The 55,245-nt window shown below is 62.7% G+C and carries 58 protein-coding genes and 2 pseudogenes (2 of these 60 running past the window's edge); 31 read left to right on the top strand and 29 right to left on the bottom strand.

What is annotated here, in order from left to right; genetic code table 11:
• Positions 1–61, top strand: the end of a protein-coding gene (locus OS035_RS25830; RefSeq protein ID WP_097628809.1) for a methyltransferase family protein. 584 nt of this gene lie to the left of the window's left edge; 61 of the gene's 645 nt are visible here — the last part of the coding sequence; its start codon lies off the left edge, out of view; its stop codon occupies positions 59–61.
• A gap of 60 nt (positions 62–121) precedes the next feature.
• Here OS035_RS25830 and OS035_RS25825 read toward each other — a convergent pair whose 3' ends face one another.
• The 3 genes from OS035_RS25825 to OS035_RS25815 all read right to left on the bottom strand — a co-directional run bounded on the left by OS035_RS25825 (position 122) and on the right by OS035_RS25815 (position 1,961).
• Positions 122–487 (bottom strand): hypothetical protein, encoded by a 366-nt coding sequence (locus tag OS035_RS25825; protein WP_097628810.1) that lies wholly within the window; start codon positions 485–487, stop codon positions 122–124.
• Between the two features lie 327 nt (positions 488–814).
• A complete protein-coding gene (locus OS035_RS25820; RefSeq protein ID WP_097628811.1) occupies positions 815–1,345 on the bottom strand; it encodes a BON domain-containing protein in 531 nt (176 codons plus the stop codon).
• Positions 1,346–1,466: 121 nt separating this feature from the next.
• Positions 1,467–1,961, bottom strand: coding sequence for a peptide deformylase (locus tag OS035_RS25815; protein WP_097628812.1), 495 nt, complete (start codon positions 1,959–1,961; stop codon positions 1,467–1,469).
• A gap of 242 nt (positions 1,962–2,203) precedes the next feature.
• On the opposite strand from OS035_RS25815, the gene mgtE reads away from it, so the two are divergent.
• Both mgtE and OS035_RS25805 read left to right on the top strand, forming a co-directional pair.
• Positions 2,204–3,619 (top strand): magnesium transporter, encoded by a 1,416-nt coding sequence (mgtE, locus tag OS035_RS25810; protein WP_097628813.1) that lies wholly within the window; start codon positions 2,204–2,206, stop codon positions 3,617–3,619.
• Positions 3,620–3,684: 65 nt separating this feature from the next.
• Positions 3,685–4,077, top strand: a complete 393-nt coding sequence (locus OS035_RS25805; RefSeq protein WP_037073057.1) for a MerR family transcriptional regulator — start codon at positions 3,685–3,687, stop codon at positions 4,075–4,077.
• Positions 4,078–4,089: 12 nt separating this feature from the next.
• On the opposite strand, the gene OS035_RS25800 is transcribed toward OS035_RS25805, so the two are convergent.
• Both OS035_RS25800 and OS035_RS25795 read right to left on the bottom strand, forming a co-directional pair.
• Entirely contained in the window at positions 4,090–5,079 is a 990-nt protein-coding gene (locus OS035_RS25800) for a heparan-alpha-glucosaminide N-acetyltransferase (RefSeq protein WP_183777664.1), read from the bottom strand.
• Positions 5,079–5,843 (bottom strand): DUF599 domain-containing protein, encoded by a 765-nt coding sequence (locus OS035_RS25795; protein ID WP_097628815.1) that lies wholly within the window; start codon positions 5,841–5,843, stop codon positions 5,079–5,081. Before OS035_RS25795 ends, OS035_RS25800 begins: the two co-directional genes overlap by 1 nt.
• Before the next feature lie 194 nt (positions 5,844–6,037).
• On the opposite strand from OS035_RS25795, the gene OS035_RS25790 reads away from it, so the two are divergent.
• Together OS035_RS25790 and OS035_RS25785 are read left to right on the top strand one after the other, a co-directional pair.
• Positions 6,038–7,441, top strand: coding sequence for an L-serine ammonia-lyase (locus OS035_RS25790; RefSeq protein WP_331814219.1), 1,404 nt, complete (start codon positions 6,038–6,040; stop codon positions 7,439–7,441).
• Positions 7,442–7,502: 61 nt separating this feature from the next.
• Entirely contained in the window at positions 7,503–7,940 is a 438-nt protein-coding gene (locus tag OS035_RS25785) for a DUF1489 family protein (protein WP_097628817.1), read from the top strand.
• Positions 7,941–7,988: 48 nt separating this feature from the next.
• Here the strand turns inward: OS035_RS25785 and OS035_RS25780 are convergent, their stop codons facing one another.
• The 7 genes from OS035_RS25780 to OS035_RS25750 form a co-directional block, all read right to left on the bottom strand.
• Positions 7,989–8,264: a hypothetical protein gene (locus OS035_RS25780; protein WP_003586322.1), complete on the bottom strand. Its 276-nt coding sequence runs from the start codon at positions 8,262–8,264 to the stop codon at positions 7,989–7,991.
• 113 nt (positions 8,265–8,377) lie between these two features.
• Positions 8,378–9,952: an SPOR domain-containing protein gene (locus tag OS035_RS25775; protein WP_331814218.1), complete on the bottom strand. Its 1,575-nt coding sequence runs from the start codon at positions 9,950–9,952 to the stop codon at positions 8,378–8,380.
• A gap of 135 nt (positions 9,953–10,087) precedes the next feature.
• Complete coding sequence (locus tag OS035_RS25770) at positions 10,088–10,873, bottom strand: hypothetical protein (RefSeq protein WP_097628819.1); 786 nt, start codon at positions 10,871–10,873, stop codon at positions 10,088–10,090.
• A 201-nt stretch (positions 10,874–11,074) separates the two neighbouring features.
• Positions 11,075–11,680, bottom strand: a complete 606-nt coding sequence (locus tag OS035_RS25765; protein ID WP_183777666.1) for a transglutaminase-like cysteine peptidase — start codon at positions 11,678–11,680, stop codon at positions 11,075–11,077.
• A gap of 365 nt (positions 11,681–12,045) precedes the next feature.
• On the bottom strand, positions 12,046–13,020 hold the full coding sequence (gene pip / locus OS035_RS25760; protein WP_097628821.1) for a prolyl aminopeptidase: 975 nt from the start codon (positions 13,018–13,020) through the stop codon (positions 12,046–12,048).
• Positions 13,021–13,230: 210 nt separating this feature from the next.
• The gene (locus OS035_RS25755; RefSeq protein WP_097628822.1) at positions 13,231–13,842 is read right to left on the bottom strand and encodes a PilZ domain-containing protein; all 612 of its coding nucleotides are present in this window, start codon (positions 13,840–13,842) and stop codon (positions 13,231–13,233) included.
• 123 nt (positions 13,843–13,965) lie between these two features.
• Positions 13,966–14,583 carry a PAS domain-containing protein gene (locus OS035_RS25750; RefSeq protein ID WP_097628823.1) on the bottom strand — a complete coding sequence of 206 codons (618 nt, stop codon included), beginning with the start codon at positions 14,581–14,583 and terminating at the stop codon, positions 13,966–13,968.
• A gap of 292 nt (positions 14,584–14,875) precedes the next feature.
• On the opposite strand from OS035_RS25750, the gene OS035_RS25745 reads away from it, so the two are divergent.
• Together OS035_RS25745 and OS035_RS25740 are read left to right on the top strand one after the other, a co-directional pair.
• Positions 14,876–15,667, top strand: a complete 792-nt coding sequence (locus tag OS035_RS25745) for a rhomboid family intramembrane serine protease (RefSeq protein ID WP_331814217.1) — start codon at positions 14,876–14,878, stop codon at positions 15,665–15,667.
• 91 nt (positions 15,668–15,758) lie between these two features.
• Positions 15,759–16,187: a CBS domain-containing protein gene (locus OS035_RS25740; RefSeq protein WP_007629157.1), complete on the top strand. Its 429-nt coding sequence runs from the start codon at positions 15,759–15,761 to the stop codon at positions 16,185–16,187.
• 66 nt (positions 16,188–16,253) lie between these two features.
• On the opposite strand, the gene OS035_RS25735 is transcribed toward OS035_RS25740, so the two are convergent.
• The 3 genes from OS035_RS25735 to folE form a co-directional block, all read right to left on the bottom strand.
• Positions 16,254–17,216 (bottom strand): patatin-like phospholipase family protein, encoded by a 963-nt coding sequence (locus tag OS035_RS25735; protein WP_012557750.1) that lies wholly within the window; start codon positions 17,214–17,216, stop codon positions 16,254–16,256.
• 131 nt (positions 17,217–17,347) lie between these two features.
• Complete coding sequence (gene hisI / locus OS035_RS25730) at positions 17,348–17,800, bottom strand: phosphoribosyl-AMP cyclohydrolase (protein WP_003586336.1); 453 nt, start codon at positions 17,798–17,800, stop codon at positions 17,348–17,350.
• A 25-nt stretch (positions 17,801–17,825) separates the two neighbouring features.
• Positions 17,826–18,440, bottom strand: a complete 615-nt coding sequence (gene folE, locus OS035_RS25725) for a GTP cyclohydrolase I FolE (RefSeq protein ID WP_003572990.1) — start codon at positions 18,438–18,440, stop codon at positions 17,826–17,828.
• A gap of 310 nt (positions 18,441–18,750) precedes the next feature.
• On the opposite strand from folE, the gene OS035_RS25720 reads away from it, so the two are divergent.
• The 5 genes and pseudogenes from OS035_RS25720 to OS035_RS25700 all read left to right on the top strand — a co-directional run.
• Positions 18,751–19,197 carry an iron-sulfur cluster assembly scaffold protein gene (locus tag OS035_RS25720; RefSeq protein WP_097628825.1) on the top strand — a complete coding sequence of 149 codons (447 nt, stop codon included), beginning with the start codon at positions 18,751–18,753 and terminating at the stop codon, positions 19,195–19,197.
• Between the two features lie 4 nt (positions 19,198–19,201).
• A complete protein-coding gene (gene yidD / locus OS035_RS25715) occupies positions 19,202–19,606 on the top strand; it encodes a membrane protein insertion efficiency factor YidD (protein ID WP_183853459.1) in 405 nt (134 codons plus the stop codon).
• 2 nt (positions 19,607–19,608) lie between these two features.
• Positions 19,609–20,136 carry a DUF1697 domain-containing protein gene (locus OS035_RS25710; protein WP_097628939.1) on the top strand — a complete coding sequence of 176 codons (528 nt, stop codon included), beginning with the start codon at positions 19,609–19,611 and terminating at the stop codon, positions 20,134–20,136.
• 121 nt (positions 20,137–20,257) lie between these two features.
• Positions 20,258–22,264 (top strand): threonine--tRNA ligase, encoded by a 2,007-nt coding sequence (thrS, locus tag OS035_RS25705; protein ID WP_331814216.1) that lies wholly within the window; start codon positions 20,258–20,260, stop codon positions 22,262–22,264.
• Positions 22,265–22,304: 40 nt separating this feature from the next.
• Positions 22,305–22,436: pseudogene (locus OS035_RS25700) on the top strand (glycerol acyltransferase); the annotation flags it as partial.
• Between the two features lies 1 nt (position 22,437).
• On the opposite strand, the gene OS035_RS25695 reads toward OS035_RS25700, so the two are convergent.
• The gene (locus tag OS035_RS25695; RefSeq protein ID WP_331814215.1) at positions 22,438–23,535 is read right to left on the bottom strand and encodes a hypothetical protein; all 1,098 of its coding nucleotides are present in this window, start codon (positions 23,533–23,535) and stop codon (positions 22,438–22,440) included.
• Between the two features lie 114 nt (positions 23,536–23,649).
• On the opposite strand from OS035_RS25695, the gene OS035_RS25690 reads away from it, so the two are divergent.
• From OS035_RS25690 to OS035_RS25680, 3 genes are all read left to right on the top strand, one after another.
• Positions 23,650–24,234 (top strand): nitroreductase family protein, encoded by a 585-nt coding sequence (locus OS035_RS25690; protein ID WP_331814214.1) that lies wholly within the window; start codon positions 23,650–23,652, stop codon positions 24,232–24,234.
• Complete coding sequence (locus OS035_RS25685; protein WP_097628830.1) at positions 24,234–24,845, top strand: flavin reductase family protein; 612 nt, start codon at positions 24,234–24,236, stop codon at positions 24,843–24,845. The genes OS035_RS25690 and OS035_RS25685 overlap by 1 nt, the downstream gene beginning before the upstream one ends.
• A 106-nt stretch (positions 24,846–24,951) precedes the next feature.
• A complete protein-coding gene (locus OS035_RS25680; protein WP_097628831.1) occupies positions 24,952–26,097 on the top strand; it encodes a DUF2336 domain-containing protein in 1,146 nt (381 codons plus the stop codon).
• On the opposite strand, the gene OS035_RS25675 is transcribed toward OS035_RS25680, so the two are convergent.
• Positions 26,094–26,504 carry a hypothetical protein gene (locus OS035_RS25675; protein WP_097628832.1) on the bottom strand — a complete coding sequence of 137 codons (411 nt, stop codon included), beginning with the start codon at positions 26,502–26,504 and terminating at the stop codon, positions 26,094–26,096. The genes OS035_RS25680 and OS035_RS25675 overlap by 4 nt on opposite strands.
• A gap of 129 nt (positions 26,505–26,633) precedes the next feature.
• On the opposite strand from OS035_RS25675, the gene OS035_RS25670 reads away from it, so the two are divergent.
• Complete coding sequence (locus OS035_RS25670) at positions 26,634–27,092, top strand: GNAT family N-acetyltransferase (RefSeq protein ID WP_097628833.1); 459 nt, start codon at positions 26,634–26,636, stop codon at positions 27,090–27,092.
• An 18-nt stretch (positions 27,093–27,110) separates the two neighbouring features.
• On the opposite strand, the gene OS035_RS25665 is transcribed toward OS035_RS25670, so the two are convergent.
• The 3 genes and pseudogenes from OS035_RS25665 to parE all read right to left on the bottom strand — a co-directional run bounded on the left by OS035_RS25665 (position 27,111) and on the right by parE (position 30,888).
• Positions 27,111–28,328 (bottom strand): AI-2E family transporter, encoded by a 1,218-nt coding sequence (locus OS035_RS25665; protein ID WP_097628834.1) that lies wholly within the window; start codon positions 28,326–28,328, stop codon positions 27,111–27,113.
• A 115-nt stretch (positions 28,329–28,443) separates the two neighbouring features.
• Positions 28,444–28,605: pseudogene (locus OS035_RS25660) on the bottom strand (esterase-like activity of phytase family protein); the annotation flags it as partial.
• Between the two features lie 168 nt (positions 28,606–28,773).
• The gene (gene parE / locus OS035_RS25655) at positions 28,774–30,888 is read right to left on the bottom strand and encodes a DNA topoisomerase IV subunit B (RefSeq protein WP_097628836.1); all 2,115 of its coding nucleotides are present in this window, start codon (positions 30,886–30,888) and stop codon (positions 28,774–28,776) included.
• A gap of 220 nt (positions 30,889–31,108) precedes the next feature.
• On the opposite strand from parE, the gene OS035_RS25650 reads away from it, so the two are divergent.
• The 5 genes from OS035_RS25650 to OS035_RS25630 all read left to right on the top strand — a co-directional run bounded on the left by OS035_RS25650 (position 31,109) and on the right by OS035_RS25630 (position 35,905).
• The gene (locus OS035_RS25650) at positions 31,109–32,008 is read left to right on the top strand and encodes an alpha/beta hydrolase (RefSeq protein ID WP_331814213.1); all 900 of its coding nucleotides are present in this window, start codon (positions 31,109–31,111) and stop codon (positions 32,006–32,008) included.
• A gap of 125 nt (positions 32,009–32,133) precedes the next feature.
• Positions 32,134–32,904, top strand: a complete 771-nt coding sequence (gene tpiA / locus OS035_RS25645; RefSeq protein ID WP_097628838.1) for a triose-phosphate isomerase — start codon at positions 32,134–32,136, stop codon at positions 32,902–32,904.
• A gap of 140 nt (positions 32,905–33,044) precedes the next feature.
• On the top strand, positions 33,045–33,587 hold the full coding sequence (gene secG, locus OS035_RS25640; protein WP_097628839.1) for a preprotein translocase subunit SecG: 543 nt from the start codon (positions 33,045–33,047) through the stop codon (positions 33,585–33,587).
• Between the two features lie 144 nt (positions 33,588–33,731).
• Positions 33,732–35,360: a CTP synthase gene (locus OS035_RS25635; protein WP_012557733.1), complete on the top strand. Its 1,629-nt coding sequence runs from the start codon at positions 33,732–33,734 to the stop codon at positions 35,358–35,360.
• A gap of 74 nt (positions 35,361–35,434) precedes the next feature.
• The gene (locus OS035_RS25630; protein ID WP_331814224.1) at positions 35,435–35,905 is read left to right on the top strand and encodes an SRPBCC family protein; all 471 of its coding nucleotides are present in this window, start codon (positions 35,435–35,437) and stop codon (positions 35,903–35,905) included.
• Positions 35,906–35,945: 40 nt separating this feature from the next.
• On the opposite strand, the gene OS035_RS25625 is transcribed toward OS035_RS25630, so the two are convergent.
• Positions 35,946–37,034 carry a citrate synthase/methylcitrate synthase gene (locus OS035_RS25625; RefSeq protein WP_097628840.1) on the bottom strand — a complete coding sequence of 363 codons (1,089 nt, stop codon included), beginning with the start codon at positions 37,032–37,034 and terminating at the stop codon, positions 35,946–35,948.
• Positions 37,035–37,117: 83 nt separating this feature from the next.
• Here OS035_RS25625 and OS035_RS25620 point away from each other — a divergent pair, with 83 nt between their 5' ends.
• The 5 genes from OS035_RS25620 (at position 37,118) to OS035_RS25600 (ending at position 43,638) form a co-directional block, all read left to right on the top strand.
• Positions 37,118–38,263 (top strand): citrate synthase, encoded by a 1,146-nt coding sequence (locus OS035_RS25620; RefSeq protein ID WP_331814212.1) that lies wholly within the window; start codon positions 37,118–37,120, stop codon positions 38,261–38,263.
• A 105-nt stretch (positions 38,264–38,368) separates the two neighbouring features.
• On the top strand, positions 38,369–38,887 hold the full coding sequence (locus OS035_RS25615; RefSeq protein WP_310805506.1) for a FecR domain-containing protein: 519 nt from the start codon (positions 38,369–38,371) through the stop codon (positions 38,885–38,887).
• Between the two features lie 3 nt (positions 38,888–38,890).
• The gene (locus tag OS035_RS25610; RefSeq protein WP_097628843.1) at positions 38,891–40,747 is read left to right on the top strand and encodes a CHASE2 domain-containing protein; all 1,857 of its coding nucleotides are present in this window, start codon (positions 38,891–38,893) and stop codon (positions 40,745–40,747) included.
• A gap of 98 nt (positions 40,748–40,845) precedes the next feature.
• Complete coding sequence (locus OS035_RS25605) at positions 40,846–42,831, top strand: DEAD/DEAH box helicase (RefSeq protein WP_131710999.1); 1,986 nt, start codon at positions 40,846–40,848, stop codon at positions 42,829–42,831.
• A gap of 147 nt (positions 42,832–42,978) precedes the next feature.
• A complete protein-coding gene (locus tag OS035_RS25600) occupies positions 42,979–43,638 on the top strand; it encodes a class I SAM-dependent methyltransferase (protein WP_331814223.1) in 660 nt (219 codons plus the stop codon).
• A gap of 18 nt (positions 43,639–43,656) precedes the next feature.
• Here OS035_RS25600 and OS035_RS25595 read toward each other — a convergent pair whose 3' ends face one another.
• Genes OS035_RS25595 through OS035_RS25575 form a run of 5 tightly spaced genes read right to left on the bottom strand, consistent with a single transcriptional unit; the run spans position 43,657 to position 49,115 of the window.
• A complete protein-coding gene (locus OS035_RS25595; protein WP_331814211.1) occupies positions 43,657–44,880 on the bottom strand; it encodes a molybdopterin molybdotransferase MoeA in 1,224 nt (407 codons plus the stop codon).
• Positions 44,877–45,374, bottom strand: coding sequence for a cyclic pyranopterin monophosphate synthase MoaC (moaC, locus tag OS035_RS25590; protein WP_097628847.1), 498 nt, complete (start codon positions 45,372–45,374; stop codon positions 44,877–44,879). Before moaC ends, OS035_RS25595 begins: the two co-directional genes overlap by 4 nt.
• Before the next feature lies 1 nt (position 45,375).
• A complete protein-coding gene (trpC, locus tag OS035_RS25585; protein WP_097628848.1) occupies positions 45,376–46,188 on the bottom strand; it encodes an indole-3-glycerol phosphate synthase TrpC in 813 nt (270 codons plus the stop codon).
• A 9-nt stretch (positions 46,189–46,197) separates the two neighbouring features.
• Positions 46,198–47,214, bottom strand: coding sequence for an anthranilate phosphoribosyltransferase (trpD, locus tag OS035_RS25580; RefSeq protein WP_097628849.1), 1,017 nt, complete (start codon positions 47,212–47,214; stop codon positions 46,198–46,200).
• 8 nt (positions 47,215–47,222) lie between these two features.
• A complete protein-coding gene (locus tag OS035_RS25575; protein ID WP_131710998.1) occupies positions 47,223–49,115 on the bottom strand; it encodes a peptidylprolyl isomerase in 1,893 nt (630 codons plus the stop codon).
• Between the two features lie 219 nt (positions 49,116–49,334).
• Between OS035_RS25575 and OS035_RS25570 the strand changes: the two genes are divergently transcribed.
• Positions 49,335–49,616: a hypothetical protein gene (locus OS035_RS25570; protein WP_003573046.1), complete on the top strand. Its 282-nt coding sequence runs from the start codon at positions 49,335–49,337 to the stop codon at positions 49,614–49,616.
• Between the two features lie 65 nt (positions 49,617–49,681).
• On the opposite strand, the gene OS035_RS25565 is transcribed toward OS035_RS25570, so the two are convergent.
• Positions 49,682–49,936: a GlsB/YeaQ/YmgE family stress response membrane protein gene (locus OS035_RS25565; RefSeq protein WP_131710997.1), complete on the bottom strand. Its 255-nt coding sequence runs from the start codon at positions 49,934–49,936 to the stop codon at positions 49,682–49,684.
• Positions 49,937–50,608: 672 nt separating this feature from the next.
• Here OS035_RS25565 and OS035_RS25560 point away from each other — a divergent pair.
• The 3 genes from OS035_RS25560 to OS035_RS25550 all read left to right on the top strand — a co-directional run bounded on the left by OS035_RS25560 (position 50,609) and on the right by OS035_RS25550 (position 53,044).
• A complete protein-coding gene (locus OS035_RS25560) occupies positions 50,609–50,764 on the top strand; it encodes an entericidin (protein ID WP_097628852.1) in 156 nt (51 codons plus the stop codon).
• Positions 50,765–51,228: 464 nt separating this feature from the next.
• Complete coding sequence (locus tag OS035_RS25555) at positions 51,229–52,101, top strand: transglutaminase family protein (RefSeq protein ID WP_097628853.1); 873 nt, start codon at positions 51,229–51,231, stop codon at positions 52,099–52,101.
• Positions 52,102–52,201: 100 nt separating this feature from the next.
• Positions 52,202–53,044: a transglutaminase-like domain-containing protein gene (locus OS035_RS25550; RefSeq protein ID WP_097628854.1), complete on the top strand. Its 843-nt coding sequence runs from the start codon at positions 52,202–52,204 to the stop codon at positions 53,042–53,044.
• Here OS035_RS25550 and OS035_RS25545 read toward each other — a convergent pair.
• Both OS035_RS25545 and OS035_RS25540 read right to left on the bottom strand, forming a co-directional pair.
• On the bottom strand, positions 53,031–53,255 hold the full coding sequence (locus OS035_RS25545) for an alkylphosphonate utilization protein (protein WP_097628855.1): 225 nt from the start codon (positions 53,253–53,255) through the stop codon (positions 53,031–53,033). The genes OS035_RS25550 and OS035_RS25545 overlap by 14 nt on opposite strands.
• Positions 53,256–53,373: 118 nt before the next feature.
• Complete coding sequence (locus OS035_RS25540; protein WP_097628941.1) at positions 53,374–54,267, bottom strand: LysR family transcriptional regulator; 894 nt, start codon at positions 54,265–54,267, stop codon at positions 53,374–53,376.
• Positions 54,268–54,402: 135 nt separating this feature from the next.
• On the opposite strand from OS035_RS25540, the gene OS035_RS25535 reads away from it, so the two are divergent.
• Positions 54,403–55,245, top strand: partial view of an MFS transporter gene (locus OS035_RS25535; RefSeq protein WP_409565138.1) — the 5' portion only. It continues 585 nt past the right edge of the window; the window shows 843 of its 1,428 coding nt (coding positions 1–843); it begins with the start codon at positions 54,403–54,405; its stop codon lies beyond the right edge, outside the window.

Here is a 55,245-nt window from a genome sequence, read left to right as displayed (position 1 = left end):
TCCTGCTTACACGGCCTTCATGGCCACGACCCGCTACCGGCTTGTTCCATTCGTGTTCTAATACGATAGGGAAGCAGATTGAAAAGAGAAGGGCCGGTTAACCGGCCCTTTCTTTATTGGATCAATGCGTGGCGCGGCACGCTTCGGTGCGGGAGGCGCCGCTGTCGGCACCCTTGGTGTGGGAGCCCTTCGGGCCAATCATGCTATGGCATGGGGGCAGGGCGTTGATGCTCGCCGTAGCGGTCTTGTCGACGGCAGGGGCGGCCATGGCGCTCGGGGCGAAGCCGTCGCTGTCATTGGTGTAGTCGCTGGAATAGGCCGGGGCCTTATGGTTGGTGTAGTGAACAGGGGCCGGCTTGGACATCTGGCTCGGGGCGAAGCCGTCGCTATCGTTGGTGTAGTCGTCGGAATAAGTCGGCTGGGCGAAGGCGGCGCCTGCAAGGCTGACGGCGAACACGGACGCGGCAAGGGCAAATTTGATGCGCATGGGTCTATCTCCTCAATCTGCTGTTGAATTTCACAACATAAAACCAACCCTCGGCGCATCCGAGTTCGCGCCCCAATTTAGGCAATTTTGTGATGGAACGGCGCCGCAGCCGCGACCTTTTGTCCGAATAAAATCACAGTCTTGTCACTGAAATTGACGTTCGCGTTATGGAAGCCCGCCTAAGCAAAATGACAGGAAATGGCTAGTTCGAAATCATGTTGCGATGCAATCTGGAATTGTTAACTTTTTGTAATGTTGGAAGGGCGACACACCGAGGCGGCGGGACGCGTTGCCGCCCCCGCCGACTATCCATGTCTTGCGAGTGAATCAGTCTTCGTTCGGGATATGGGCATCGACACCGGTCAGCTGCAATTTGTTGCGGACATGGTGGACGCCGTCGACCGAAAGCGCGCCGAGTTCGACCTTGCGGGCGATGCCGATCGTCTCTACCGAACCTTCCAGTGTGACGACGTGCCCGTCGGCATGAACCTCAATGCTGTTGATGTCGACCTCGGGAATGTTTTCGAGATTGTCGTTCACCCGCGCTTCGAGTTCGTCGCTTTCATCGCGGTCGATGGTATCGGCTCGCAGCGAATCCTTCAGACGATTCTCGTTGCCCTCTGCATCCGTGCCGTCGATCCGGAAGCCTTGGTTGGGATCGCTGTCGAAATTTGCCGCCGTCTCGCCATAGGGGCGGTTGGCCGGATCGGCGCCGGTACCGTCGGCATAGGGCCAGCCGTCGTCGAGATTGCGTTCCTCGAGGTCGCGATAATCTTCCTCGCGGGAAAGCCCTGCCTTTTGGTCAAAAAGCTTTGCGCCTTCGCGGGAAATGGGGGGCTTGTCACCTGTCCTTGCCATTGCAGTCGCTCCTAGTTTCTTTTTTGGGGGAAACGCTGGGTTTCTTTGCTGGAAACGCCGGCAGCGGCGAATGGTTCGGCGCGGGAGCCGATTTGTCGGGCCTGATCGTCAGGCTTTATCCTCAATTTGGCGCCTTCTCCCATTTCTTCACGAGGCGGTTGCGCTTCAGCCGCGAGAGGCGCTGCAGCCAGAAAATGCCGTCAAGCTGGTCGACTTCGTGCTGGATGCAGATGGCGAGGAAATTGTCGGCGACGTCCTCATGCATGCCGCCCTCGGCGTCCCGATAGCGGAAGCGGATCGACCGCGGGCGCGTGACCTCGTCGGTCGCTCCCGGCATCGAGACGCTGCCTTCAGCATGGGTCATCGTCTCCTTCGAGAACCAGGTGATCTCCGGGTTGACGTAGAGGCGCACGCCGTCGGTCTTGTCGAGTTCCAGCACCGTCACGCGGGTGAAGACGCCGATATGGGCGGCGGTGATGCCGACGCCGGGCGCGGCGCGCATCGTCGCGAGCAGGTCGTCGGCAAGTGCGGCAAGCGATGAATCGAAGACGGTCACCGGCGTGCAGACGGTCTTCAGACCAGGATGCGGGTAACGCAGGATCGGGCGAATGGGCATGGGGCGGCGTTCCTCGGCTCGGATGCGGGGCGAAACTATCGCCGGCCGCGGGCATTGTCATCAAGCGGCAGGTTTGCTGCTTTACGGCAGGGATGCTTTCAGCTAGCAGGAGCTATGGATTCCGGCCGCGTAAACCTCGCGCGGGGATTCGCTTATCTGCTTGTTGACAATATGTTTTCCGCCGACATTCGCGAATGCGGCGCTGTAGTCGTTGAAATTCGAACCAGATGCGAGGGCGGCAGATGACGACGACCGATGGCGAAGACCGCATCCGCAGGCGTCCCGAGGACGAGGAAGCCGATATCTACGACGAGGACGGTAATGTCCGCAGCGATTTCCTGGCGCTGGTCGGCGCGGCGATCGCCGACCGCGACACGCTGTTCCTGCGCCAGAATGTTGCCCGCCTGCACGAATCCGAAATAGGCGATCTGCTGGAAGCGATCCAGCCGGATCAGCGCCTGGCGCTGGTGCGCCTGCTCGGCGACGATTTCGACATGACGGCACTGACCGAGGTCGACGAGGCGATCCGCCGCGAGATCGTCGACCAGATGCCGAACGAGCAGATCGCCGCCGCGATCGGCGATCTCGATTCGGACGACGCCGTCTACATTCTCGAAGATCTCGACAAGGAAGATCGGGAAGAGATCCTGGCGCAGCTGCCGTTTACCGAGCGGGTCCGGCTGCGCAGGGCGCTCGATTATCCCGAAAGCTCGGCCGGCCGCCGCATGCAGACGGAATTCGTCGCCGTGCCGCCGTTCTGGACCGTGGGACAGACGATCGACTACATGCGTGACGAGGAGGATCTTCCCTATTCCTTCTCGCAGATCTTCGTCATCGATCCGACCTTCAAGCTGCTCGGCGCCGTCGATCTCGACCAGATCCTGCGCACCAAGCGGCAGACGAAGATCGAGCAGATCATGCGCGAGACCAACCATCCGGTCCCGGCCGAGATGGACCAGGAGGAGGCCGCCCAGCTCTTCGAGCAGTACGACCTTCTCTCGGCCGCCGTCGTCGACGAGAACGGCCGGCTGGTCGGCGTGCTGACCATCGACGATGTCGTCGACGTCATCCATGAGGAGGCGGACGAGGATATCAAGCGCCTCGGCGGCGTCGGCGACGAAGAGCTGTCCGACAATGTGTTGTCGACGGCGCGATCGCGTTTCCTCTGGCTGCTGATCAATCTCGGCACGGCAATGCTGTCGGCGAGCGTCATCGGCCTGTTCGACGCCTCGATCGAGAAGATGATCGCGCTGGCGGTGCTGATGCCGATCGTCGCCTCGATGGGCGGCAATGCCGGCACGCAGACGATGACGGTGACGGTGCGCGCGCTCGCCACCCGCGATCTCGACATCTACAATGCCGGCCGCATCATCCGCAGGGAGGCGGGTGTCGGCATCCTCAACGGCATCGTCTTCGCGACGATCATGGGCTTGATCGCCGGCACCTGGTTCCACGACTATCAGCTCGGCGGGGTGATCGCCGCGGCGATGATCATCAACCTGATGGCGGCGGCCCTTGCGGGCATCCTGTTGCCGCTGCTGCTCGACAAGGTGGGCGCCGACCCGGCGATCGCCTCGTCGGTCTTCGTGACGACGGTGACCGACTGTACCGGCTTTTTCGCCTTCCTCGGCATTGCCACATGGTGGTTCGGCATTTGAAAGGTTGTCAAAAATTGACTATTACGTAAAAGTCAATATTATTGCCGGTTCATGACGGGGAACACATGCTGGTGAACAAATATTATAGCATAACGGAGCTGACGCGCGAATTCGGTGTCTCGACGCGCACGCTCCGCTTCTATGAGGACGAGGGGCTGATCCATCCGGAACGGCGCGGGCGTACCCGTCTCTTCCGGCAGGCCGACCGACGGCTTATTGGGGAGATCCTGCGCGGCCGGCGCATCGGTTTCACTATTGCGGAGATTCGCGAGATCATTCAGGTTTACAAGGAGCCGCCGGGCGAACTCGGTCAGTTGAAGCTCCTGATGAAGCGCGTCGACGAGAAGCGCGACGACCTGCGTCAGAAGCGCAAGGATATCGACGACACGCTGGTGGAACTCGACAATATCGAAGAGGCCTGCCTTGGCCGTCTCGCCGAAATCGGCGTCACCACCTGAGCCGAGCTGACGTTATTCCACTTCGGCGCTGCATTCGCCGGCGATCGTCTGGACCCGCTCATCGTTTTGTACGTCGATCTCGTTTGCCTGCAGCTGAGTCAACAGGCTTTGGGCCTGCAATTTGTCGAGCGTGCACTGGCAGAAGCTCTGGCAGAGCGCTTCGCCCTGTTGCATGACGCAACTGGAGTTGCATTGCTTTAGGTAAGTTTCGGCCGGATCCGGCTGCGGCGGCGGGACGAGAAGCGAAAGCCCGTAGGCGATGGCGATCAGCACCGGCTGATGGATGAGGTAGAAGGCAAGGCTGTGGCGGCCAAGCCGCGCCAGCCACCAGGAGCCGGTGCCAAGGGCGGCAAGCCGATGCGGCAGCCTGGTTCTGATGGCGATCGAGGCGATGCTCAACCCAGCGAAGAACGGCGTTGCCCAGGGAAACAATGGCACGTAGTCGTTCGACCGATCCGGCATGACGGCAAGGCCGATCCAAGCGAGATATTTCGGATCGAAAAAGGACGAGCGCAGCAGGCCGGGCGTGCCGAAATTGTCGATGAGCCAGGCGGCCAGGAGCGCTGTTGTAACGATCAGCGTGACGGCGAGCGGAAGCCTGATGAAAACGATACCGATCAGCGTCAGCACCGCGATACAATGCAGGATGCCGAAATAGATCCACGTGTCCGGCATGGCGATTCGCGTGGCGATCGAGATGCCGGCAGCGGCCGCGGCAATCATGCCGAAACGCTTCCAGAAGGAAGGCCAGCGGACCTCCGGCTTGCTGGAGAGCACGAGGCTGATGCCGACGATGAAGAGAAACGTCGTGGCGATCGCCCGGGCATAGATCTTCAGCCAGCCTGTCTCGGCCGTGCCCGGCGCGAGATAACTCATGAACTCCATGTCCCAGCTGAAATGGTAGCTCGCCATGGCGATCAGCGCGGCGCCGCGCGCCGTGTCCAACAGGCCGATGCGAGGCGGTCTTGCCGCCGCATCGGCTTCGATTGCCGGCAATGTCATCACAGTCCCTCGGGCAAATCACGTCCGTCGCTCGACGGCATGTCGCGGCGAATGGCGGAAAGGTTGAGATTCGATGGCGGGCCGGCATCCATGATCGCCAGCCGCGCCTGCGAGAAGAATTGCCGCCGCGCCAGCACGAAGATGACGATCGCCGTCGTCGCCATGAAGACATAGGGGTTGATGAACCAGCCGAGATAGCCGATCGACAGAAAGATCGCTCGGAGGCCCTCGTTGAAATTGCTGCCGGCGATGACATTCATGCGGATGACGCGTTCGGCGGCCCGCTCGGCAGCGATGATGTCGCTCTCGGCGTCGCGCAGCATCGGGATCGAGCCGAACAGGATGGTGCAATAGTTGAACAGCCGGTAGGACCAGCCGAACTTGAAGAAGGCATAACCGAAAAGCGCTGCCAGCCCGCCGACCTTCATCTCGAAGACCGCATGGCCGCCGTGCAAGACGAAGGGCAGGTCGGCGAAGACGGCGTCGACCTTCTCGGTCGCCCCGAGCAGCGCGAAGCAACTGCCCAAGGCGAAGATCGAGGTCGACGCGAAGAAGGCGGTGCCGTTCTGCAGGCCCGCCATGATCTGCGTGTCGATCATCTTCAGGTCGCGGCGCAGCGAATTATAGATCCACTCGCGGCGCCGTTCGATCATCGCATGAGTGAGGCTGGTGCGTCCGAAGAAGGTGCGGCCATGCAGCAGCCAGGAATAGCCCATCCAGACACAGGCAAAGAAGGCCAGAGCGATATAGTCCGCCGTCGTCATCAGTGATTCAGTCTCCGCATGAAGTGCGGCCACCTTACATATGCATCGAAATGCTGCAATGACTGGTAAGGCGGGCGTCATCGTTTTAGTGTGCAGCTCCAATGTCGCACCGGCTGCATGCGATGTCGGTGGCCCGCGCGGATTGAAAACCGGCGTCGCTTAAGCTTGCATCCTCGTAATCAGAAGGCACATTCATGTTTCTCTCGGTATTCGATGTCTTCAAGATCGGTGTCGGGCCGTCGAGCTCGCACACGATGGGTCCGATGTCGGCCGCCAACCGGTTTCTCGCGCTGATCCTGTCGAACGAATGGCCGCGCCCGTCCTCGGGCGCGCAGGTCGTGGCGATCACGGTCAGCCTGCACGGGTCGCTCGCCCATACCGGCATCGGCCACGGCACGGGCAGGGCCGTCATTCTCGGGTTGATGGGCGAGGCGCCCGACAGCGTTAATCCCGACAAGATGGACGGTATCGTCGATACGGTGGAGCGCACCGGCCGCATCACGCCGGAGGGGCATCCCGGCTATCAGTTCCAGCCAAAGACCGACCTGATCTTGGACAAGAAACAGCCGCTGCCCGGCCATGCGAACGGCATGATCTTTTCCGCTTTTGACCGGGACGGCCGGCTGCTCGTCAAGCGCATCTATTATTCGGTCGGCGGCGGTTTCGTCGTTACCGACACCGAGCTGGAACAGATGCGGGCGAAGAAGAATGCAGCAGGTGGCACACGCGTGCCCTATCCCTTCGCCACCGCCAGGCAGATGCTCGAGATGGCCGAGCGCTCCGGGCTGTCGATCGCCCAGATGAAGCGGGCGAACGAGGAGAGCCAGCGCAGCCCGGAGGAGCTTGATCAGGGTCTCGACCGCATCTGGGAGGCTATGCGCTCCTGTATCGAGCGCGGGCTCAAGGTCGAGGGCATCATGCCGGGCGGCCTCAACGTCAAGCGCCGCGCCCGCCGGATCCACGACAAGCTGGAGGAGGAGTGGCGGAGCAACCGCGTCAACCCGCTGCTCGCCAACGACTGGCTGAGCGTCTATGCGATGGCCGTCAATGAGGAGAATGCCGCCGGCGGGCGCGTCGTCACGGCGCCGACCAACGGAGCGGCCGGGGTCATTCCGGCGACGATCCGCTATTACGAGCATTTCCACGAGGACTGGGATCAGAACGGCATCCGCGATTATCTGCTGACGGCCGCGGCCATCGGCGGCATCATCAAGCACAATGCCTCGATCTCCGGCGCCGAGGTTGGCTGTCAGGGCGAGGTCGGCTCGGCTGCGGCGATGGCGGCCGCCGGCCTTGCCGCCGTCATGGGCGGCACGCCGGAGCAGATCGAGAACGCCGCCGAAATCGCGCTCGAACATCATCTCGGCATGACCTGCGATCCGGTCGCGGGCCTGGTGCAGGTTCCCTGTATCGAGCGCAACGCGCTCGGCGCCGTCAAGGCGGTCACTGCGGCATCGCTGGCGGTCAAGGGCGACGGCCAGCATTTCGTGCCGCTCGACGCCTGTATCGAGACGATGCGCCAGACCGGCAATGACATGAGCGAGAAATACAAGGAAACGTCGACGGGCGGCCTGGCCGTCAATGTCGTCGAATGCTGAGTTTGTGGACTCGTGATGGTTCTCGCTTGACGCCTGCCGCCAAAAGGATTTCAACGGCGGCATGGCATTGCATCTCATCAAACTCTGTGTCGGCGCCGACTCGATAGACGATCTGCGCGAATGGGTGGCGGAGCGGTCGCTGCGCGCCATCGCCGCCGGGCTCGAGCCGCATTCGGTGCACACGACGCGCATGGTACCGAAACGCATGGAGGAGCTGCTCGATGGCGGCTCGCTTTACTGGGTGATCAAGGGGCAGGTGCAGGCGCGGCAGAAGCTGCTCGGCATCGAGACCTTTACCGACGGCGAGGGCATCTCGCGCTGCCGGCTGATGCTCGGCCCGGAGGTCATCGAGACGGCTGCGCAGCCGAAGCGTCCCTTCCAGGGCTGGCGTTATTACACTGAAGACGATGTGCCGCGCGATCTGACGAGCCTCGGTACCGGTATCGTCGAAATGCCCGCGGACCTTCGCCGCGAGCTGACAGAACTTGGCCTGCTCTAATGCCTGCCGCCCGAAAACGCCTGTCGGGTCCAGGCGGCGGCACCAGCTTCAGCGCAGGCGCAGTTGCACCGGCGCGCTGCCATCAGGCGAGGTCACATGCAGATGGATGCGGGCTTCGGGCTGGGAATAGCGCCAGGCGCGGGCGCCGTGGCAAAGCAGCAGATTGATGAGGTCGCGGGTCTTCGGAGACTTCGCCTTCGGCCGCTGCAGGCCGATTTCGGCCAGCCGCATCGCCGCCTCGTGCAACGGATGCAGCGATGAACGCCCCTTGGCCGCCATGCGGCGGTCTGAAGGCATTCCCGGAACATTCTCATTGATCGCCATTGTCTTCCCCGTACGCCATACTGATCGAGTTCAAGAACGATGGCCGGAAACGCAAACACCGATTCCGGCCGTTACCGATGCCGCCGGCCATCTCGCAGGCAGCATCGAATAGCTCATTGGGCAGCCGCCCAGCACTTGATACCGGCCTTCTTCAAGGCCTTGCAGGCATTGACCGCATCGCGCTGGTCGTCGAAACCGCCGAAGCGGGCGCGGTAAAGCTGGTCACCGCCGGCGGCATAGGCGACAGCGAAAGGCTTTGCCGAGGCCAGTGCCTTGCCGCCCTTGCTCTTGGCGCTCTCCAGGAGATCCATGGCCATCTGCCGGCTCGGCGAGACGCCGACCTGCACGACCCAGCCGGTCGGACCATTATCGGTTGAAGCGGCACTGGCCGAGGCAGGGGTGGTCGAAGCGGTGGTGACGTTGTCGACCGCCGTATCGGCCTGTTCCGGCCGGGCGGCGGCGGGTGCCGGCTTCGGCGCGGCGAGCGATGCCTGCTGCTTGAAGGTCATGGTCTTGACCTTGGTCGGCGCCGGCATCGGCTGGGCTACCAGCGGATTGTCGGACTTCGGCTGAGCGGTTTCGGTATAGGCCACTTCGGTCTCCGCGACCTGATAGCGGGCATCCGGCAGCGGGCCTTTATGCGGCAGACTGAGATCGGCGGCGGCTGCCGAAATCGGCGGCTGTGCTGCGGTAATCGTCTTCGCCACTTGCGGCTGGACCCTCTGCGGCATGACCGGAGCGGGCGTCACGATCATCGCCGGGGCAGGGGCCGCCTCAGCGATCAGTGCCGACGATCCGCCGCGGCTCGATGCCTTCGGCAGATAGGTCGCGATCAGATTGCGCATCTGGGCATCGCGGGCAGGCGTCGAGGCGCCGCCGAGCACGACGCCGACGATCGACTTGCCGTCCACCTGCACGGAGCTCACGAGATTGAAGCCGGCAGCGCGGGTATATCCGGTCTTGATGCCGTCAACGCCGCGCACCGAACCGACGAGGCGATTGTGGCTGCGGATCGTGCGGGTACCGAACTTGAAGGCGCGGGTGGAGAAATAGCCGTAATATTGCGGAAAATGCTGGCGAAGGGCGATGCCGAGACGGGCCTGATCGCGCGCCGTCGTCATCTGCGCCGTATTCGGCAGGCCGTTGGCGTTGCGATAGGTTGTGCGGGTCATGCCGAGCGCATGCGCCTTAGCGGTCATCAGCTGGGCGAAACGATCCTCGCTGCCGCCGCCGAGCATTTCGCCGAGCGCGGTTGCGGCATCATTAGCCGACAGGGTGACGAGGCCGAGAATGCCCTGCTCGACGGTGATCGTGCCGCCGGCGCGAACGCCGAGCTTGGTCGGCGCCTGAGCTGCCGCGTGGGCGGAAAAGGGAACCGGCGTATCAAGACGGATGCGGCCTTGCTCCAGTGCCTCGAAGGTCATGTAGATGGTCATCATCTTGGTCAGGGAAGCGGGATATTGCAGCCGGTCGGCATTCTCACTGTAGAGAACGTTGCCGGTCTTGGCGTCGACGACGATGCCCGCATATTTCGAATTCGCCGCTTCCGCTTCGGCACTGACCGAATCGACCAGGACGACCGTGAGGGCCACCGAAAGGATCGCCATGAGCTTTGCAAAAAAGCTACCGGATCGGGACGATGATACGGAGGAGACTGACCTTGACACTATTCCACTCTTCGCTTGCATTTCAGATATTTGGCATTCGGATTTCGGCGTCGGGACGGCACGCCTCCCGTAGTACAGCCCGTCTTTAGAATTTACCGATTGGGCGTTACCAATCCGTTTATGATGAATCGTTTATTTCGCTGTCCGGGGAGCATTTTAGGGACTTGTCGCGGAACGGTTCATAAGGCGCGCTTCCACAAAGGTGCGGATAGCGGCATCAATATGTTCCCAGTCATTCAAATGGCTGCTTGAGAAGCGGTAGAGAACGCTGAGATCCCTGCCGACTTTGATATCGCGCTGACAATCACCGCTCGCCGCCTTATCCGGGGATGAAGGCAGTATGCAGCGCACGACGTAATCCAGCCCGTTCTTGGCGGGCGCCGTCAGCAGCACCTCGTCGCCGTAACCCGCGTCGGCGCGAAGACGGTGCAGCGTCAGGCCGTCGCGGAAGGGCTCGGCCAATCCTTCGAGCAGGTGCGAGTAGATCGGCTCCAGCCGCCCGGACATGTCTCGCGACATGGTGCTCTGGGTCAGTTGCAGAAAGATCAGGCCGGAGGATTGGCCGATATCGTCGAATCGAATGCGGTTTTCCTTGCCGTAGCCCTGCATCTCAGGCCAGGCGAGGTAGAGATCGACACGCTCGACCGCACCGTCATGCCTTTGACTCGGGAAGCGGATCACATTCTCGGGGAATTTCACGGTGTCGCGGCCGATGGCCAGCGTGATATCGGCCGTGCTGTCGGTGTTGCCGGCAAGCGAGATATGCCGGCCGAACCAACGGCCGCCGACGCTGATGGCGACGGTCAGAACCGCAAGAATGGCGATCACCGCCATCGTGCGGAGGAGAAAACCCATGGAAAAAAGCGGCTGCTCGTCGGGTGCGCTGTGCGCGGCGTGGCTCATGGCGGTGCTTCGTGTTTCGGTCCGCCGCAGGAGGAACATGAGCCGCCGGTGCCGATGATGAATCTGATCGGCATGATCAGACCGGCACGGTTAATAATTCGCTAAGATATCAGGGATGTGGGTCGCACTGGAATGAAAGCCTGTCCCGAAAAAGAGCGAGCCGTTCCCGGGACAGCGGGAACGGCTCTTGGGCGCCGGTCGGGGACGGGATGCGGGGACTGACCGGGCCGCAGGCTGTTCTTACTTGACGCTACCAACCGCAACAGCGCGGCCGTCCTGGAGCTTCGACCAGCGGGCCGGATTGTCGGCGGACTGGCGCTTCAGATAGGTATATTCGGTATCCGACCACAGCAGCACCTTGTTGCGCATGTTGTCGAGGATGAAATCGCCGTGATCGGTGCGGACCGTCAGCACGGCATGGCCTTCGCCGTTGGGCTGCAGCACGACGGTGATCAGCGTGTCGGATGGCGAGAAGCCGTCTTCGATCAGCATCTTGCGCTTCAGCAGGGCATAATCCTCACAGTCGCCGACCGTTGTCGGGTAAGCCCAGCGTTCTTCGACGCCGTAAATCTGTTCATCCGTCTCCGGCTGGATCGTCGAATTGACGGTGTAATTGACCTTGAGGATTTCCTTCCAGCGATCCTCGGTGAGGATGGCCGGCCCGGCATCGCCGCCGGCAAAGGAACATTCCGTCGGATTCGCCTTGCAGAATTCATAGTGCCCGATCGGCGGGCTGGCGTTGCCCGCCAGGGCCATGCTGGCGGGCATCGCTTGTCCCGAACCCGCCATCGCCAGCATGAGGGCACCGGCCAGAAGGCCGCCTTTCCAGATGTTTGCAGTTGTCATTGCCGTCTCCCCGTAAGTTGAGGCGACAATGACACGGACGTTTTTATCTCACGGAAAATTGCGTAATAGAATTAGAGGCTTAGTTGATTCAAATGCCGATAAAATCTGGCTAAAAACAATCTCGAATGCGCGTAAAATTCGACGCGCATTTGTCTCGAAATCGATTAAAATTGTAATTCCCGCAACAAGGCTTTCGCGTGGGAAAAGCTTGAATTACCGTCTCGCCGTTAAGGATTTTCATTGAGCCGGATAACGGCCGGCGGCGGTTGGGCGTTGCGCAGTAGGTTGGCAATGCAGCCGGGATCGGGCGATTCGGCCCGCCCGAAAGCGAATGATCGATCGGATTTCAGTTTTCGGCGGCAAAATTATTTTTGCTGGAAATCGCGAAATCGATCGGTAGCGGCGACGATCGCGGCGCTCATATCGGGATTTGCGATGGAATGGGCAGCATGCGGAAGGAGTTGCAGCTCGCTTTGCGGCCAGGCGCGGGCCAGTTCCCAGGCGGTCACCAGCGGCGCCTCGATATCGAGCCGTCCCTGTAGCAAGATCGCTGGAATGCCTGTCAGCCGCCCGGCGTTGTTCAAAAGCTGGCCGTCCTCCAGCCAGGCGCCGTTGACGAAATAGTGAGTGATGATGCGGGCGCGCGTCAGCAGATAGGCCGGATCGGCCCAGCGGCGTGGCAGTCCTTGAGGATCGGCGAGCAGGATGGAGGCCGCCTCCCAGTCATGCCAGTCGCGGGCCGCTTTCAGGCGCGTCTCGGAGTCGGAATGGTTGAGAAGGCGATGATAGGCGGCAACTATGTCCTCATCTCGCTCCTGGCTGTCCGCAGAAGCCGCCTGGCGGAAACGGTGCCATTCCTCCGGAAAGAGCGGCGCCATGCCGCGACAGAGCCAGTCGATTTCCGAGCGCCTTGTGGTGGTTACGCCTGATATGACGATCGCTACGACGCGCTGCGGATGGGTCTCGGCATAGGCGAGCGACAGTGTCGAGCCCCAGGAATTGCCGAAAACGAGCCAGGCGTCGATGCCGAAGAACAGCCGCAGCCGCTCGATATCGCCGACAAGATGCCAGGTGGTATTGAGGGAGAGGTCGGTTTTGCGATCGGCAGCGCTCGGCAGGCTGCGGCCGCAATTGCGCTGATCGAACAGAATGATTCGATAGGCGTCGGGATCGAAATGGCGCCGCGCCGTCGTCGAGCAGCCGGAGCCCGGCCCGCCGTGCAGCACCAGCGCCGGCCGGCCAGCCGGATTGCCGCAGGCCTCCCAATAGATCAGGTTGCCGTCGCCCGTGTCGAGCAGGCCATGATCATAGGGTTCGATTTCCGGATAGAGAGCCGACATCGTTGTGCCTGTCGAAGGTTGTTCCACTCATAATATCTATGGCTGAATGGTAGGAACGACTTGCGACAGGATTTCGCTCCTGCTTTCCGAAGCCCGATTTTATTGCCGCTGGCAGATCTCTTGCCGTGAAACCCAGGCTTGTCAACAGGACCTGACCGGGTGCGCGCCCGGCAAGCGCATCGGCGGCACCGTCACGTAATCAACGGTGTCTCAGAGGAATTCGCGCAGCGTCTCGCGGGACTGGATCGACAGGAATTCGATCGCCACACCTTCGACGAAATGGCGGACGACGCGGCCGCGCATGTTGCCGAGCCGCACCGCAGTTCCGATCGAGGGGCGCATCTCAACGTCAACGGCAGCGCCCGACAGCGAAAGGTCCATGATACGGCAGGTATAACGGGTGCCGTCCTCGAGGGTTAGTTCGGTATTCGTATCGCGTGGCGTCAGACGGTCATGGCGACGATCTTCCGGCAGACCGAGCTCATGTTTGTTGGCAAGCCAGGTAAGCTGGGCGGCGAGCTTCTCCCGCTTCCGCTCGGTGGCGTTGATCGACATGGTGAAGCCGCGGCCGTCGAGCGTCTGGACATAACCTTCGACGCGGCCGAGATGGTCGATATAGGCGACGACACGTTCGTTGGCGCGTGGCCGGCCAAGGCAGGTGACATACATGTCGCCAGGCGACATGTCGATCACCATGCATTCGAACTCCTCGTAACTGGCAAGCATCAGCCGGCCCTGCATATTGATGGGCACACGCTGAAAAACGCCCTGTTCAGGGCGCGGCGCAGGTCTTTGCGTCTGAGCTGGCTGGAACGAGTGCATCAAAAGGCTTCTTTATGAAATCTGAGAGACCGATCATTACCCGCAATCCATTAACAGAAGGTTGTTTTGCCTCATTCTCATATAGCCGAAAACGAGTATGACCGATGTCCCGAAACGGGACTGTCAGCGCGCCTCCGCACTCGTCAGCAGCTGCGACACCATGCGGCGCATGACCTGCCCGAAACCGGCGCTTTTGGCGGCGACGATTTCGTTGATGGGGCGCAGCTCGGCGGCTTCAGCGTTGCCGAATTTGCCGGGCAGAAGACGGCTGCGGTCGAGAGCCAGGAATTCGAGCGGCACGATCTCCAGCCAGCTCGCAGCCGCCGTGGGTGCGATTGCGCCGAGCAGCCGGTCGCAGGCGCCGCCCGGCGAGCGCAGCGGCATCATGATGATCTCGAAGGAGGCCTGATGGCCGACGGTGCTGTAGCCGGTGGCGTTGAACAGGGCCGGCAGGACATGGTCCATGACGCCCATCGCGGTGCGTTCGATGTCGGCGTGCTGGCCGTTTGCCCAGAGTGAGGAGAAGCGTGCGCCGCGCAGATCCCGCCCGAACAGATCGCAGATGCGGGTGCCGGCGAGCCGGAAGCCGATATCGCCTTCCTCGCGGGTCTCGAGAATGAACAGGCTCTGGAGCAGATGCGGGACAGCGGAGGGTTCGATCTGCGCTTTCAGCGGCGCATCGGCTGCGCCGCGGATACGGTTCCAGTAGTCAAAAATTTCGATGGTCGTTTGCACACGCATTTTTCACCAACCTGTCCCATTCCGGGTCATTTTCGGGCACTCATTGCCCCTACAGGCTCAACCTTGCGGATTTCATGCCAACTCGCGGCGGTTAAGGTTAAGAAAGGGTTTCGGTTGAGGTGCGGTGCCTGCCGTGGCACTGTCCGGCCATCGCTTCGACTTTCGAAGTTCAGCACAACCTGCCCGGGCCGAGGTCTTTCCTTGGACACCGGTATGCCGTCCGGCACTTCGGACGGCTTTTTTTTTGACAGGTGCTCCTGTATGGCTGAGGCCTCAACGAGGCGATACTGAAATGAATGAGCAGACGGCCGAGCCCCATAAGGCGCCCGAACCTCCCGAGGTCCAGCCGCCGGCAAAGCGGCCGCGCGTGCCGGTCTTCAACCTTCCACCGGCGCTGTTCTTCAGCCTTTGCCTGATTGTCGTCATCTATGCGGCGCAAGAGCTCGTGCTCTCCGATGATGCGCTGAGCTGGCTGTTCTTCACCTTCGGCTTCGTGCCCGCCCGCTATGTGATTCCGCTGTCGCAGCAGGGGCCGGAGCTGTTCTGGACGCCGGTTACCTATTCACTGCTGCATGGCAGCGTCCAGCATATCGTCTTCAACGGCTTCTGGTTAATGGCCTTCGGCGCGCCGGTCGCGCGCCGCATCGGGACGCTGCGATTCGTGCTTTTCTGGCTCTTTTCAGCCGTCGCCTCCGCCGCCCTGCACGCAGTGTTGAACTGGGGGGATGTGTCACTGCTGATCGGCGCGTCGGGCGTCATCTCCGGGCTGATGGGAGCTGCCTGCCGATTCGCCTTTCCGGCCGAACGGCGGCCGATGCTGCCTGCGCATCTCAATGACCGGCTGTCCATCGCCGAGGCGCTGCAGAGCCGCACCGTCGCCATCTTCATGCTGCTCTGGCTGGTCGGCAACGCCCTGATCGCCGTCGGCATCCCGCTTGTCGGCGACAGCGACCAGCCCATTGCCTGGGACGCGCATATCGGCGGTTTCGTCTTCGGTTTCCTGCTGTTTTCGTTGTTCGATCGGATACCGCGCCCGCCTGTTACGGAACCTGCCGGAACGGAGAAGGATCTGTTGCAATCCTGAGCCGGGCGGTGCACGATTGACCTATCCGCGCTGGGGGGAGAAACCGCCGCGGGTGCCTGTGACAAGTGTTTCACGGACATAGGAGGTTCGAATGTCAGTCAAAGCAATCCTCGACCTGAAGGGCAGGGACGTCGTCACCGCCGGGCCGAATACGACCGTCGCAGAGGCGGCCGTCATCCTCAGCAAGAAGAAGATCGGCGCCATCGTCGTCGTCGGTATGGAGAACCGGATTTCCGGCATGTTCACCGAGCGCGACCTCGTGCATGCGATCGCCAAACACGGCAAGGACGGCCTCGACCAGCCGCTGGGTCAGGTGATGACCGCGAAGGTCTACCGCTGCCACGAGGAGACGACCGTCAACGAACTGATGGAGCTGATGACCAGCCGCCGTTTCCGCCACGTGCCGGTGGAAAGCAACGGCAAGCTTGCCGGCATCATCTCGATCGGCGACGTGGTGAAATCGCGCATCGCCGAAGTCGAGCGCGAGGCCGAGGAGATCAAGGCCTATATCGCCGGCTGAGGTTTTCGTCCTCGTTCGAGGGATGCCGTCGCCGCGAAACGGCTACGGGCTTGCGGATGATGCCGATCAGGGGGAGCTGGCGTAGACTTCCTGCATGCGCTTGATTTCGGGGAGCCTGGCTCTGGCTTCCTCGTAGCCGCGTTCGATTGCTTCGCCGGCGCGGTGGAATTCGGAAAGGCCGATATAGCTTAGGCGCGGCTGCAGCGAAATATCCGGCGGGTCGCCGGCCAGGCGGGCGCGGGCGATCCTGTCCTGGATGATATTGAAAGCCTGCACCATGACGCCGGTCATGCCGAGACGGGCATAAGGCGCCTCTTCCTGCTTCTGCACCTCCTGCGGCGAGAGGCTGGCATTGTGCCGGACGACGGCCGAGCGGCCATAGAGATCGTAATTGAGATTGACGGCGACGACCAACGGCTGCTCGTAGGCGCGACAGACGGAGACGGGGACGGGGTTGACCAATGCGCCGTCGACCAGCGTGCGGTGATTGCTGCGCACCGGCTCGAAAATCCCGGGCAGGGCATAGGAGGCGCGCAGCGCCGTGATCAGCGAACCATTGGCGATCCAGACTTCATGGCCGGTATTGACCTCGGCGGCGACGGCGACGAAGGGCCGGTCGAGATCCTCGACGTTCAGGCCTTCGAGATGTTCCTGCATGCGCTTTGTCAGCCGCATGCCGCCGAACAGGCCGCTGCCGCCGATGGTGAGATCGAGGAGACTGGCGATCCGGCGCATCGTCAGCGAGCGGGCGAAACTTTCGAGTTCATCGAGTTTGCCGGCGAGATAGCAGCCGCCGACCAGCGCACCGATCGAGGTGCCGGCAATCATGCCGATCTCGATTTTTGCCTCGTCGAGGGCGCGCAGCACGCCGATATGGGCCCAGCCGCGGGCCGCTCCACCGCCGAGCGCCAGCGCGATCTTGATTCTCTTGACGGGTGCGGGAGGCGGGATCGTCTCGAGTGTGGTCGACATGCCAGAACCGGAACCCTCGCCTTCAGAGCTTTGACGATGCAAATTCCAGCTCAGCATGGCGCTCTCCCCTCCCAGCAGAACACATGGTTTCCGATAGTGTGCCCGATCAGTTTCCAAATGGTATATAGCGGCGATTTCTGGCGCAATAAGGAGCAGATCCCGGGAAATTCCGGCTCCATCTTCCCGGCCTATTTTCCGTAAACGTCCTGCGGATCGAAATGACGCTCGTCGTCGACGATATCAAGCATCGGCTTTCCATCCCGAAGCGTGATCGTCCGATAGAAGCAGGAGCGGCGGCCGGTGTGACAGGTGGCGTCATGGCCGGCGACCTCGACCTTCAGCCATATGGCGTCCTGATCGCAATCGGTGCGAATTTCCTTCACCGTCTGGAGATTGCCCGAGGTCTCGCCCTTCTTCCAGATCTTGCCGCGCGAACGGCTGAAATAATGGGCTGTGCCGGTCTGGATGGTCAGCGCCAGCGCATGGGCGTTCATGTGCGCCACCATCAGCAGCTCGCCGTCGCCTGCGTCGGTGACGATCGCGGTGATCAAGCCACGGTCGTCGAAACGCGGCGTGAAATCGCCGGCGTCTTCCAGCGCCGACTTGTCCTCGGATGGTTGACTGAAGATCAATTGGCTCATCGCGGCCCTCCTGAGGGAGCCGGTCTCAGCGGCTCCGCACCATGGTCATGAAACGGGCCTGATCGGCCGGCTCGGTCTTGAACGTTCCGGTAAAGGTGGTCGTCAACGTGGTCGAGCCCTGCTTCTGAACGCCGCGCATCGCCATGCACATATGTTCGGCCTCGATCATCACCGCGACACCGCGCGGGTTAAGCGTATCGTCGATCGCCCGGGCAATCTGCGCCGTCATTGTTTCCTGGGTCTGCAGACGGCGGCCATAGATCTCGACGACACGGGCAATCTTCGACAGGCCGAGCACACGACCGTCCGGCATGTAGGCGACGTGAGCCTTGCCGATGATCGGCACCATGTGGTGTTCGCAATGCGAGAAGAAAGGAATGTCCTTGACGAGGACCATATCGTCGTAGCCGGCGACTTCTTCGAAGGTGCGGCCGAGCACGTCTTCCGGCGCCATGTCGTAGCCGGAAAAAAGCTCGCGGTAGGATTTGACGACACGCGCCGGCGTTTCGATCAGGCCTTCGCGCGTCGGGTTCTCACCGGCCCAGCGCAGCAGGACACGAACGGCTTCCTCCGCCTCCTGCTGGGAGGGGCGATCAGAGTCGCGGTTCGTCTGCGGAAAGTTCTTTACGATGGCGTCCATGAACAATGGTCTCCTGGTCCGCACCGCGGACCGATCTGTCGGAATCGCCACTGGTCAATCCCATGCGGGAATTCATGCACCTTTGGCAGGCTCCGGGGCTTTCGAGGCGAATTCAACACCCCTCCGGCACGGTTTCCCAATCAAACTTACACGAGGCCATTGCATTTTAATGGCCTTCGAACGACATACATATAGGAAGACGGCCATCGTATGTAAGTATCCTCAGATGACACGGTGTGTTTTTTGTTTCAACAACAATAACCGCCCTTATTGAGGCCGATCCGCAGCGATTTTGGAGCGGAAATCCAACATGGACGATATCTACAACAGCAAGATCCTCGAATTCGCCGGCAATATTCCGTTGACCGGCACCTTGGCGGATGCCGATGCGAGCGCCCAGGCCTATTCGAAGCTTTGCGGCTCGAAGGTGCGGATCTGGCTGAAGATGGATGGCGACACCGTCACCGGTTTTGCCCATGACGTGAAGGCCTGCGCGCTTGGCCAGGCCTCGTCCTCGATCATGGCGCGGCATGTCGTCGGCGCCACATCGGGTGAATTGCGCCAGGCTCGGCAGGATATGCTCGCCATGTTGAAGGCGGATGGAGCAGGGCCCGATGGACGGTTCGAAGACATGCGCTATCTGCTGCCGGTGCGGGACTACAAGGCCCGCCATGCCTCGACGATGCTGACCTTCGATGCCGTCGTCGATGCGATCGGCCAGATCGAGGCGAAACGGGCTGAGGTTGTCGAGGCGTAACTGGATGTGCGAGTTCTGCGCCCTGCAGGCCAGCGATGAGGAGGACCGTGGTGCCGCCGGACCCGAGAAGCCGCGTGAAAAGATCGCACGCGCTTCGCGCAATTATACCGGTCCGTTCCGCAAGACTCCCGACCGCCTGCTCGGCATGGGGTTCATCCGCCTTTACCAGTTGACGCTTTCCGGCTTTGTCGGCAATTCCTGCCGCCATATCCCGACCTGCTCCGAATATGGCTACGAGTCGATCGCCCGCCACGGATTGTGGGCCGGCGGCTGGATGACGCTGTTTCGCGTCGGCCGCTGCGGCCCAGGCGGCACCAGCGGCCTCGACCAGGTGCCGGAGATACTCGGCGACGACTTCCGCTGGTGGACGCCGTGGCGCTATTTCTCCCTCGGGCGCAAGAGAGGATGAGCATGAGCACCTTCATTGCCCTCCTGCACAGCATTGTCCTGACGCCCGACCGGCGCGTCATCATGGAAGATCTGCGCGCGCTCGCCAAAGATCTTGGCTATCGCGAACCGCGCACGCTGGTTTCCACGGGTAATCTCGTCTTCGAGGCCGACGATGTCAGGCCGCACGAACTCGAGGTCGCGCTGGAAGAGGGGTTCGAAGAGAAATTCGGCAAACATGTCGATATCATCGTGCGCAGCGACTGCACCTGGATGGCGCTTTGCGGCACCAATCCCTTCAGGGACGGCAACGGCGACCAGGTCATCGTCCGGGTGATGCGCCTGCCGGTCGATCCGGAGAAGGTGGAGGCGCTGAGAGCGCTGATGACGGAGGGACAGCGCATTGCCGTCGTCGGCGGCGATCTCTGGATCGATTTCGCCGGCAAGCCGAGCCAGTCCAAGCTGCTTTCGGCGCTGACGACCAAGCGGATAGGCATCGGCACGATGCGCAACTGGAACACGGTTTGCGGCCTCGCCCAAATGATCATGTAGGCCTGCTGCTTCTTTACTCCCAAGGCAAATCTGAGTATCAGGCGGCAGCGCTTCCAAAGAGCGGAGGCGCTCCGTTTCAACCACCCGCATTCGTTGGCGGGACTGGACAAGGAGAATTTCGATGTCTGAAAACATTTCCCTGACATTTCCCGATGGTTCCGTGCGCAGCTTCCCGGCTGGCGCGACCGGCAGGGATGTCGCCGAATCCATTTCCAAGTCGCTCGCCAAGAGCGCGGTCGCCATTGCGCTCGACGGCACCGTGCAAGACCTTTCCGATACCGTCACCGACGGCAAGATCGAGATCATCACCCGCAAGGACGGCCGTGCGCTGGAGCTTATCCGGCATGATGCCGCGCACGTCATGGCCGAAGCGGTGCAGGAGCTCTGGCCCGGCACGCAGGTGACGATCGGCCCGGTCATCGAAAACGGCTTCTATTACGACTTCGCCAAGAACGAACCCTTCACGCCCGACGATCTGCCGAAGATCGAAAAGAAGATGAAGGAGATCATTGCCCGCAACGCGCCCTTCACCAAGCAGATCTGGTCGCGCGAAAAGGCCAAGGACGTCTTTGCGGCCAAGGGCGAAAACTACAAGGTAGAGCTCGTCGACGCGATCCCTGAAGGGCAGGATCTGAAGATCTACAATCAGGGCGATTGGTTCGATCTTTGCCGCGGTCCGCACATGGCCTCCACCGGCCAGGTCGGCACGGCCTTCAAGCTGATGAAGGTTGCCGGCGCCTATTGGCGCGGCGACAGCAACAACGCCATGTTGTCACGCATCTACGGGACGGCATGGGCCGACCAGGCCGATCTCGACAACTATCTGCACATGCTGGCGGAAGCCGAAAAGCGTGACCACCGCAAGCTCGGCCGCGAGATGGACCTGTTTCACTTCCAGGAAGAAGGCCCGGGCGTCGTCTTCTGGCATGGCAAGGGTTGGCGAATCTTCCAGTCGCTCGTCTCCTACATGCGTCGCCGGCTCGCGGTCGATTACGAAGAAGTCAACGCGCCGCAGGTGCTCGATACCGCGCTTTGGGAAACTTCGGGTCACTGGGGCTGGTATCAGGAAAACATGTTCGCCGTGAAATCGGCGCATGCGATGACGCATCCGGAAGACAAGGAAGCGGATAATCGCGTCTTTGCACTGAAGCCGATGAATTGCCCCGGCCACGTGCAGATCTTCAAACATGGGCTGAAGTCCTATCGCGAACTGCCGATCCGCCTCGCCGAATTCGGGCTGGTGCATCGCTACGAGCCTTCGGGCGCGTTGCACGGGCTGATGCGCGTGCGCGGCTTCACGCAGGACGACGCGCACATTTTCTGCACGGACGAGCAGATGGCTGCCGAATGCCTGAAGATCAACGATCTCATCCTGTCTGTCTATGAGGACTTCGGCTTTAAGGAAATCGTCGTCAAGCTTTCCACCCGGCCGGAAAAGCGCGTCGGTTCCGACGCCCTCTGGGATCGGGCGGAAGCCGTCATGACCGACGTGCTGAATACGATCGAGGCTCAGTCCGAGGGCCGCATCAAGACTGGCATCCTGCCGGGCGAGGGTGCCTTCTACGGGCCGAAGTTCGAATATACACTGAAGGATGCGATCGGCCGCGAATGGCAGTGCGGAACGACGCAGGTCGATTTCAATCTGCCGGAACGTTTCGGCGCCTTCTATATCGACAGCAACTCCGAAAAGACGCAGCCGGTGATGATCCATCGCGCCATCTGCGGCTCGATGGAACGCTTCCTCGGTATCCTGATCGAAAACTTCGCCGGCCATCTGCCGCTCTGGGTGTCGCCACTGCAGGTGGTGGTCGCGACAATCACTTCGGAAGCCGACGCTTACGGGCTTGAAGTGGCCGAGGCGTTGCGCGAGGCCGGTCTCAACGTCGAGACCGATTTCCGCAACGAGAAGATCAACTACAAGGTCCGCGAACACTCGGTCACCAAGGTGCCCGTCATCATCGTCTGCGGCAGGAAGGAAGCCGAGGAGCGCACGGTCAATATCCGCCGTCTCGGCAGCCAGGACCAGCTTTCGATGGGGCTCGGCGCCGCCGTCGAAAGCCTTGCCTTGGAAGCAACGCCGCCAGACGTCCGTCGCAAGGCCGAAGCAAAAAAAGCCAGGGCGGCCTGAAAACGCCTCCATCCGACAGCGCCACCAGCGCTGTCGGAGGACCTGGGAAGCGCTGAACAGCGGCGGCGACCGCAAGGGTCTGCTGGCCCGCCTCTATGAGGCCGTCTTCTCGATGGCACCGCCGAAGCGCGCGCCCCAAAGCTCCCGGCTAAGGCGAAACCGCTCGCGGTAAATCAATCGAGACTGGTGTCGCCGCTCTGCGGCGCGAGCTGTTCATAGGAAGGGAGCGGCGCCACCGGAGCCGGCTGGACGCCTGGCGGCGGCGGTGTTCCCACAGGCACTTGCTGTACCGTGCGGGCCGCGTCGTTCACCGGCGGCTGCGGCTGCTGGTCCTTCATCAGAACCTCGACATCGGTGTTCCTGCCGGCGACGACGGTGAAATCGCGCTGGTAGATCTTGTCCTTGTTGCGGGCGACGGCGGAATATCCGCCTTCGGCGAGGACCATGGTCGGGAAGGCGCTGACGCTTTCGCCGACGCTGTCGCCGGCCGCCGTCAGGATCGACCATGCAGTATCGGCGATCGCCTCGCCGCCGGCATCGGAGACCAGTTTGAAGGTGACCTGCGCGGCCCGATGCTGGATCGTTGCTTCGGTCAGCTTGCCGGCCTCGACCTGGATGTCGGCGCGGATGACGGCGTTGACGCTGCCATATTCGGAAACGATATGATAGGTGCCGGCATTGAGGCGGACGACGGTGTTCGGCGAGACATCGGCGACGACGAGGCCACGCTCGCCGTCCTCGCGCACTTCCGAGGAATAGATCGAAAAACTCAGCTGATCGGGGCGGATGCGAGCGTCGGTACCGGAAACGGCATTGAGCAGCAGGCCGCCGGCATCGAGCACCATTACCTGCTTGTCGACCTCGCCGTCGGCGGGCACTGTCAGTTTCTTGGTGACGCCGGCGCGGCCGAAGGAGACGTTGACGAAATAATCGCCGGGCGCGAGCTGGAAGGCGGCGGGTCCACCCTTGGCGCTGGCGATCAGCGGCAGTTTGCCGTCGGTTCCGGCGATCGGGCTGAAGACATACCAGGAGAGGCCTTCTTCGACCGGTGTGCCGTCCGCCGTCAGCTTGGCTTCCATCGGCACATCGCGCAGTTTGACCCCTTCAGGCGCCGTGCCGGGCGCGATAAAGGCATCGAGCTTCGGCATCTTCGGCGTCGATTCAAGCTGTTTGAATTCCTTGAAGGCATCCTGAGCGCCGGCGCCTGGAGGCGTCAGGATCGTCAGGGCAATGGCAAGGCCGATGCGTGCAAAAGGCGAAATGCCAAACATCTGTTTCGTGAACCGATTGACTTCTGAAATCGCAAAGGCCACTTCAAGACCAACGCGATGGCAAATTCAAGACCCAGCCTTTTGCAGCAGCATAAAAATGAGAGTTTCTCCCGCATGAAATCCGATATCAAGCTGATTGATTACCTCGCCGTACGCCGCTCCATCCCCGCTTTCCAGATGTGCGAACCAGGCCCCGAAAAGGCCGAAATCGAGGAAATTCTGCGTCTTGCCTCGCGTGTTCCCGATCACGGCAAGATCGCGCCCTGGCGCTTCATCGTTTATCGCGGAGGCGAGCGCGCTCGCCTCGGTGAGGAACTTCTGGCCTTGGCGCTCGAGACGAAACCTGAGCTTTCCGAAGAGATGATCCAGGTGGAACGCGCGCGTCTCACCCGCGCGCCGGTGGTGGTCGCCGTCGTTAGCAAGGCGGGGCCGCATATCAAGATTCCCGAATGGGAGCAGCTGATGTCGGCCGGCGCGCTCTGCCTCAACGTCATCCTCGCCGCCAATGCCAGCGGTTATGTCGCCAACTGGCTGACGGAGTGGTTCGCCTATGACGAGCGCGCCTATCCGCTGCTCGGCGTCGGGCCTGATGAAAAGGTGGCGGGGTTCATCCATATCGGCTCGACGACATTTCCGGCGATCGAGCGGCCGCGGCCGGAGCTTGCCGATACCGTGACCTGGGTCGGCGGTGAGGAATGATGTTTTACACCACCGACGACAACCGGCACGGACTGGCGCATGATCCATTCAAGGCGATCGTGTCGCCGCGCCCGATCGGCTGGATCGGCAGCAAGGGCAGGGACGGTTCGATCAACCTTGCCCCCTATTCCTTCTTCAATGCCGTCGCCGACCGGCCGAAGCTGGTGATGTTTTCATCCGCCGGACGCAAGGACAGCCAGCGCAACGCGGCCGAGACCGGCGTCTTCACCTGCAATTTCGTCGGTCGCGATCTCGCCGAGAAGATGAACCTCTCCTCGGCGGCGCTGCCCTATGGCGAGAGCGAATTCGACTTTGCCGGCCTGACGGCGAAGCAGGCCGAACTCATCGACGCGCCCTATGTCGGCGAGGCTTTCGCGGTGCTCGAATGCAGGGTCACCGAGATCATGGAGCCGAAGACGCTGTCCGGCGCGCCGTCGGAAAACGTCCTTGTCTTCGGCGAGGTGGTCGGTATCCGCATCGACGAGACGATCGTCAGAAATGGCCGCCTCGACATGTCGATCGCCCGGCCTGTGGCCCGCATGGGTTACATGGATTACAGCGAAGGCAGCGATGTTTTCGAGATGTTCCGGCCGCATCTGCCGAAGGTTTAGATCGGTCGCAAGGCATACAAAGGCTTAAGAAATATGGTGAACCAATCTTAAACCTTTTGCCGCTACGGTCGCAGCATTGAATGAAACGCAAGGGAATCGCGTTCAAGTGCTGGGGCGTCGCGTGATCATAGAAGCTTTCCTTCGGTGGATCGAAACGGCCAAAACCGGTGACCGGGCCCGGGCCGCAAACGCGCTCGGGCGGGCCTATCTGCAGTCGGAGATGACGGGAGACGAGCGGTCGGCAGCCGAGATGGCGATGACCTTTCTGCTCGACGATCCGTCGCCGCGCGTCCGGCTGGCACTAGCCGAGGCGATAGCCTGGTCGCCCGATGCGCCGCGCAGCCTGATTCTTTCGCTTGCCGAAGACCAGCCCGAAGTCGCCTGCCATGCGGTGACCTGTTCGCCGCTTTTGAGCGATGCCGATCTCGTCGATCTTGCCGCGCGCGGCAACGGCGCCACCCGCATGCTGATCGCGGCGAGGGCGCATGTGACGCGCCCGGTTTCCGCAGCGCTTGCGGAAGTCGGCGACGAGGAAGAGCTGCTCTGCCTGCTCGAAAACGACGGCGCGGTGATCTCCGGCCAATCCCTGAAACGTATCGCCGAGCGACTCGGCGACGGCTGCGACATCCGCAACCTGCTTCTCGACCGCAGCGATCTTCCCGCCGATACCCGCCAGTTGCTCACTCAGCATGTCAGCAATGCACTGGTCGGCCTGCCGCTCGCCCAGGCGGCGATCGGTCTGCAGCGGCTGCAGCGCATCAGCCGCGAGGCGACCGAGGCTGCCATTGTTTCGATCGCCGGCGACATTGCGCCGCGCGAAATCCCCGACCTCGTCGAACATCTGCGCCTCAACGGCCAGCTGACGCCGTCCTTCCTCATGCATACGCTCTGCGCCGGCAAGGTCGATTTTTTCGCGGGCGCGATCGTCGATCTGACGGGTTGCGGCGAGCGCCGGGTGCGCTCGATCCTGGCAACCGGGCGCATGCATGCGGTGCGTGCGCTCTACGAATCCGCCGGCCTGCCCAGGGATATTAGCGTAATCTTCGTCGAGGCGACGCTCCTGTGGCGTGAGGCCGCCAGAAGAGCGCCGGGCAGCGTGCTCGGCACTGTCTGCGGCCGACTTCTGGAAAAATTCCGCCATCATGACGGCGCACATGGCGCGGTCGGCGAGCTGCTCGACATGGTGGAAAAGCTTGGGGTCGCCGAACAGCGGCAATCGGCTCGTGTCTATGCGGCGCTTGCGGCGGCTTAGTCGGCCAGCCGTGTCACGACCCAGGAGTAGCTGGCAGAGACGAAATGCACCGGTTTGGCGAGCGTGTCCTTGACGCTCCGGCCGGTGGGCAGATGGTCGCGGACCTTTCCTGCAATGTCGTCGGCAAAGCCACGCAGCCCCTGCGGGTGCTGTTCGGCCGTTTCGGGAACGGCCGGCGGCACGGGCGCCGGCTTTGGCGGTTCGGTGGCAGCAATGGCTTTCGGCGCCTCGCAGACTGCAATAACCGAGGGATAGCTGACATTGGCATAGGTTTTCAGGCGACGTTCGGCTTCGGCATCGCAGGCGGCAACCGTCTCCCAGCGTTTGTCGACCGTCGCGACATAGCTGCACTGGCTGATGGAATCGTCGCAACCGAGAATGGTCATCGCGATCAGCACCGCTTGCATATTTTGCCTCCTTGGCTATTGAGCATGTCATCGTCTTAGAGGGCGCAATTCCAACCGAATGAAGGCAGGGGCATTAACTCTTGGTCATGTCGGGAAAAATTGTGCGCTGCGCCAGCAGAAAGAGGGAGCATGTCCGTCACCATCGCCCTGGAGCCGCCGCGTCAGGACGGCGTCGTCCGGCTTCTCGATCTTTCCGATGCCTATGCAGGGTCGCTCTATCCCGCCGAGAGCAACCATCTGGTCGACCTCTCCTTGCTCGAGAAGCCTTCGGTAAGCTTCCTGGTCGCGCGCAACGGCGATGCGATCGTCGGCTGCTGCGCGCTGGTCGAGGCCGGCGACGGCACGGCGGAGATCAAGCGGATGTTCGTCGATCCCGAGGCGAGGGGGCTCAAGATCGCCAGCGGCCTGATGAATGCGCTTGAAACGATCGCCAGCGAAAAGCGGCTGACGGCGATCCGGCTCGAAACCGGCATCTACCAGCCCGAGGCGATCGCGCTCTACCGCAAATACGGTTACCAGGACATCGAAGCCTTCGGCGCTTATCTGTCGGATCCGCTCAGCCTGTTTATGGAAAAGCGGCTGGGATGACGGTTTACGAAGGTCGGTTCAGCCTTCAGCGATACGGGGAAGCGTTTTCGGCGTTCCGGGCGACGGCGGCGGCGCCTGTTCGTCGATAAGGATCTGCGGTCCCGTTTCGCCCTTATCGGCATTGCGGGCCTCGTGGATCCATTCGCGCCAGATGGCGACGATCAGCGCCATCAGTACCGGGCCGATGAAGAGGCCGAGGAAGCCCATCGTCTTGACGCCGCCGACGAGGCCGAAGAAGGTCGGCAGGAAGGGCAGCTTGATCGGACCGCCGACGAGCTTCGGCCGCAACGTCTTGTCGACGATGAAGAGCTCGACCGTTCCCCAGACGAAAAGACCGATGCCGGCGACATGCGAGCCGCTTGCCAGGAGATAGATTGAGACCAGCGTGAAGGAAAGCGGCGCACCGCCCGGTATCAGCGCCATCACGCCCGTCAACACGCCGAGCGTGACGGGCGACGGCACGCCGGCGATCCAGTAAGCCACGCCAAGCACGATGCCTTCGCCGATCGCAATCAGCGTCATGCCCATGACGGTGGAACTGATCGTCGCCGGCACGACGCGGGAAATGCGCTCCCAGCGGTTCGGCAGGATGCGCTCGCCGAGCATGTCGATCTGCTTGGAGAAGGAAAAACCGTCGCGATAGACGAAGAACAGCGCGATCAGCATGAAGAGAAGTGTCAGCAGGAGGTGGAATGCACCGCCGCCGGCCGCAAGCACGGCACGGTAGATATTGCCGATATTGGCGCCGCTGACGGCCTGTATCACTTCGCCCAAGGCGCCGGGGCTGCCGATATATTTGGTCCAGACTTCATCGAGATAGGCGCCGGCCCAAGGCAGGGCGACGATCCAGGCCGGTGTCGGGGCGCCGGAGCGGTTGGCATGGATTGCCCAGGCAACCCAGGTACGCACTTCACCCGTCGTATAGGTGACCGCAAGCCCGATCGGGATGACCAGGAAAGTGACGATCATGATGATTGCGATCGTCGCGGCGACCGTCGTATTGCCGCCGACGCGGGCAAGAAGCTTGCGGTAGAGCGGCCAGCTGGCGAAACCGATGACCAGGGCTGCCAGCACCGGCACGAGGAAACCGTAGAAGAAGTAAACGCCGGCCGCGACGATCAGAACCAACAGCCAGCGCGCCGCCGAAATGGAAGGAATCAGCGGTGTGCGTGTCGGCGCCGATGATCCGAGCCATCGTGGTTCATGATTGCTTTTCTGACGGTCGAACACACCCACGCGCGCCTCTTCTTATTCTTGTCTTCTGGTTATGGGCTATGAACCCGGCGGTTTCAAGGTCCGCACCATGAAAGCGTATACAAAGCGTCGCTATTCGGCCGTCAGAGCCGATATCTTACTGTTGCGGACGGCGCAAAATCTTGCAAGCGTAGAACTGCGTCTTCTGGGCGGCCGAGAAATTATTGTCGGAGCCGAGAATGAAGACGTCGGTTCCATCCTTGGCCTTGCCGAGCGACGTGGCCTCGATATTGTCGGGGACGAGGCCGATTGCTCGAACCGGCGCTGCCGCTCTTCCCAAGGGGAGGCCGCACGCCGACCGCTTCATGCGCCGGTTGTTTTACGGAGTTGTTACGGTTCTTCGTCAGTTCCGTGAAATCGCAGATGCTAAAATGGCGGCCGCGCCGAACGGTATCTCTACTCCAGTTCGGCGCGGGCCGCAGATGCTTTAAATATCGAGGTTCTCGGCGAAGGCCGCGCGTTCCTGGATGAAGCGGAAGCGGGCTTCCGGCTTGGTGCCCATCAGATCGTCGACAGCGCTGCGAGTGCCCTCGAAATCCACCTCGTCGATCAGCACCTTGAGCAGGGTGCGTTTGGACGGATCCATTGTGGTTTCCTTGAGCTGGGCGGGCATCATTTCGCCGAGACCTTTGAAGCGACTGATCTCGACCTTGGCCTTGCCCTTGAACTCCGTCTGCATCAGCTCGGCGCGATGATTGTCGTCGCGGGCATAGGCGGATTTCGACCCTTGGGTGATCTTGTAGAGTGGCGGCACGGCGAGGAAGAGGTGGCCGCCGCGCACCAGTTCCGGCATCTCCTGATAGAAGAAGGTGATGAGCAGCGAGGCGATGTGGGCGCCGTCGACGTCGGCATCGGTCATGACGATGATGCGCTCGTAGCGCAGATCTTCGTCGCGGTATTTCGACCGGGTGCCGCAGCCGAGCGCCTGGATGAGATCGGCAAGCTGCTGGTTGGCTCCGAGTTTTTCGCGGCCGGCGCTGGCAACGTTGAGAATCTTGCCGCGCAGCGGCAGAATTGCCTGGTTGGCGCGGTTGCGCGCCTGCTTGGCCGAACCGCCTGCCGAATCACCCTCGACGATGAAGAGTTCGGCGCCTTCGGCGGTGTTCTGCGAGCAGTCGGCGAGCTTGCCGGGCAGGCGCAACTTGCGCACCGCCGTCTTGCGGTTGACTTCCTTTTCCTTGCGGCGGCGCAGCCGCTCCTCGGCGCGCTCGATCACCCAGTCGAGCAGCTTGGCCGACTCGTTCGGGTTGTCGGCAAGATAATGGTCGAAGGGATCGCGCAACGCATTCTCGACGATGCGCTGGGCCTCGACGGTCGCGAGCTTGTCCTTGGTCTGGCCGACGAATTCCGGTTCGCGGATGAAGACCGACAGCATGCCGACGGCCGAGATCATCACGTCATCGGTGGTGATCTGCGCGGCGCGCTTGTTCTGCGTCAGCTCGGCATAGGCCTTCAGGCCCTTGGTCAGCGCGATGCGCAGGCCGGCCTCATGCGTGCCGCCTTCGGGGGTCGGGATGGTGTTGCAATAGGAATGCACCTGCGGATCGCCGCCATACCAGGTGATCGCCCATTCCATCGAGCCATGACCGCTGGTTTTCTCGGTCTTGCCGGCGAAGATCTCGCGGGTGACGGTGAATTCCTTACCCATCGTCGCCTGGAGATAGTCCTTCAGGCCGCCGGGGAAGTGGAAGACCGCCTTGTCAGGGACCTCGGAGCCTTCGGGCAAGACGCCCTGCTCGCAGCTCCAGCGGATTTCGACGCCGCCGAACAGATAGGCCTTCGAGCGCGCCATCCGGAACACTCGGGCGGCATCGAACTTCATGTGATCCCCGAAGATCTGGGGGTCGGGATGGAAGCGCACGCGGGTGCCACGGCGATTGTGGACGTCGCCCAATTCTTGAAGCCCGCCCTGTGGCAGGCCGCGGGAGAAGCGCTGGCGGTAGAGCTTGCGGTTGCGTGCCACTTCCACTTCGAGGTCGTCGGACAGCGCGTTGACCACCGAAACACCGACGCCGTGCAGACCGCCCGAGGTCTCGTAGGCCTTGCCGTCGAATTTGCCGCCGGCATGCAGCTTGGTCATGATGACTTCGAGCGTCGACTTGCCCGGCACCTGGGGATGGTTCTCGACCGGGATGCCGCGGCCGTTGTCGGAGACGGTGAGATAACCTTCGAGGTCAAGATAGACCTCGATGAAATTGGCGTGTCCGGCAACTGCCTCGTCCATCGCGTTGTCGATGACTTCGGCAAAGAGGTGATGCAACGCCTTTTCGTCGGTGCCGCCGATATACATGCCCGGGCGCATGCGCACCGGCTCGAGGCCTTCGAGGACGCGGATCGACGAGGCGCCGTACTCGTCCGAGTTCGACGCAGTGGGTGCCGGGCGCGCAGAGGCTCCCGCAGCAGAGGGGACTCCAGCAGCAGGTGGGGCAGCAGCCGGCGCAGCCGCCACCGGCGGCCGTTCGGCCGCAGCCGCAGGCTTCTGCGCCTCCTCGCGTTTTTCAGAGAGGGGCATTCCGGAAAAGAGGTCGTTGCTATCGTCCATGGAGCCGTTCAGATCTTCATCCTGTCTTGGGTCTGGCTTGGGGCTTGCATCCTCCGCCGACCCAAAATCACCGCATTTCATGTCACGTTTGCGAATCAGGCAGATTTTGCCAGAAAGCACCTCTATACGCGACACTGCCAGTTTTGGCGGGCTTTTCACACATGATTTGCGTTGCTGGGCGCCGAATGGCAAGCGGCGGCAGGCTTCAGGAACCATCCGAATGCGAATGTCCACAAGTCATTACACCATCATCACTGCAATTGCGGCGTTTTTTCTATCCGCGGCTGTCCTTTTCGCTGTCGGCCCGGCGCGGGCGGGCGATGTGCTGCCGCCGTTCAAGGACGATCTGTTTTCGAAGCAGGCCATCTTGCAGACGGGCGATGACGGCGCCTTCGAGGTCATCGACTATGACGAGATGCGCGATATCAACGACCGCGACCAGATCCCGCAAAAACGGGTGCAGCAAAAATATGTGGCGCTCGGCATCCGCAAGGCCCAGGTCGACGAGACGCTGTCTCTGGACGGCGTCAGGCTCGATGTCACCAGGGTGGGACAGGCACAGAATGCCGCCTTCACGGTGATTTTCATCCATGGCCGCGACGGCGATCGCCGGCTCGGCGCCAACGACTACAGCTTCGGCGGCAATTTCAACCGGCTGAAGAACCTCGTCGCCGGGAATGGCGGCGTTTATTATTCACCGACCGTCCGGAGTTTCGACAGCAACGGCGTTGCGGCGATCGCCGGCCTCATCCGCTATGCCAGCGCCCAATCGCCGGGCCGGCCGATCATCCTGTCCTGCGCCTCGATGGGCAGCCAGGTGTGCTGGGGCATTGCGCGCGACGAGGGCAGCGTCCAGCGGCTGAAGGGCATGCTTGTCATGAGCGGCGTCACCGATCCCGATTTCACCAGGAGCGGCTTCTACAAGGTGAAGCTGCCGCTCTGGTTCGCCCATGGCAGCCGCGACCCGGTCTATGCCGCCAGCACCCAGCAGGCGCTGTTCGAAAGCCTGCACAAGGCCAAATATCCGACGCACTTCACGCTGTTTCAGACCGGCAATCACGGGACGCCGATCCGGATGATCGACTGGCGCCGGGTCTTGAACTGGTTTCTTGCTGGTTAGCGGTTGAATTTCGCAGAAATATAGGCGGGATCGCCGAGATTCCCCTTACGTCAAGGGCATGATGCTTTTCTTTGCCGCGCGCTTTTGATATGGCCCAAGGCATACGCAGAATTTGGAAGGCTGGCATGACACCTGACGTGCGCCCGCTCGTGGCGGGAAACTGGAAAATGAATGGCATGCGTGCCTCCCTGGATCAGATCAAGGCGATCGCCGAGGGCGTTTCCGCGCCGCTTGCCGACAAGGTCGAAGCGCTGATCTGCCCGCCGGCGACGCTGCTTTATGTGGCGACGGCGCTCTGCACCGACAGCCCGCTTGCGATCGGCGCTCAGGACTGCCATCAGAACCCGTCGGGCGCGCATACCGGCGACATCTCGGCCGAGATGATTGCCGATTGTTTCGGCACTTATGTCATTGTCGGCCACTCCGAGCGGCGCACCGACCATGCCGAGACGGATCATCTGGTCCGCGCCAAGGCGGAGGCTGCCTTTGCCGCCGGGCTGACGGCGATCATCTGCATCGGCGAGACGGCCGATGAGCGCCGCACAGGCCAGGCGCTCGACGTCATCAAACGTCAGCTTTCCGCCTCGGTTCCGGACGGCGCCACCGCTGAGAACACCGTCATTGCCTATGAGCCGATCTGGGCTATCGGTACCGGTGTGACGCCGACGGCGGGCGATGTCGAAAAGGCACACGCCTTCATGCGGGCCGAACTCGCGGCCCGCTTCGGCGGGGAAGGCCGCAAGATGCGTCTTCTCTATGGCGGCTCGGTCAAGCCGGCCAATGCCGGGGAACTGATGGGCATCGCCAATGTCGACGGCGCGCTGATCGGCGGGGCGAGCTTGAAAGCGGCCGACTTCCTCGCCATCTACCGGGCCTATGAGGCGCTGCTCGCCTGAGGCATTCTTTTTATTCCCGGGTTATTCGTTTGTCCCGAGGCTTATTCCGGGCCCAAGGGCTTGGAATAGATGAAAGCCTCATGTAAAGAGCCGCCAGAATTCTTAACTTTGTCCGTCTCCAGGCGGGCAGGACTGGACCCATGCAGACCGTATTGATTGTCATTCATCTCATGATCGTGCTCGCCCTCGTCGGCGTCGTGCTCATCCAGCGCTCGGAAGGCGGCGGCCTCGGCATCGGCGGCGGTTCCGGCTTCATGTCGGCACGCGGCACGGCCAATGCGCTGACGCGCACCACCGCGATCCTTGCGACCCTGTTCTTCATCACCTCGCTCGGCCTCGGCATTCTGACGCGTTACCAAGGCCGCCCGAGCGATATTCTCGACCGCATTCCGGCAACGGGCGGCCAGGGCAACGGCATTCTCGATTCGCTCGGCGGCGGCGCGCAGCCTCCGGCAAGCCAGCCGGCCGGCAACGGCGTTCCGAGCAGCGGCGCGGCAGCGCCTGCACCGCAGGCTCCCGCCGCTCAACCTCCAGCAACTGGCGCTCCGGCAATGACCGCTCCGGCGGCTCCGGCTGCCAGCGAACCTTCAGCGACGGCTCCGGCAACGACTGCCCCGGCAGCGCCCGCTACTCCGGCCGCGCCGGCACCGGCTCAGCCCGCCGGCGTCCCGACGGGACAGTAAACCGGTCTTCGACATAAACCGCCGGCAGGCCCTTGGGTCTGCCGGTTTTCTTTTGTTCAGATTCCTTCGCCACGCTCCGAAAATTCCGGAAAAGAGTTTTTGGGGCTGGTGGAATCGTTTTTGAAAAGGTATCCGGTGAATCCCATGGCGCGATACGTATTCATCACTGGCGGCGTGGTTTCCTCTCTCGGAAAAGGAATTGCGGCCGCGGCTCTCGGAGCGTTGCTGCAGGCCCGTGGATATCGGGTGCGGCTTCGCAAGCTCGACCCCTATCTGAACGTGGACCCGGGCACGATGAGCCCGACCCAGCACGGCGAGGTCTTCGTCACCGACGACGGCGCGGAAACCGATCTCGATCTCGGCCATTACGAACGCTTCACGGGGCGTTCGGCGACCAAGACCGACAACATCACCACCGGCCGCATCTACAAGAACATCATCGACAAGGAACGGCGCGGCGACTATCTCGGCGCGACGGTGCAGGTCATTCCGCACGTCACCAACGAAATCAAGGATTTCGTCATCGAGGGCAATGACGACTACGACTTCGTCATCTGCGAGATCGGCGGCACGGTCGGCGATATCGAGGCGATGCCGTTCATGGAGGCGATCCGCCAGCTCGGCAACGACCTGCCGCGCGGCACCGCCGTCTACGTCCACCTGACGCTCATGCCCTATATTCCGGCCGCCGGCGAACTCAAGACCAAGCCGACCCAGCATTCGGTCAAGGAATTGCAGGCGCTCGGCATTCATCCCGATATCCTGCTGGTGCGCGCCGACCGCGAAATTCCGGAAGCCGAGCGGCGCAAGCTTTCGCTATTCTGCAACGTGCGCCCGTCGGCCGTCATCCAGGCGCTCGACGTCGCCAATATCTACGACGTGCCGATTGCCTACCACAAGGAAGGCCTTGATGACGAAGTGCTGGCAGCCTTCGGCATCGAGCCGGCGCCGAAGCCGCGTCTCGACCCCTGGGAAGAAGTCTGCAACCGCATCCGCACGCCGGAGGGAGAGGTGACGATCGCGATCGTCGGCAAATATACCGGCCTCAAGGACGCTTATAAATCGCTGATCGAGGCGCTGCATCACGGCGGCATCGCCAATCGTGTCAAGGTCAAGCTCGAATGGATCGAGTCCGAGGTCTTCGAAAAGGAAGATCCGGCGCCCTATCTCGAAAAGGTCCACGGCATCCTCGTGCCCGGCGGCTTCGGCGAACGCGGTTCGGAAGGCAAGATCCACGCAGCCCGCTTCGCCCGCGAGCGCAAGGTGCCGTATTTCGGCATCTGCTTCGGCATGCAGATGGCGGTCATCGAGGCGGCGCGCAATCTCGCCGACGTGTCCGGCGCCTCCTCGACCGAATTCGGCCCGACCAAGGAGCCGGTGGTCGGCCTGATGACCGAATGGGTCAAGGGCAACGAACTGCAGAAGCGCACGGCAGCCGGCGATCTCGGCGGCACGATGCGCCTCGGCGCCTACAAGGCGGCGCTGAAGAAGGGCACGAAGATCTCGGATATCTACGGCTCGACCGACATTTCCGAGCGTCATCGCCACCGCTACGAGGTCAATGTCGACTATAAGGACCGGCTCGAGAGCTGCGGCCTCGTCTTCTCCGGCATGTCGCCGGATGGCGTGCTGCCGGAGACGATCGAATATCCCGATCACCCGTGGTTCATCGGCGTGCAGTACCACCCGGAACTGAAGAGCCGGCCGCTCGACCCGCATCCGCTGTTTGCCAGCTTCATCGAAGCGGCGACGGAACAGAGCCGCCTCGTCTAGCCATGATGGGTATCCAGATCGCGCGATTTCAAGCGCGATCTGGGCAAGTGCTTATGGTGCTCTATATCGCCGGCATGGCCACCCGACGCAGCACGACCGTTTCACGCTTCATCGCCGCGCCGCCTGAGCGTATCTACCGTGCCTTTCTGGATGCCGACGCGGTTGCCACCTGGCTTCCGCCCGGCTCGATGCGGGGGATCGTCCATGCCTTCGAGGGCAGGGAGGGCGGCGCCTTTAGCATGTCACTCGTCTATCCCGATAACGAGACGTCGCAGCCAGGCAAGACATCCGACAAGACCGACAGGTTCGAGGGCCGTTTCGCACGGCTCGTGCCCGACGAACGGATCGTCTGGGCGACGGCCTTCGAGTCCGACGACGACAGCTTTGCCGGCGAGATGACGGTCAGCACAACATTGTCGCCTGTGAATGGCGGCACCGATGTGACGATGGTCTGCGACGACATACCGGCGGGCATTCGCCTTGAAGACAATGAGGAAGGCTGCCGTTTGACGCTCGGCAACCTCTCCGCTTTCGTTGGCGGTTGATGCGTGGCGGCCGGGCATGCCCCGCCGCCGAGTTTGATCGTCAGGCTGCGGCCGGCAGCGGCCCGATATAGACCGAGCGCGGGCGAATCAGCCGGCCGTCGAGCGCCTGTTCGCGGGCATGCGCCAACCACCCGACCGTGCGGCCGATCGCAAAGACGCCAGTGAAGGCGTCACGCGGGAAGCCGAGCGCTTCGAGCAGCAGCGCAGTGTAGAACTCGACATTGACGTCGAGCGGTCGGTTCGGCTTACGCGCCTTCAGGATTGCCAAGGCGGCGGCTTCCACCGCTTCCGCCAGCGCGCCGCGGGCGGGGTCGACCTGCCCGGTTGATATCAGCGGCTTCAGTGCGCCCTTCAGCGCATCGGCGCGCGGATCACGGACGCGGTAGATGCGGTGGCCGAAACCCATAAGTCTTTCACCGCGATCGAGCGCTTCGCCGAGCCATTGGCCGGCATTCTCTGCAATTCCCACGGAATCCAGCATGTCGAGCACCGGGCCGGGCGCACCGCCATGCAACGGCCCTTTCAGGGCGCTCAGCGCGGCTAGGACTGAAGAGGTGAGGCCGGCCTGCGTCGAGGCAATGACGCGCGATGCGAAGGTCGAGGCGTTGAGGCCGTGATCCGAAATGGTCACGAGGTAGGCGTCGAGTGCGGCCGTCTGCTCCTTGCGCGGCAATTGTCCGGTCAGCATGCGCAGGATATCGGTCGCTTGCGGCAGTGAGGCGTCGGGCGCGATCGGTCTTTCACCGCGCTGGAGGCGCAGAACCGCCGGCAGGAAGACCGCCGGCGCCGCCAAGAGGCTCAGCGCGGTATCGAGATCCTCGCCGTCGGGCAGCCGGGCGATCAGCGCCCGCATCGCATCAACCGGCGGCAGCGTCAGCAGGGTGGCATCGGCGGCCTCGACGTGGTCGAAAACCCGTGTTCGCGCATTCGCCAACCACTCGCGCAATTGCGCTTGATCGAAGCTTCGCTCCATCAGCCCGTCGAGCAGCAATGCGGCGACACCCTCATAGCTGCAGTCTGCAACGAGATGGTCCAGCGAGACGCCGCGGATGATCAGCCGTCCCGCTTCGCCATCGACATCCGAGAGCTGCGTTTCGGCGGCAATGACGTCTTCCAAGCCATTTTTCATGTTGTTTCTCCTTTACCGCCAGGATGATCCGGCCTAGTTTCATTGACGTCAATCTTGACGCTATTGATCAACATGAGGCTCCAATGCCGTGGCTGACCGCCGAGGAGGCGCTGCAGGCGCTGAAGACCAAGCCGCAGACGCTCTACGCCAATGTCAGCCGCGGGCGCATCCGCGCCAAGCCCGATCCCGCCGACCCACGACGCAGCCTCTACCAGGCTGCCGACGTGCAGCGGCTCGCCGAACGCCATGCCGGCCGGCGTAAAGCCGAAACGGTTGCCGCCGAGACGATCCGCTGGGGCGACCCGGTGCTCTCCTCGGCGATCTCCACCATCATCGGCGGACGGCTTTTCTATCGCGGGCGGGATGCCGCCGATTTCGCCGAGACGGCGACGCTCGAACAGACGGCGGCACTGCTCTGGAACGGTGCGGAAGCACTTGCTTCCCGCACTGCGGCTGGACATGCGGCTCCGTCGCTTCAGGCTGCATTCCTAGCGCTGGCAGGGCGAGTGACATCGGATCTGCCGTCGCTCGGCCGCTCGCAGGCAGCCCTGCGACGAGACGCAAGCGGAGTGCTCTGCACGGTCGCCGATGCGCTGGCGCCAGGGTCTTCGGATAGGCCGCTGCATCTTCGGCTTGCGGAAAGCTGGCAGCGGCCGAATGCCGCCGATTGCCTGCGCCGGGCGCTGGTGCTGCTTGCCGATCACGAACTCAACGCCTCGACCTTCGCGGCACGGGTAACGGCATCTGCGGGCGCTGCCCTCTCGGCCGCCGTGCTTTCCGGCCTTGCGACGCTGACCGGACCTCTGCATGGCGCCGCCTGGCAGGGCGTCAACGCCCTGATCGAGGCGGCTTCAGCTGTTGGAGCGGAGCAGGCGGTTCGCCGCACGCTTGCCCAGGGCTATCGCCTGTCGGCCTTTGGCCATCCGCTCTATCCGGATGGCGATATCAGGGCTCAGGCGCTGCTTTCGCACTTTCTCCTGCCGCAGCCGTTTGCCGAAATCCGGGAAACTGGCGAGGACATGGTCGGTGAGAAGGTCAACGTCGATTTCGTGCTTGCCGCGATGGCCGCTGCCTTCGATCTGCCGCGGGAGGCGCCGATCATCATGTTCTCGCTTGCCCGTTCCACCGGCTGGCTGGCGCATGCGATGGAGCAGATCGACAGCGGCGAATTGATCCGGCCGCGGGCCCGTTATGCCGGGCCGTCGCCCGAAACCACCATCAACCCTTAAGAATTGGTTAGAGAAATATCCGAATTCGGCTATCATGCCGACATGGAAGAAGACGGTTGGCGGGCGCTTTCGAAAATATTGTCCGCACGGTCATGGGGGCTTTCCATGCATACGACCTTTCGCAGCCTGCTTGCCGCCGCACTTGCCGTCGGCCTTTTTCCGCATGGAACGGCCTTGGCGCAGTCTGCCGGCTGCACGATCGCGCGCGACGCCAGCGCCCGCCAGGTGTTCACTTGTCCCGGCGGGGTAAAGATCACGGCGGAGGCGGGTGCTTCCTTCCGCCTTGCCGACCGCAACCGTGATGGCAGCCCCGATTCGGCATCGCTGCGGCGCAAGGCGATCCTCGTCGATGTCGACAGCAGTCAGCATGTCGGCGGTTTCCAGGTAGTGACGCCGCAGGCGATCGCTGCCGTGCGCGGTACCCAATGGGCTGTCGACGTCGCCAGTGGCAAGACTTCGGTGCTTGTCGTCAGAGGCAGCGTCGCCGTCCGCCGGCCGGCCGGCGATCCGGTGGTGCTGTCGCCGGGCGAGGGCGTCGACGTCAGCAGCGGAACGGACCCCCTCATCGTGCGTCGCTGGCCGGCGCCACGCGCCGCCGCCCTTCTTGCCCGCCTCGGCCAATAATCCATGAACCATCGCCTGCAAACGGTGATCGCGCTGTTGCTCGCCGGTTTTTGGGGGGCCGCGCTCGGCTATGCCAATCTGAACGGCGGAAGCGGCCTGCTCGATCGGATGGAGGCATCGCTTGCCGATATCCGCAGCGTCGTCATCGGGGCGACGCCACCGCCTCCCGTCGTCTCGATCGTTGCGATCGACGACCGCACCGCCGCCGCCTATGGTTATCCGCTTGACCGGGCAACGCTTGCGCGCCTCGTCAGCGCGATCACCGCCTTGAAGCCGAAGGCGCTGGCGCTCGACATTCTGCTCGTCGATCCGGGGCCAGAGGAGGGCGATGCGGCGCTGACGGCGGCCCTTGCAGAGGTCCCAAGCGTGATTGCGGCCGCGGCCACCTTTGCCAGGAGCAGCCAAGAGGTTACCGATGGTGCTAACGATCCGCTTGCCGCTATCCCCGAGGCAAACCAGCTGCTGCTGCCGCTTGCCCGCTTCGCCGAAGCAGCCGCCGTTGGCATCGTCAATGTGGCAACCGACCAAACCGGCACGCCGCGCTTCATTCCGCTGATTTCGCGCGGCGCAGACCGATTGGATCCGGCCTTTCCGCTGCGCGCCGCGTCGGTGGCGCTCGGCGTCGATCCGACCATCGAACGTGATGCCATCATGCTCGGCGCGTTGCGCATTCCCACCGATATCGGCCAGCGCCTGCCGGTGACCTTCTATGGTGGGCGCGGCAGCATCGCCACCTTCAGCGCCGCCGATGCGCTTGACGGCAAGCTTTCGGCGGATGCGGTCGCAGGACGGATCGTCGTCATCGGCTCGACGGTCGCTGGCGGCGGTGACGTTTTCCCGACGCCGTTCGATCCGGTCATGCCCGGCGTCGAGGTGATGTCGACGGCGATCACCCATCTCGTCACCGGCGACGGCATGGTGCGCGATCACAGGATGAGGCTGATCGATGCCGCCACGGCCGTCGGATTGCCGCTGGTGTTCGTCTCGTTGATCGCCTGGCGGCGGAGTGCGGCTGGCTATATCATCATCGTGCTGACGCTGATCGTCTGGGCGCTGCTCAATCTGTCGGCTTTTGCGCATGGCTACTGGCTGAGTGCGGCGCTGCCGATGGCCGCGGCGCTGCCGCCGGCGCTGATTTTCGGTGCCGCCGAGCTCTGGCTCGACCGCGGCCGCGCCCGCCATTTCGCCGAGCAGAGCGCGCGGCTGCAGCGCATCGAAGCGCCGGGCCTTGGCGAGTGGCTGGCGCGGGATCCGAATTTCCTTGCCCAGCCGGTGCGCCAGAACGCGGCCGTCATCTTCATCGATCTCTCGGGTTTCACCGGCCTCAGCGAAAAGCTTGGGCCGGTCAAGGTCAGCGAGGTGCTCAGCGGCTTCTTCGAACTGATCGACGAGGAGGCACGCGCTCACGGCGGCGCCATCACCAGCTTCATGGGCGACGGGGCGATGATCCTGTTCGGCCTGCCGGAGCCTGCCGATGACGATGCCGCCCGCGCCGCTGCCTGCGCCGTCAGCCTGTGCGAGCGCACCCGGGCCTGGCTTCAAGCGCATGCGGGCTTTGCCGAGAAGAAGATCGGCTTCAAGGTCGGCGCCCATTGCGGGCCGATCGTCGCTTCGCGGCTCGGCACCGGCGATCGGCAGCAGATCACGGCAGCGGGCGACACCATCAATGTCGGCAGCCGGCTGATGGAGGTGGCAGCCCTCCATGGCGTCGAGCTGGCGCTGAGCGCCGAAATCGTCCGTGCGGCAGGCCACGACAGCGCGCTGCTGCAGGTCGGCCGGATGGAGGGTCCGTTGGAAACGGCGCTGCGCGGCCGGGCAAGCCATATCGACACCTGGCTGTGGCGCAGCCGCACGCTTTGACAATCGCCGCCGGAGCGGCTAGGAACGGCGCAAATACCCCGCCGGCTGGCTCCGGCCATGGCGCAGTTCGCGCCTGACAGCTCCGAAAGATCGAACTCATGACAGAATTCAACGGCGTCGTTCCGGCGATCGCCAAGGCGTTGCAGAAGCGCGGTTACGCCGAACTCACCCCGGTGCAGAAGGCGATGCTCGATCCCAACCTCGCCGCCTCCGACGCGCTGGTCTCGGCCCAGACCGGTTCGGGCAAGACCGTCGCCTTCGGCCTGGCGCTGGCGCCGACGCTGCTTGAGGGCGGGGAACGCTTCGGCAATGCCGGCGCGCCGCTTGCGCTTGTCATCGCCCCGACGCGCGAACTCGCCCTGCAGGTGAAGCGGGAGCTCGAATGGCTCTATGAGATGACCGGCGCGGTGATCGCCAGCTGTGTCGGCGGCATGGACATCCGCAGCGAGCGCCGCTCGCTCGAACGCGGCGCCCATATCGTCGTCGGCACGCCCGGCCGTCTTTGCGACCATATCCGCCGCAGGGCGCTCGACATGTCGGAACTGAAGGCCGCCGTGCTCGACGAGGCCGACGAGATGCTCGATCTCGGCTTCCGCGAAGATCTGGAATTCATTCTCGATTCGGCGCCGGACGAGCGCCGGACGCTGATGTTTTCGGCAACGGTGCCGGCGGCGATCGCCAAGCTTGCCAAAAGCTATCAGCGCAACGCCGTGCGGATCAGCACCGCGGCTGAGGCAAAACAGCATGTCGATATCGAATATCGCGCGCTGATGGTGGCGCCGAGCGACCGCGAGAATGCGATCATCAACGTGCTGCGTTATTACGAGGCGACCAACGCCATCGTCTTCTGCTCGACGCGCGCTGCCGTCAATCATCTGACCGCGCGCTTCAACAACCGCAATTTCTCCGTCGTAGCGCTTTCCGGCGAGCTGACGCAGAATGAACGCACCCATGCGCTGCAGGCGATGCGTGACGGGCGCGCCCGCGTCTGCATCGCGACCGACGTCGCTGCTCGCGGTATCGATCTGCCGGGTCTCGATCTCGTCATCCATGCCGACCTGCCGACCAATCCGGACACGCTGCTGCACCGCAGCGGCCGCACCGGCCGGGCCGGCCGCAAGGGCATCAGCGCCATGATCGTGCCGCTGAATGCACGGCGCAAGGCTGAGCGCCTGCTTGAGAATGCCGGCATTTCGGCCGCCTGGGCGCGGCCGCCGTCGGCCGAAGAGGTAAATGAGCGCGACGACGAACGGCTGCTTGCCGATCCGATCTTCAGCGAAGCGCCGCAGGAGGAAGAACAGGGGCTGGTGCAGCAGCTGCTTTCCAGCCACGGCGCCGAAAAGCTCGCCGCCGCCTTCCTGCGTCTCTACCGCACTAACCATTCGGCGCCGGAGGACCTGATCGAGGTCACCGTGCAGGACGGGGGCAGCCGCAAGCGTCGCGACAATGCGGAGCCTTACGAGCCGGCGCAGAAGGGACCGCGCGAGGATTTCGGCGCCAGCGTCTGGTTCTCCGTTTCGGTCGGCCGCAAGCAGAATGCCGAGCCGCGCTGGCTGATCCCGATGCTCTGCCGCAACGGCAATGTCACGAAGCGCGAAATCGGCGCGATCAAGATGCAGCCCGAGGAAACCTTCGTGGAGATCGCGGCAGCGAGCGCCGAAAGCTTCCTGGCGGCGATCGGCCCGAACAAGGCGCTCGAACGCGGCATCCGCGTGACCAAGCTCTCCGGCACGCCGGATTTCAGCCGCGCCCCGTCGCCGAAGCCCTACGCCGGCAAGTCGTCGCGTGACGAGCGGCCGGGCGACACGGTCCGCGACGAACGCCCGAAGAACAAGTTCGGCAAGGGTCCGGGTGGCGGGTATGCCGCAGCCGACAATAGCGGCCAGCAAAGACAGGATAGCAAACCCTGGAGCAAGAAGCCCGGCAAGCCCGGCTTCGATGGCCCGAAATTCGACAAGCCGAAATACGACAAGCCGAAATTTGAAGGCGGCAAATCCGAAGGCGCCAAATCCGAACGCCCGAAATACGAGGGCAAGGGTGGCGCCGGGCCGAAGAACAAGTTCTCGAAGAAGAAGCCCGGCTGATTGCGCCGCAGCCCTTCGCCGGTTCAGGCGGAGGGCTTTGTCTGACGGTTGGCCGACAAGCGGATTTTCTCGACAGCGGCATGCCGCATCTCGCGATGAAGAACTATTGAATCGTTGGATTTATAGCCGGACAGGAGCATGACGACGATGAAACGCTCCGACACACCGCGTCCCGATCCGGCCGCCTTCATCCAGGCCAATCTGCCGATCTCACCCGTTCCGGCCATTCCCGAAATCTTGCTGCATACGGCTGGGCCTGTGAGCGGGCTCTGGCGGCTTGCCGGCCGCGAAGAAGGCGATCCAGCGCCCTATTGGGCCTACCCCTGGGCCGGCGGCGCCGTGCTTGCCCGCCATCTGCTCGACCGTCCTGAAGTGGTCGCTGGCCGTCGCGTCCTTGATCTCGGCTCCGGCTCCGGGCTCGTCGCCATCGCGGCGGCCAAGGCCGGAGCTGCCGCGGTCACGGCGGTCGATGTCGATGCCAACGCCATTGCAGCAATCGGTCTCAACGCTGCGGTGAACGGCGTGAACATCCTGGCCGTCGCCGCCGATATCATCGAGGCACCGCCGCCGCAGGAGACAGATATCCCCGCTGTGGGCGATCTGTTCTACGATTCCGCGCTTGCATTGCGGGTGATGGCTTTCCTGCGGCGTTGCCAGGCCTCCGGCATCGAGGTGCTGATCGGCGATCCCAATCGCGCTTACCTGCCGCAGGGCGCACTTCAGCGTATCGCGACGCATGCCGTTGCGGATTTCGGCGCAGGCTCCAGCGGCGGGGCGGTGCAGGCGGGCGTTTTTTCGCTTTCCTGAAGCAGCTGAAAGTCTGAACTATCCCGGAAGGTCCGGCCGCAGCAGCATGACCGGGCAGGGCGCTCCGGGAGGTAGCTCCGGCGCATGCGGCGGGCGGATGATGAGGCAGTCGGCTTGGGCAAATGCCTTCATCATCGAGGAGTCCTGTTTGCCGAAGGGGTCGGCGAGCCAGTTTCCGGCGGCGGATTTTGACAGTTTTGCCCGGATATAGTCCTGACGGTGGTCGTTGGCGCGCAGCGGGGTGGCCGCCTCGACGGTTGTCTCGCGCTGCACCGGCGGCAGGGAGGCGAGTTTGCGGATCAGCGGTTCCAGGAAAAGCAGCGAGCAGACGAGGCTCGAGACCGGATTGCCGGGCAGGCCGAGCACATGGGTCTCGCCGAAGCTGCCGACCATCAGCGGTTTGCCGGGACGCATGGCGATGCGCCAGAAATCCAGTTGCATGCCGGCCTCGATCAGCGTTGCCTGCACCAGATCATGGTCGCCGACCGATGCGCCGCCGAGCGTGACGACGACATCGGCCTTGGCGGCCCGCGCCGTATCGATCGCCGCAGTGATCCTGGCCTTATCGTCCGGCACGATGCCGAGATCAAGCACATCGGCGCCGGCTTTACGGGCAAGGGCTGCAATGCCGAACGTGTTGGAGGCGATGATCTGCGAAGGACCGGGCGTGCTTCCTGGCGGCAGCAGTTCGTCGCCGGTTGCGAGGATGACGATCAGCGGGCGTTTGAGGACCTCGACATCGGGGCGGTTCATGCCGGCAGCGACTGTCAGCCGCGAGAAATCGAGCACGGTGCCAGCCGGCAGCACCGCTTCGCCCTCGGCAAAATCCTGGCCGCGGGGACGCACGTGCTGGCCCTTCCGCACCGGGAAATTGGTTCGGATGCCGCCCTCGATCTTCTCGGCATCCTCTTGCAGCAGGACGCTGTCGGCGCCCGACGGAACCGGAGCGCCGGTGAAGATGCGGACGGTCTCGCCCTTGCCGACGCTTCCTTCAAAGGCATGGCCGGCTGAAGATGTGCCGATGACCTTCAGCACGGCGCCCGGCTCCGGCGCATCGTCACGGCGCAGCGCATAACCATCCATGGCCGAGGCGTTGAAGGGCGGTTGGGTTATCCCGGCCTTGAGATCGACGGCCAGGACGCGGCCTTCGGCCTCGGCGAGCGGCAACCTCTCCGATACCGCGACTGGCCTTGCGCGCGAGAGCAAGCGGCTTAGGGCCTCGGTGACCGGGAGAAGGTTCATCTCGCCTCCGGATGGCGGAAATCGCCCGATTTGCCGCCGGATTTTTCCAGCAACCGGATGCCGCCGATCTCCATCGCCTTGTCGGCCGCCTTGGCCATGTCGTAGATGGTCAGACACGCGACCGAGACGGCTGTCAGCGCCTCCATCTCGACACCGGTCTTGCCGGTCAGTTTGGCGATTGCCGTGACGCGCAGGCCGGGCAGGGCGGCATCTTCCTCGATCTCGACGGTGACCTTGGTCAGCATCAGCGGATGGCAGAGCGGGATGAGATCGGCGGTGCGTTTTGCCGCCATGATGCCGGCAACGCGCGCCGTGCCGATGACATCGCCCTTCTTGGCATTGCCCTCGCGGATCAGTGCCAGCGTTTCCGCCGCCATCTTCACATGGCCCTCGGCCGTGGCGATGCGCACCGTCTCGGCCTTGTCGGAGACATCGACCATATGCGCCTCGCCTGAGGCATCGATATGCGTGAGGCCGGGTTTTCCGCCGCTCATGTCATTCGGCCGCGATGGCGGCTTCACCAAAGAGCAGCGCGCGGGTGGCGGCCGTCACGTTGTCTTTTCGCATCAGGCTTTCGCCGACAAGGAAGGTGCTGATATCGACGGCCTGCAGCCGCTTGCAATCGGCATGGGTGTGGATGCCGCTTTCGCCGATGAGGAGCCGGTCGGCGGGAACCATGGAGGCAAGCGTCTCGCTGACCGTCAGGCTGACCTCGAAAGTCCGCAGATTGCGGTTGTTGATGCCGATAAGCGGCGAGGACAGCTTCAGCGCCCGCTCCATCTCCTCGGCATCGTGCACCTCGACCAGCACATCCATGCCGAGCGAGAAAGCCTCGTCCTGCAGCCGCTCGGCCTCGTCATTAGTCAGCGACGCCATGATCAGCAGAATGCAGTCAGCGCCCCAGGCGCGCGCCTCATGGACCTGATAGGTCTCGAACATGAAATCCTTGCGCAAAGCGGGCAGGGCGCAGGCGTCCCGTGCCGTCGTCAGGAATTCCGGGGCACCCTGAAAGCTCGGCGTGTCGGTCAGCACGGAAAGGCAGGCCGCGCCACCGGCTTCGTAGGCCTTTGCCAGCGACGGCGGATCGAAATCCGGGCGAATGAGGCCCTTGGACGGGCTCGCCTTCTTGATCTCGGCGATCAGACCAAAATTGCCCGCGTCACGCTGGGCAACGAGCGCCTTATAAAAACCACGCGGAGCGGACTGGCCAGCCTGCATCGCCTTCAGGTCGGCAAGCGACACCGCAGCCTTGGCAGCGGCGATTTCCTCGCGCTTGTAAAGTTCGATCTTCTTCAGAATATCGGTCATCGGGCAATCCTAGTCGATATCGTTGGAAACGGCGATGAGTTTGTCGAGGGCAAGCGCGGTGGCGCCGCTATCCAGCGACTGCGCGGCAAGCATCATACCGTCGCGAATCGTTTCGACCTTGCCGGCGATGACCAGCGATGCCGCGGCATTGGCGAGCGAAATATCACGATAGGCGTTCTTGGCGCCGCTGAGCACCTCGCGAAGCGCTGCGGCATTGGCGACGCCATCGCCGCCCCTGATGTCGGCGAGAACGCAAGGGCTGACGCCGAAATCGGCGGGCGACAGCTCGAAGGTGCGGATCTTGCCGGCTTCGAGCGCGGCCACCTTGGTGATGCCTGTCGTGGTGATCTCGTCGAGGCCGTCGCCATGGACCACCCAGACGCATTCGGAGCCGAGATCGCGCATGACTTCGGCAAGCGGCACCAGCCATTGCGGCGAGAAGACGCCGAGCAACTGGCGGCGGACACCAGCCGGACTCGAAAGCGGACCCAGCAGGTTGAAGATGGTGCGGGTGCCGAGTTCGACGCGGGAGGGGCCGACATGGCGCATGGCGGAATGATGAAGCTGCGCGAACATGAAGCCGACGCCGGCCTCGGCGATGCAGCGAGAGATGATCTCAGGGCCGACATCGAGCTTGACGCCGAGTGCGGCGAGATTGTCCGCCGCGCCCGATTTCGAGCTCAGCGCCCGGTTGCCGTGTTTTGCGACGGGGACTCCGGCGCCGGCGACGATGAGCGCCGCCAGCGTCGAGATATTGTAGGTGCCGCTGGCATCGCCGCCGGTGCCGACAATGTCGATCGCATCGGCCGGCGCTTCGACGGTCAGCATCTTCGAGCGCATCGCGGTGACGGCGCCGACGATCTCGTCGACGGTTTCACCGCGCACACGCAGCGCCATCAGGAAGCCGCCGATCTGCGAGGGCGTCGCCTGGCCGGACATCAGGATGTCGAAGGCGGCGCGGGCCTCGTCACGCGTCAGCGGCTCGCGGCTTGCGGCCTTGGCCAGGAACGGCTTCAGATCGGTCATAGGGCCTCCTAACGAAGCGTCGCCTGCTCGGCGAGCGTCTGGTTGATCTGCGCGCCGTACTGCGTCTGCAGCACGTTGACCATCTGATCGAGAATATCGTCGCCGGCGGCGTTGGCCATGGCGGTGATCTGGGCATCGCGGTTGTTCAGCGCGTCGCTAGTCGGCTCGCTGTTGACCTCGGTGACCTTCATCAGGATCTGCGTCGACGGATCGGCGCCGACGGCACTCGCGACCGCATCGACGGGGCCGGAGAAGGCGGCGGTGACGCCGGCGCGGCCAAGCACCGGATCATCGGTGGCGCGGGTGAGGCCGCTCTTGCTTTCGACGGCGATGCCGAGCGGCGTTGCAATATCGGCAAGCGCGGTGCCCTTGGCGGCTTCGGCCTTCAACGCCTCGGCCTTCTTGGCAAGTTCGGCCTTCTGCTGTTCCGCCGTCCAGTCTTCGACCGCCTTTTCGCGCACTTCGGCGACCGGGCGCTCGCGGGTCGGGGTAATTTCGCGGACGTTGAACCAGACATAGCCGTCATTGCCAATCGGCAGCGGCGGCGCATCGACGCCGACCTCGGTCTTGAAGGCTTCGCCGAGCAATTGCTGCTTGACGGGAATATCCTTGACCTCTTTGCCGTCCTTGTCGGCGCCGGTCATATCGACGGCGTCGACGGTCACGGCCTTGAGCTTCAGCTGGCCGGCAATATCCTCAAGCGTGGCGCCGCCGGCGCGCAAATCCTCGATGCGGTCATGAACGTTGATCACTTCCTGCGAAGCGTTGGAAAGCGCCAGCTGCTTGCGGATGTCTTCCTTCACCTCGTCGAAATTCTTGGTGGTTTCCGGCTTGATGTTGGTGATGCGAAGGATGACGGAGCCGAAGGAGCCCTCGACGACAGGTGTCGTGCCGCCGTCCTTCGAAACGGCGAAGGCCGCATCGGCAACGGCCTGGTCGGGAACCTTGTCCTTGGTGAATTCGCCGAGCAGCACGTCGCTTGCCGTCTTGCCCTGGTCGGAGACCAGCTGATCGAAGCTAGTGCCGCTCTTCAGTGCGGTTTCGGCGGCAGCGGCAAGATCCTTGCTGGTGAAGGTCAGCTGTTCGATTGTGCGGCTTTCCGGCGTGCGGTAGGTATCCTTGCTCTTGTCGAAGGCTTCGTGGATCTGGTCGTCGGTGACGGTCGCGGCGTCGGCGATATCGGCGGGCTGCAGCGAGAGATAGACGAGCTTGCGGTATTCAGGCGCCTGGTAGCGCTGCTTGACGCCATCGAACCACGTCGCCAGCACGTCGTCGGCAGGCGCCTTGATCGGCTCGATATTGGCGTTGGTGAGCAGCAGATAGTCGATGCTGCGGCTTTCATTGCCATAGAGCTTCAGAGCGTCGACCAGCGTCTTCGGCGCGGTGAAGCCGTTCGAGATGGCATCGACGACCTGGCTGCGGACAGCGACCTTGCTGCGCTCCTTGATGTAATCGTCCTGGCGGATATTGGCGTTGCGCAGGCGCGAGATGAAGAGTTCTCGGTCAAATTTGCCGTTGACAGCCTTGAAAGCCGGATCGTCGGCGATCAGCTGGGCGAGGCGATCTTCGGACAGGCCGAGGTTCATGTCTTCGGCGAGCTGGTCGAGCGAGGCGCCGGCGACGAGCTGGGAAAGCACCTGCTGCTCGACGCCGAAAGCGCGAGCCTGTTCCGGAGTGAGACGCGTGCCGAACTGCTGGCCGAGACTTGCCACCTGGCGCTGGTAGGCGAGGTGGAATTCGTTGACGTCCACATGCTGATCGCCGACGGTCACGACCGTGGTGCTGTTGCTGCCGGTAATCAGCGACCGGGAGACGCCCCAGATGCCGAACGACGCGACCAGCAGAAGCATCAGCAGCTTGGCGACCCAGGTCTGAGCGGCTCTTCTCAGGATATGGAACATAGAAACGCAAACCTCGCAGTATCATTGAGCCGCGCGCGGGCGGACATTCGACGTTCCTTAGAACAAACCCGACAGGAAATGAAGAGTTTGTCGCGCGAAAAGCTGCGCCGGGCGGCGGTGGCCGCGTGGCGGCCCTGCGGCCAACAAAAGATCGGCTGCGGCGGAACCTTTCGGGCCGCCATTTCGTTGAAGCGGCATCCCATGCAACAGGAGCAGACCATGGCTGAATTGAAAACCGCTTCCGCCGAATCCACCGCTGCACGCGTCAAGGCTGATATGGCAGCAGACGACCTGTCGGCGCAGGTCGCAGCCCTTCGCAACGATCTCTCCCGGCTGACGGAAAGCGTGGTCGCGCTCGGGCAGGGGGCAAAGTCGGCGGTTACCGACGAGGCGTCGTTGATGACGGAGCAACTGCGCGACAAGGTTCGTGAAGAACCGCTCATGGCGCTCGCGGTGACGGCAGGCATCGCCTATGTTTTCGGCCTGTTGAGCCGCCGCTGAAAGACAATTCGAGACAGAGAAAAGCCGGACGCGAAGCGCCCGGCTTTTAACTATGTCTGCGGCAATCAGCGACGGATGACGCGGCCGACGAAAATCAGAATGCAGGCACCGACGAAGCCGGTGATCAGATAACCCAGCCAACCGGCCAGCGGCTGGATGTGCAACAGACCAAGGATCCAGTTGGCAACGATAGCGCCGACGATGCCGAGCAATATGTTCATGAGCAAACCCATATTGCTGCTCATGACCTTTTCCGCCAGCCATCCGGCGATGCCACCGATGATAATGGCTGCAATCCAACCCACGCCTGCGTTTTCCATGGTTATCTCCCTCCTGGCAAAACGAGTCACAGAATGCACGAAACGAAAGGAAGTTCCACTCCCAGTTACGAGATTGCCTGCCGCTTCAGCGACTTATGTGACTTACGGCTGCAGCACGGTAACAGGGGAGTGCAAGGCGTATGAAGCAATCTGGAACAACAGGCCGGCAATGGCAATCATCGCGAAACCTAACGGCATGATCAGGCTTTTGGTAAACATTGTTCCTCTCCCCCTTTGCATAAAGCATAAGCGGAAGCGGACGACGCGCAAGTATATTATTAATGAATAGTTAAGTATGGCATTTAACTAAAATGTATTACATTGGCGAATGCTGAAATACTTGCAGAAATTGAAATGTTGCTTGTCTGTCATTTGAGAGTGCGCGCGCAAGGATCCGGGTCCATCGCGCTCGGCGGTTTGCGGAAGCTGACTGGCGGCAGCAACCTCTATGTCCGGTGGACGACGAGCATGAAGACGAGGAAGGAGGCTGTCGCAACGGTCGCGGCGAAGGCAATCTGATAATCCATGTCGTGAACCCCGGTTGGATGGCTTCCATAAACGCCGGTGGCGCCATTGAGTTCCCGATGCGGTTCGCGCTAAACGCCCGCGGATTGATTTTGCCGGGGATTGCATCATCTTTCCCTGATCGCCATTCCATCCGGGGAAAACTTGATGACAAAAACTGCAATCGCCTTCGCCTGCATTTACCTGCTCACACTTTCCGGCTGCGGCAACACCGCATACGGGCTGAAGAAGGATGGACAGGAGGCGAGCCACGCCATGGACAATGCGACACATCGGGTGCTTTCCGCAGGCGCCAAGAAGTAAGGCGGGCGCCAAGAAGTATGGCGCGGGAAAAAGAATCACGGCGAAAAAAGCCCGCCTGGGGTGAGGCGGGCTGGCAATAACAGGAGGAATGGACGGATAGACGCCGTCTCTGCTAATAATGCACTTCCTTAAGCGCTTGGCTTTACGTCATTCGACGTATCCGCCACCGTTCCAGCAGCAGCCTATACGATCAGGCTTCGGAATCGGATCAGAAGTTGCCCCAGTTCTGGGCGCGGGCACGGGCACGAATAATCCGGTATTCGCGACCGCCATAGAGCGAGCCGATTGTCAGCATAAGCGTCAGAACGTCCCAGATGATATGCATTTTATCCTCTTAGGTTGGACGGGCTCTGCCGTCGATCGGTTGATGCAGAATAGCAATCTTTCGAATGTGCTTATATGACAAGAAATCGGGATAAGCAGGAAGCGGGCAGGGCGCGCCTCACGCGGAGGATAGCCGGCCTATGACGATTTTCTCCGTCCGCCACATCACGTCCTATCGTTACGTCAGGGATGTCGATTTCGGCGAGCATCGCTTGATGTTCCGGCCGCGCGACAGTTTCGACCAGCGGCTGATCGAAGCGTCGTTGGCGATATATCCCGAGGAAAGCCATGTGCGCTGGATCCACGATGTTTTCGGCAATTGCGTGGCGCTCATCGATATTTCGAGGCCGGCGTCCGAGCTTCGTTTCGAAACCTGGATCACGCTCGATCATACGCCCCAGGTTGCCCTCGATCTCAAGGTCGACGATCAGGCGCTGACCTATCCATTCTCCTACGACAAGGACGAGATTGCCGATCTGACGCCGGCGATGCAGCGCCATTATCCCGACCCCAACGACGAGGTCGGACGCTGGGCGCGCCAGTTCGTCCGCCAGGGGCGTCCGACGGAAACCGGGCATATGCTGATGACGCTCTGTTACGCCATTCGCGAAAGCTTCGCTTATGCCCGCCGGATGGAGCACGGAACGCAGACGCCGCTGCAGACTTTGCAGCTTCGCTCCGGCACCTGCAGGGATTTCGCGCTGCTGATGATGGAAGCCGCACGCGTCCTCGGCCTCGCCGCGCGGTTTGTGACGGGCTATGTCTATGTTCCCGACCGGGACGGCTCCACCGTGCTCGGCGGCGGCTCCACCCATGCATGGTGCCAGGTTTACCTTCCCGGCGCCGGCTGGGCGGAGTTCGATCCGACCAACGGGATCGTCGGCAACCGCGATCTCATTCGCGTCGCCGTCGCCCGCGATCCGCGCCAGGCCGTCCCGTTAAGCGGCAGCTATGATGGCGATGGGACGGATTTCGACAGCATGACGGTGCAGGTCAACGTCACCACCAAGTAATCCTCGATTTGAGCGCGGCGACGGTCGCGGCTGCGGGAACCGGGCAGCACGATCGACGTTGCATAGTCACGCCATCTGGGCGGGATGCGAGGACGCCACCATGAAAATACGCGCCGGGTTTCATCTGGGCTATGAATGCATACAGCCGACGCCGATGCTGCTCGCCCTCAACATTCATCCTTCCCGCCGCGCCGATCTTCTCAGCGAGCAGGTGCTGGATTTCGACCGGCCGATCGAGGCCTGGGAATATACCGACGGTTTCGGCAATGCCTGCAGCCGGATCGTCGCCCCGGCTGGAGTGACGACGATTTCCACCGAGTTCGAGATTTACGACAGCGGCCAGCCCGACGTCGTTCCCGACGATGCCGTCCAGCACGCGATCAACGACCTGCCGGACGAGGTGCTCGTCTTCCTGCTCGGCAGCCGCTATTGCGACACCGACAGGCTTGCCGATTTCGCCTGGGCAACCTTTTCATCGACGCCGCTCGGCTGGGCGCGTGTCCAGGCGATCTGCGATTTCGTCCACGACCACATCACCTTCGACTACCTGAAGGCCGACCTGCTGCGGACCGCGCATGGCGGCTTCGTCGACAAGGCAGGTGTCTGCCGCGACTTTGCCCATCTCGCCATCGCGCTTTGCCGATGCATGAATATTCCAGCCCGATATTGCACCGGCTATCTCGGCGATATCGGCGTTCCGATCGATCCCAATCCGATGGATTTCAGCGCCTGGTTCGAGGTCTTTCTCGGCGGCCACTGGCATACGGTCGATGCCCGCCACAACACACCGCGCATCGGCAGGATCCTCATGGGGACCGGCCGCGACGCCACCGACGTCGCAATGTCGACAGCCTTCGGGCCGGCAGTGCTTTGCCGCTTCGAGGTGATCACCGAGGAAGTGCCGCAGGAAGCGGCTGATAAGGCCGATCCTATGCCTTCTTGAGGAATTCCGTTTTCAACACCAGACCCTTGACCTGCTTGGTGTTGCATTCGATCTCGCCGGGATTGTCGGTCAGGCGAATGCCCTTGACCAATGTTCCACGCTTCAGCGTCTCGGAAGTTCCCTTGACCTTGAGGTCCTTGATCAGCGTCACGGAATCGCCGTCATGAAGCTGGCTTCCGTTACTATCCTTTATGATGATGTCGTCGGCCATGATGTTCCCGCCTGATAAATTCGTTCAATGATCTTCGGCGGGTAATCACGTCGACATGGGATAGTCAACTATCACGAACGGATCGATCGTCTGCCCGCGGTGCTCCGTCGCCAGTCGATCACGTCGCCGCGCAGGCATCCCGAACGCAGCCGCGCAGCCAGCGATGGCCCGGATCGGCATCCATCCTCGGATGCCAGAGCAAGGAAAGCGTGATCTCGGGGATCGGAACGGGCAAGGGAAAACTGTGCATTTCCCGGCGCAATGCGCCTGTGTGCCGTTCCGGAACACAGGCGATCAGATCCGAGGCGCGGGCGAGCGCCAGCGCCGTGGAAAAACCGCCGACGATGGTGGCAATCTGGCGTTCGAGCCCGAGCGCATCAAGAGCTTCATCGATCGGTCCCTTGTCGAGCCCGCGCCGCGAGACGGTGATGTGCCGGCCGGCTACATATCGGGCGGGCGTGATCTCGCCCTGGCAGAGCGGATGCCCTATCCTCACCACGCCGACGAAACGGTCGCGGAACAAGGCCTGCGCCCGCAGCTCCGGCCCCATCGTTTCGCCGACGACGCCGGTTTCCAGGTCGACGGTTCCGTCGCGCAACGGGGCGCTGTCCTTATCCGGTTTCTGCACGAAGCGCAGCCGCACGCCCGGCGCTTCACCACCGAGGCGGGCGATCAGATCGGGTCCGAAGGTCTCGGCGAAACCTTCGCTGATGCGCAGCGTGAACGTCCGGACCAACCGTGTGAGATCAAGCGCCTCGGCAGGGCGCAGCACCGCTTGCGCTTCCTCGACGATCCGGCCGACCCGCTCGCGCAGTTCGAGCGCTCGGGGCGTGGGGACGAGGCCGCGGCCGGCGCGCACCAGCAGCGGATCGCCCGTCGTCTCGCGCAGTCGCGCCAGCGCCCGGCTCATGGCCGACGGGCTGAGCCGCAGCCTGTGGGCGGCGCGGGCAACGCTGCCCTCGACGAGCAGCACATCCAGGGTGACGAGCAGGTTGAAATCGGGTGTCGACATGCATCCGATATAACACAGCTTCATATGGCGTCCAACGCACGAATAGAATGCAAATGCTGCGCGTTCCGCCATACCGCGCGGAGGACTATGTTTGCCGGCGGCTCCCTTTCCGGAGCGAGAAAAACGGAGTCTACGGTGAAACCGATCATTACAGAGCGCGGCGAGGCCGCCGCCGAACGCCCCTATTCCGTCCGCTGGGCACTCGCCAGCCTTTCCCTCTCGATTCTGCTGCCATCGCTCGGCACCAGCATCGCCAATGTCGGCCTGCCGAGCCTGGCGCGGGGGTTCGACGCCGCCTTCCAGGATGTCCAGTGGATCGTGCTCGCCTATCTCCTTGCCATTACTACTTTGATCGTCAGCGTCGGGCGGCTCGGCGATGTCACCGGCCGGCGACGGCTGCTGCTCACCGGCATCCTGCTCTTCACTCTGGCCTCGGTCCTCTGCAGCCTCGCGCCGACGCTGTGGCTGATGATCGCGGCGCGCGCGCTGCAGGGTCTGGGCGCGGCAATCATGATGGCGCTGACCATGGCCTTTGTCGGTGAAACGGTGCCGAAGACGAGGACCGGCAGCGCCATGGGGCTGCTCGGAACGATGTCGGCGATCGGCACCGCTCTTGGGCCCTCGCTCGGCGGTCTGCTGATCGCCTGTTTCGGTTGGCCGGCGATCTTCCTCGTCAACGTGCCGCTCGGCTTGGCGACCTTCGTTCTCGCCTATCGCCATCTGCCGGACGATATCGGCGGAAGGAAGAAGGATCGGGCCGGCTTCGACATGGTGGGCACGCTGCTGCTTGCCTTGACGCTTTCGGCCTATGCGCTGGCGATGACGATCGGGCATGGCAGCTTTGGCCTGTTGAACCTCGCCCTGCTGCTCATCGCCGGTTTCGGCGCCGGTCTCTTCGTCTTCGCCGAGGCGAGAACGGCATCGCCGCTGATCCAGCTGGCGGTGTTCCGCGACCGCGTGCGCACCGCCAGCCTGGCG

The organism is Rhizobium sp. 268, assembly GCF_036571585.1.
Lineage (GTDB): Bacteria > Pseudomonadota > Alphaproteobacteria > Rhizobiales > Rhizobiaceae > Rhizobium > Rhizobium redzepovicii.
This window is presented reverse-complemented; position numbering and strand designations above follow the sequence as displayed.

Coding starts and splice junctions, on each gene's coding strand:
- OS035_RS25550 (WP_097628854.1), top strand. CDS start 52,202: ATGAAAATACGCGCCGGGTTTCATCTGGGCTATGAATGCATACAGCCG.
- OS035_RS25565 (WP_131710997.1), bottom strand. CDS start 49,936: ATGGAAAACGCAGGCGTGGGTTGGATTGCAGCCATTATCATCGGTGGC.
- moaC (WP_097628847.1), bottom strand. CDS start 45,374: ATGAGCGGCGGAAAACCCGGCCTCACGCATATCGATGCCTCAGGCGAG.
- OS035_RS25710 (WP_097628939.1), top strand. CDS start 19,609: ATGAGCACCTTCATTGCCCTCCTGCACAGCATTGTCCTGACGCCCGAC.
- OS035_RS25675 (WP_097628832.1), bottom strand. CDS start 26,504: ATGCAAGCGGTGCTGATCGCGATGACCATTCTCGGTTGCGACGATTCC.
- OS035_RS25825 (WP_097628810.1), bottom strand. CDS start 487: ATGCGCATCAAATTTGCCCTTGCCGCGTCCGTGTTCGCCGTCAGCCTT.
- pip (WP_097628821.1), bottom strand. CDS start 13,020: ATGTCGGCTCTCTATCCGGAAATCGAACCCTATGATCATGGCCTGCTC.
- OS035_RS25560 (WP_097628852.1), top strand. CDS start 50,609: ATGACAAAAACTGCAATCGCCTTCGCCTGCATTTACCTGCTCACACTT.
- secG (WP_097628839.1), top strand. CDS start 33,045: ATGCAGACCGTATTGATTGTCATTCATCTCATGATCGTGCTCGCCCTC.
- OS035_RS25630 (WP_331814224.1), top strand. CDS start 35,435: ATGGCCACCCGACGCAGCACGACCGTTTCACGCTTCATCGCCGCGCCG.
- OS035_RS25770 (WP_097628819.1), bottom strand. CDS start 10,873: ATGTTCCTCCTGCGGCGGACCGAAACACGAAGCACCGCCATGAGCCAC.
- OS035_RS25800 (WP_183777664.1), bottom strand. CDS start 5,079: ATGACATTGCCGGCAATCGAAGCCGATGCGGCGGCAAGACCGCCTCGC.
- parE (WP_097628836.1), bottom strand. CDS start 30,888: ATGGACGATAGCAACGACCTCTTTTCCGGAATGCCCCTCTCTGAAAAA.
- OS035_RS25740 (WP_007629157.1), top strand. CDS start 15,759: ATGTCAGTCAAAGCAATCCTCGACCTGAAGGGCAGGGACGTCGTCACC.
- OS035_RS25610 (WP_097628843.1), top strand. CDS start 38,891: ATGAACCATCGCCTGCAAACGGTGATCGCGCTGTTGCTCGCCGGTTTT.
- mgtE (WP_097628813.1), top strand. CDS start 2,204: ATGACGACGACCGATGGCGAAGACCGCATCCGCAGGCGTCCCGAGGAC.
- OS035_RS25785 (WP_097628817.1), top strand. CDS start 7,503: ATGGCATTGCATCTCATCAAACTCTGTGTCGGCGCCGACTCGATAGAC.
- OS035_RS25765 (WP_183777666.1), bottom strand. CDS start 11,680: ATGACAACTGCAAACATCTGGAAAGGCGGCCTTCTGGCCGGTGCCCTC.
- hisI (WP_003586336.1), bottom strand. CDS start 17,800: ATGAGCCAATTGATCTTCAGTCAACCATCCGAGGACAAGTCGGCGCTG.
- OS035_RS25595 (WP_331814211.1), bottom strand. CDS start 44,880: ATGAACCTTCTCCCGGTCACCGAGGCCCTAAGCCGCTTGCTCTCGCGC.
- OS035_RS25820 (WP_097628811.1), bottom strand. CDS start 1,345: ATGGCAAGGACAGGTGACAAGCCCCCCATTTCCCGCGAAGGCGCAAAG.
- OS035_RS25625 (WP_097628840.1), bottom strand. CDS start 37,034: ATGAAAAATGGCTTGGAAGACGTCATTGCCGCCGAAACGCAGCTCTCG.
- OS035_RS25620 (WP_331814212.1), top strand. CDS start 37,118: ATGCCGTGGCTGACCGCCGAGGAGGCGCTGCAGGCGCTGAAGACCAAG.
- OS035_RS25755 (WP_097628822.1), bottom strand. CDS start 13,842: ATGCACTCGTTCCAGCCAGCTCAGACGCAAAGACCTGCGCCGCGCCCT.
- OS035_RS25690 (WP_331814214.1), top strand. CDS start 23,650: ATGAAATCCGATATCAAGCTGATTGATTACCTCGCCGTACGCCGCTCC.
- thrS (WP_331814216.1), top strand. CDS start 20,258: ATGTCTGAAAACATTTCCCTGACATTTCCCGATGGTTCCGTGCGCAGC.
- OS035_RS25790 (WP_331814219.1), top strand. CDS start 6,038: ATGTTTCTCTCGGTATTCGATGTCTTCAAGATCGGTGTCGGGCCGTCG.
- OS035_RS25815 (WP_097628812.1), bottom strand. CDS start 1,961: ATGCCCATTCGCCCGATCCTGCGTTACCCGCATCCTGGTCTGAAGACC.
- OS035_RS25540 (WP_097628941.1), bottom strand. CDS start 54,267: ATGTCGACACCCGATTTCAACCTGCTCGTCACCCTGGATGTGCTGCTC.
- OS035_RS25745 (WP_331814217.1), top strand. CDS start 14,876: ATGAATGAGCAGACGGCCGAGCCCCATAAGGCGCCCGAACCTCCCGAG.
- OS035_RS25780 (WP_003586322.1), bottom strand. CDS start 8,264: ATGGCGATCAATGAGAATGTTCCGGGAATGCCTTCAGACCGCCGCATG.
- OS035_RS25555 (WP_097628853.1), top strand. CDS start 51,229: ATGACGATTTTCTCCGTCCGCCACATCACGTCCTATCGTTACGTCAGG.
- trpD (WP_097628849.1), bottom strand. CDS start 47,214: ATGACCGATCTGAAGCCGTTCCTGGCCAAGGCCGCAAGCCGCGAGCCG.
- OS035_RS25600 (WP_331814223.1), top strand. CDS start 42,979: ATGAAACGCTCCGACACACCGCGTCCCGATCCGGCCGCCTTCATCCAG.
- OS035_RS25720 (WP_097628825.1), top strand. CDS start 18,751: ATGGACGATATCTACAACAGCAAGATCCTCGAATTCGCCGGCAATATT.
- OS035_RS25615 (WP_310805506.1), top strand. CDS start 38,369: ATGCATACGACCTTTCGCAGCCTGCTTGCCGCCGCACTTGCCGTCGGC.
- OS035_RS25670 (WP_097628833.1), top strand. CDS start 26,634: ATGTCCGTCACCATCGCCCTGGAGCCGCCGCGTCAGGACGGCGTCGTC.
- OS035_RS25685 (WP_097628830.1), top strand. CDS start 24,234: ATGTTTTACACCACCGACGACAACCGGCACGGACTGGCGCATGATCCA.
- folE (WP_003572990.1), bottom strand. CDS start 18,440: ATGGACGCCATCGTAAAGAACTTTCCGCAGACGAACCGCGACTCTGAT.
- OS035_RS25775 (WP_331814218.1), bottom strand. CDS start 9,952: ATGCAAGCGAAGAGTGGAATAGTGTCAAGGTCAGTCTCCTCCGTATCA.
- trpC (WP_097628848.1), bottom strand. CDS start 46,188: ATGACCGATATTCTGAAGAAGATCGAACTTTACAAGCGCGAGGAAATC.
- OS035_RS25805 (WP_037073057.1), top strand. CDS start 3,685: ATGCTGGTGAACAAATATTATAGCATAACGGAGCTGACGCGCGAATTC.
- OS035_RS25750 (WP_097628823.1), bottom strand. CDS start 14,583: ATGCGTGTGCAAACGACCATCGAAATTTTTGACTACTGGAACCGTATC.
- OS035_RS25650 (WP_331814213.1), top strand. CDS start 31,109: ATGCGAATGTCCACAAGTCATTACACCATCATCACTGCAATTGCGGCG.
- OS035_RS25795 (WP_097628815.1), bottom strand. CDS start 5,843: ATGACGACGGCGGACTATATCGCTCTGGCCTTCTTTGCCTGTGTCTGG.
- OS035_RS25570 (WP_003573046.1), top strand. CDS start 49,335: ATGGCTGAATTGAAAACCGCTTCCGCCGAATCCACCGCTGCACGCGTC.
- tpiA (WP_097628838.1), top strand. CDS start 32,134: ATGACACCTGACGTGCGCCCGCTCGTGGCGGGAAACTGGAAAATGAAT.
- OS035_RS25605 (WP_131710999.1), top strand. CDS start 40,846: ATGACAGAATTCAACGGCGTCGTTCCGGCGATCGCCAAGGCGTTGCAG.
- OS035_RS25735 (WP_012557750.1), bottom strand. CDS start 17,216: ATGCTGAGCTGGAATTTGCATCGTCAAAGCTCTGAAGGCGAGGGTTCC.
- OS035_RS25695 (WP_331814215.1), bottom strand. CDS start 23,535: ATGTTTGGCATTTCGCCTTTTGCACGCATCGGCCTTGCCATTGCCCTG.
- OS035_RS25635 (WP_012557733.1), top strand. CDS start 33,732: ATGGCGCGATACGTATTCATCACTGGCGGCGTGGTTTCCTCTCTCGGA.
- yidD (WP_183853459.1), top strand. CDS start 19,202: ATGTGCGAGTTCTGCGCCCTGCAGGCCAGCGATGAGGAGGACCGTGGT.
- OS035_RS25545 (WP_097628855.1), bottom strand. CDS start 53,255: ATGGCCGACGACATCATCATAAAGGATAGTAACGGAAGCCAGCTTCAT.
- OS035_RS25575 (WP_131710998.1), bottom strand. CDS start 49,115: ATGTTCCATATCCTGAGAAGAGCCGCTCAGACCTGGGTCGCCAAGCTG.